The organism is Streptomyces rapamycinicus NRRL 5491, from assembly GCF_024298965.1.
Taxonomy (GTDB): Bacteria; Actinomycetota; Actinomycetes; order Streptomycetales; family Streptomycetaceae; genus Streptomyces; species Streptomyces rapamycinicus.
In genome coordinates, this window is record NZ_CP085193.1 from 10,685,240 (window position 1) to 10,741,586 (window position 56,347).

Consider the following 56,347-nt stretch of genomic DNA (forward strand, 5'->3'; position numbering starts at 1 on the left):
GTCCAGGTCACCTCGGCCGGAAAACCCATCAGCTTCATGTTCTCCAGATAGGTGGCCCCCACCTCCAACGTGGCCGGGCCGCCCTGCGGGAAGCTGGTGTGGGTGGCGTTCCAGTCGCCGTACGTGGAGAAGTCCGTCAGCCGGGCCCAGACCTTCTCGGCCGGTGCCTCGATATGTGTCTGCGCGCTGACCTCGGCCATGGGGGAGTCCCTTCGGCGCGTTGCTGCGGGGTGGTGGTGTGCGACGGTGCCGGGCAACGTAGCCCCGGGCCGCGGAACATTCAATACTGACGGGTCATCAGATCCGGTCCATCAGGGTCGCTCCCCGCCCCTCTCCTCCCCGAGGAGGAGAACCGGTCATCCACGCACAACCACGGTGGGATGCGCACATGCTTCCCGGCGAGGATGCTCCGGCCTGAAGGGACTGATGGGGTGAGAGTGTGCGAAGTCCTACCCTTTCCGCCGGCCCGGACGACACCGGATGCGAGGACCGGGTGAGCGACGTGGTGGCCACCGTGATCGCGGGGCCCGCCGGCGCGCCGTACGCGACGGTGACGCGCAGATCGACACCGCCCATCTGCTGCACGGCCTCCTGGAGTCCGACCCGGACGTACGGGACGCGTTTCCCGGTGGCTCGCCCCAGGTGATCCGGCTGCTGGGGTATCTGGTGCAGCGCGCCATCGGCTACGGGCTCCGGTGGAGCGGCGGCGTCGAGGACTCGGGGGCGGCGCCGTCGGCGGGGAGCGGGGTGGCCGGATGGTCGCCTGCCGCGGTGGCCGCCCTCGACGCGGCGGTCCGCCGCGCCGCTTCCCGTGGCGCGACCCGCGCCGACGGTCTCGACCTGCTCGCCGCGTTCGTCCGTGACCGGGAGTGTCGTGCCATGGAGGTGCTGCGGCGCGCGGGTGTCGCCGTGGCGCCACTGGTCACCGCGTTGGAGGGGGAAGTCTGACAGTAGTCATAGGGGTGACGGTGCTGACGCGAGCTGACATGATGGCCCGGTGCGCGTATCCGGAGATCACTCACAGCAAAGGAAGGCCGGCCTGGGGCTCGCCCTGCTGTCGGCGTTCACGTTCGGCGGATCGGGTGTCGCCGCCAAACCGCTGATCGAGGCGGGGGTCGCGCCGCTCGAGGTCACCTGGCTGCGGGTGACGGGCGCGGCCCTGGTCCTGCTGCCCCTTGCCTGGCGCCATCGTGGGCTGCTGACCCGCCGCCCCGGACTGCTGGTGGGCTTCGGTCTGCTGGCCGTCGCGGGGGTGCAGGCGTGTTATTTCGCGGCGCTCTCCCGGATCCCCGTCGGCGTGGCGCTGCTCATCGAGTACTTCGCGCCCGCGCTGGTGCTGGGGTGGGTGCGGTTCGTCCAGCGCCGGCCGGTGAGCCGGGCCGCGGCGGTCGGGGTCGTGCTGGCGGTCGGCGGCCTCACCTGTGTGGTGGAGGCCTGGTCCGGGCTGAGTTTCAACCCCATCGGAGTGCTGCTCGCCTTCGGCGCGGCGTTCTGTCAGGTGGGCTATTTCGTCCTCTCCGACCACGGCGGCGACGGCCAGGACCCGGCGGATCCGTTCGGTGTCATCGCCTACGGACTGCTGATCGGGGCCGTGGCGCTGACCGTGGTCGGCCGCCCCTGGGGCATGGACTGGACCGTTCTCGCCGGGCGCGCCGATCTGGCGGGCGCCCGTGTCCCCGCGTCGGTACTGCTCGCCTGGATCGTGCTGGTGGCGACGGTGCTGGCGTATCTCACCGGGGTGGTGTCGGTGCGCCGGCTCTCGCCGCAGGTAGCCGGGGTGGTCGCCTGTCTGGAGGCGGTCATCGCGACCGTTCTGGCATGGGTGCTGCTGGCTGAGCACCTGGGCCTCGCGCAGGTCATCGGCGGTGCGGTGGTGCTGACCGGCGCTCTGATCGCCCAGACCTCCACCCCGAAGGCCGCCGCGGCCGAGCCGGTGGCGGCCTCGGCGCCGGTGGAGGGGGAGCGGGAGTTCACGGCGGGCGGATGACCGGCCCCGCCGCCCCACGGCGGGGCGGCGGGGCGGCCCGGTCAGAGCCGGGTGAGGTAGCCGGGTACCGGCGTGTCGGGGGCGAGGTCGTCGGCGGGGACCGGCGCGCCGTAGCTGTGGGCCACCGGCACCACGCCGCTCCAGTGGGGGAGTTCCAGATCCTCGTCGTCATCGCTGGGCCCGCCGGTGCGGACCTTCGCGGAGACCGCTTCGAGGTCCAGGCGGAGCACGGCGGTGGCGGCCAGTTCCTTGGCGTTGGCGGGCCGGGAGTCGGCGGCCCGGCCCGGCACCACATGGTCCACCAGGGCGTCCAGGGCAGCGGTGCGCTCGGCCGGATCGGTCACCGGGCGGGCGGTGCCGTGCACCACCACCGAGCGGTAGTTGATGGAGTGGTGGAACGCCGAGCGGGCCAGGACCAGCCCGTCGACATGGGTCACGGTGAGACACACCGGCAGCCCCGGCTCCTCGGCGCCCGGCGCGCCCGCCATGCGCAGTGGCCGCGCCCCCGTCGAGCCATGGACGTACAGACGCTCGCCGACCCGGGCGTAGAGGGTCGGCAGGACGACGGGGGCGCCCTCGCGTATGAAGCCCAGATGGCAGACGTAGCCCTCGTCGAGGATCGCGTGCACCACCTCCCGGTCGTACGAGGCGCGCTCGCGGGCGCGGGTGGGCACGGTGCGGTCGGTCGGCGGGTAGGCGTTGTCGGGCGCGTTGGTCGCGGCGGTGGCGTCCGGGGCGGGCATTTGCGTCCTCCATTGCACTAGTGCAAAATAGCGTTTGTGCTAGGAGAATATCCGATCGGAGGTCGCCGCGCAGCCGAGATCGCGGCCAGTGTGGAGCGCGCGGTCGGCGCCGGTGAGCTGCCGCCGGGCCAACTGCTGCCTCCCCTAAGGGAGTTGGCCGAGCGGTTGGGCGTGAATCCCAATACGGTCGCGGCCGCCTATCGCGTGCTGCGCGAACGGGGCGTGATCGAGACGGCCGGGCGCCGGGGCAGCCGGGTGCGCTCCCGGCCGTCCAGCACGCCCCGCGAGTGGATCGGCGTCGACGCCGCCGGCGCCCGCGACCTGTCGAGCGGCAACCCCGACCCCGCGCTGCTGCCCCCGCTCGGCGCGCCGCTCACGGCGGCCGCGGCGCGCGCGGCGGAGCGCCCCACGCTGTACGGCGCGCCGGACGTCGTCCCCGAGGTGGCCGAGCTCGCCCGGGCCGCCCTCGACGCGGACGGGGTGCCGCCCGGGCCGGTCGCCGTCACCTCCGGCTCGCTCGACGCGATCGAGCGGGTGCTGGCCGCGCATCTGCGACCCGGTGACGCGGTGGCGGTCGAGGACCCCGGCTGGGGCAGTCTGCTGGACCTGATCCCGGCGCTCGGACTGCGCGCCGCCCCGGTCGGGGTCGACGACGAAGGACCGCTGCCCGAGCGGGTGGAGCACGCGCTGGCCCAGGGCGCGCGGGCGCTGGTGGTCACCGACCGGGCGCAGAACCCGACGGGCGCGGCGGTGAGCGCGACACGCGCATATGAGCTGCGGGGCGTGCTCGCCGCCCACCCCGATGTGCTGCTGATCGAGGACGACCACGGGCACGGCATCGTGGACACCCCCCTGCGCCCCCTGGCCGGGGGCACCGACCACTGGGTGCTGGTCCGCTCCACCGCCAAGGCGTACGGCCCCGATCTGCGGCTCGCCGTGCTCACCGGCGACGTCGTCACCCTGGACCGGGTGCGCGGCCGCCAGCGGCTGGGGCCCGGCTGGGTCAGTCATCTGCTGCAGGACGCGGTCGCCTGGCTGTGGCGGACGGGCGCGGTCGACCCGGCGGCGGTGGCGGCGTCGTACGACACGCGGCGCGCGGCGCTGGTGCGGGCGCTGCGCGAGCGGGGGATCGCCGCGCACGGGCGCGGCGGGATGAACGTGTGGGTGCCGGTCCCGGACGAGACCGGCGCGGTCGCCCGGCTGCTGGCCGCGGGCTGGGCCGTCGCCCCCGGGGCGCGCTTCCGTGTGGCCTCGCCACCGGGGGTGCGGCTGACCGTCTCGCCGCTGGCCGCCGACGAGATCGGCACGGTCGCCGACGCGGTGGCCGCGGTGGCGGGGGCGACCGTGCCGGGACGGCTGGGTTAGGGGGCTTCTGATGGATCTCCGCGGCGTCGCGGCGTTCGTCCATCAGAAGCCCCCTGGGAGCCTGTGCGATGGACCCGTACGGTTCGGCTACGTCCACCGGACGGGGTCCGGGAAGCGTCGGAGCGCCGCTGGGTCAGGGCCGCGCCGATGAGGACGATCACGGCGCCCACCGGCGTGTTCCAGGTGAGGTGCTCCCCGAGGATCGCCACGCCCGCGGTGGTGGCGATCACCGGGACGAAGTACGTGACCATCATCGCCGTCGTCGGGCCGACCTCGTCGACGAGCCCGTACTGGACCAGGAACGCCACTCCGGTGCCCAGCGCGCCCAGGGCGACCACGGAGAGCAGGGGCAGGATCGGGAAGGAGGTGGGTGTCGTCGCGAACACCGGTGCCACGAGGGCGAGTTGCACCGTGCCGAGCAGCAGCTGCCCGCCGGACATCGACAGATGGGAGTGGCCAGTGTCGCTCAGCGTGCGCCGGACGTACTGCCAGCCGACCGCGTAGCTGGCCGAGGCGATCAGCGCCAGCGCCGTGCCCAGCGGGTCCTGGCCGGAGAAGCCCTGCCAGGCGCCCAGCACGATCAACACGCCGATGAAGCCGAGCCCGAGACCCGCGACACGCTGACGGGTCGGCCGGTCGTCGGAGACCACGACCACCGCGAGCAGCATCCCCCACAGCGGCGAGGCGGCGTTGCAGATCCCGGCCAGGGTGGAGGGGATGGTCAGCTCGGCGTAGGCGAACAGCGAGAACGGCAGTGCGTTCAGGAAGAACGCGGCCACCGCCAGATGGCCCCAGACCCGCGCCCCGCGCGGCAGCCGCTCCCGCTTCACCACCAGCGTCACCAGCAGCACGGCGGTGCCGAACAGCATTCGCCCGAGCGTGACGTACAAGGGGGCGAACGCCTCATTGCCCACCTTGATGAAGAGAAAGCTGAAACCCCAGACCAGGGAGAGCGCGCCGAAGCGGACGCGCCAGTCGAGGAGCGGTCGGCGGACGGGTTCGGAGGAGGGCTCCGCGGTGGTGGCGGCGGCAGGGGGCGCCGAGGCGGCGGCTGAGGTCATGCCTTTACGATGTGGGTTGCAACCTCTTAGGACAAGCGAGAATTAGTTCGCGGTATCGCGTAGTATTCCTTACATGAACCTGGATCGCCTCCGCACGCTGTACGCCGTGGCCCGCCACGGATCCGTGAGCGGGGCGGCCGAGGGGCTGCATGTCACCACCTCCGCCGTCTCGCAGCAACTCGCCAAGCTGGAGCGGGAGACCGGTCAGCAATTGCTCGCCAAGAACGGGCGCGGGATCCGGCTCACCGACGCCGGTCGGCTGCTCTCCGACCACGCGGCGCGCATCCTCTCCCAGGTGGAGCTGGCCCAGGCGGATCTGGAGGCGCAGCGCGGCCACGCCGTCGGCGAGCTGCTGCTGGGCGCGTTCCCGACCGCCGTCCGCGGTCTCTTCCCGGACGCGCTGAGCCGGCTGCGCGGCGAACATCCGCAGCTGAACGTGCGGCTGCAGGAGATGGAGCCCGATGAGTCGGTGCCCTCGGTGGTGCGCGGCGACATCGATCTGGCCGTGGTCCTGGACTGGTACAACAAGCCGCTGCCGATGCCCGGCGGGCTGGTGAAGGCCGCCCTGCTGGACGATCCGGTGGATGTCGCGATGCCCGCCGACCATCCCCTCGCCGGCCGCCGCGCGGTCGAGCCGGAGGACTTCGTGGACGACGAGTGGATCTCCTGGCCCAAGGGCGGGTTCTGCTACGACTGGCTGATGGTGACCCTGCGCGGCAAGGGCATCGAGCCGAGGATCCGGCACACCGCGCATGAGCACCACACCCAGCTCTCGCTGATCGCCGCCGGACTGGGCATCGCCGTGGTGCCCCGGCTGGGCCGCGGCCCGGTGCCCGAGGCGGTGCGGATGGTGCCCGTCAGCCAGCCCACGATGCGGCGGCACATCTACGCGATCTGGCGCGCCGACGCCGATCGCAGGCCGTCGATCCGGGCGGCGGTCGAGGTGCTGCGGTCGGTCGGCGAGAAGATCGTCGACTGACCGTCCCTCGACCAGGACTCTCAGCCCTGCGGCATCTTCCGGAAGTCCCAGGAGCGGATCGCCTCGGGGGCCAGGCGCAGCCAGGCGTGGCGCCCGTCGTGCGGCATGGCGTCCAGGCCGAAGTACTTCGCCGCGAACATCCGCTCCGGCGTGTCGAGTTCGGGGTACGACACGCCGGTGCGCGGCTCCTCACCGACGGGGACCGCCTCGCCGGAGAGCTCCACCCCGCGCAGTTCGCCGTAGTCGTGCCCGTCGTCGACCACCGCCGCGATCCGCGGATCGCGGCGCAGCTCGGCCCAGCGGCGGCTGCGGGTCAGGGAGTACAGCCACAGGACGGTGCCGTCCCAGCAGAACCACAGCGGGCTGATGTGCGGCCGCCCGTCCGCGGACACGGTCGCCACCCGGCAGGTGCGCTGTTCGGCGAGGAAGGCGTCCAGCTCGTCCTGGCTCATCATGATGCGGCGTCCCCGCCGCTGGGTGACGGTCATCCGACCTGTACCTCCCGGTAACCCGTTGTGCGGCACAGGATGATGGCTCTTCCTTGATGACGCAAGGGGCGCTACTCTCCCGCGCCGTGACCCCGAGCCCCCACGAAGACGCCGTGACCCCGCGCGAAGACGCCACGCCCTCGCGCGAAGACGCCGCGCGCCCGCGCCCCCGCGAAGACCTCGTGGAACTGCTCCGACCGGAGGGCTGCGCCCTGCTCACCGTCGAATGCCAGCGCGGTGTGGTGGGGCCGGACAGCGCGCTGCCCGAACTGGCCGCCGTGGCCCAGGAGTCCGGTGCACTCGGGCGTGTCGCCCAGTTGGTGGCGGCCGCCCACGACACGGGCGTCCAGGTGCTGCACGCGGTGGCCGAGCGGCGCGCCGACGGACGCGGCGCGAGCCGTAACGCGCCGCTGTTCCGGGCCGTCGAACGGCTGCCGGTCCGGCAGCTCACCGGAAGCGCGGCGGTGGAGATCGCCGAACCGGTTCCGGTGGCGGCCGAGGACCTGGTCGTACGGCGGCTGCACGGTCTCTCGCCGATCGCCGGGACCGAGGTGGACGCGCTGCTGCGCAATCTGGGCCGCCGCACTCTGGTCATCACCGGCGTGTCGGCCAATGTGGCGATCCCGGCCGCCGTCTTCGACGCCGTCAACCTCGGCTACGCGGCCGTGGTGCCCGAGGACGCGATCGCCGGGGTGCCCGCCTCGTACACCCCGGCGATGGTCCGTCACACCCTCGCCCTCGTGGCCGCCGTCACCACGGCCGACGAGGTGGCCGCCTGCTGGCGGCGGACGGCCGTCACGCCATCCAGATAGAATTTCCCTGCACCTTGATCTGCGCGCCCGGCAGCGGCTTCTGCGCCGGGCCGCCCTTCACGCTGCCGTCGGTAATGTCGAACTTGCTCTGGTGGCAGGGGCAGTTGATGGTGCCGCCGCTCACGTCGCCGACCGAGCAGCCCTGGTGCGTACAGATCGACGAGAACGCCTTGAAATCACCCGTCTTGGGCTGGGTCACCACGACCTTGTGGTCCTTGAAGACCATGCCGCCGCCCTCGGGGATCTGGGAGGTCTTGGCGAGTTCCATGCCGTCCCCGCCGCCCGACTGGCCGGCCTCCGCGCTCTGCGACGCGCCCTGCGACGGCTGCGAGCCCCCGGCGTCCTGGGCGCTGTCCGCGCTGCCACCGCCCGAACCGCCGTCGTCGTCCTTGCCGCATGCGGCGAGCGTGGCGGCCAGCCCGGCCGCTCCGGCCGCGGTGACGACGACACGGCGGGTGGTGCCCTGCCCGGGGATTGCCGACTGCGTCATGGTGGTGCCTCCTGCTCGGGGGACGTTTCACCGTTCCATACGGACCGCGGGGCCGCCGCGTTCAGCCGTACCCGGGCATCCCTCGCGCCCCGGGCCGGAAAATCGCTTTGCCGACCGCCCGGCCGTGCCATGAGAATGCCGGTCCATGGGACATCTGGAGGCCGCGCACCTCGCCTACTTCCTGCCCGACGGCCGGCTGCTGCTCGGCGATGTGTCGTTCCGCGTCGCCGAGGGGACGGTGGCCGCCCTCGTCGGGCCCAATGGCGCGGGCAAGACCACACTGCTGCGGCTGGTCTCCGGCGAGGTGGAGCCGCACGGCGGCACGGTCACGGTCAGCGGCTCCCTGGGGGTGATGCCGCAGTTCATCGGCTCGGTGCGCGATGAGCGGACGGTGCGCGACCTGCTGGTGTCGGTGGCCCAGCCCCGGATCCGCGAGGCCGCCCGCGCGGTGGACGAGGCCGAGCTGGCGATCATGGAGCGGGACGACGAGGCCGCCCAGCTGGCCTACGCACAGAGCCTGAGCGACTGGGCCGAGGCGCGCGGCTACGAGGCCGAGACGGTGTGGGACATGTGCACCACCGCGGCGCTGGGAGTGCCGTACGAACGGGCCCAGTGGCGCGAGGTGCGCACGCTCAGCGGCGGCGAGCAGAAGCGGCTGGTGCTGGAGGCGCTGCTGCGCGGGCCCGACGACGTGCTGCTGCTGGACGAGCCGGACAACTACCTGGACGTGCCGGGCAAGCAGTGGCTCGAGGAGCGGCTGCGCGAGACCCGTAAGACCGTGCTCTTCATCAGCCACGACCGGGAGCTGCTGGCCCGCGCGGCCGCCCGGATCGTCAGCGTCGAGCCGAGCCCGGCGGGCAGCGACGTGTGGGTGCACGGCGGCGGCTTCGCCACCTACCACGAGGCCCGCGAGGAGCGGTTCGAGCGCTTCGAGGAGCTCCGGCGGCGCTGGGACGAGAAGCACGCCCAGCTCAAACGGCTGGTGCTGGACATGCAGCGGTACGCGGCCCGCAGCGACGAGATGGCCTCCCGCTATCAGGCCGCCAAGACCCGGCTGCGGAAGTTCGAGGAGGCCGGGCCGCCACCGGAGCCGCCGCGCAAACAGGACATCACCATGCGGCTCGCGGGCGGACGCACCGGGGTGCGGGCGCTGACCTGCCGGGCACTGGAGCTCGAGGGGCTGATGCGCCCCTTCGACCTGGAGGTCTTCTACGGCGAACGGGTGGCCGTACTGGGCTCCAACGGCTCGGGCAAGTCCCACTTCCTGCGGCTCCTGGCGGGCCAGGACGTCGCCCACCGGGGGGAGTGGAAACTGGGCGCGCGGGTCGTGCCCGGCCACTTCGCCCAGACCCACGCCCATCCGGAGCTCTTCGGGCGCACGCTGGTCGACATCCTGTGGACCGAACACGCCCGGGACCGGGGACGCGCGATGAGCGCGCTGCGCCGCTATGAGCTCGACCGCCAGGGCGACCAGAACTTCGACCGGCTCTCGGGCGGTCAGCAGGCCCGGTTCCAGATCCTGCTGCTCGAACTGGCCGGGACGACGGCGCTGCTGCTGGACGAGCCCACGGACAACCTGGACCTGGAGTCGGCCGAGGCGCTCCAGGAAGGACTCGGAGCCTACGAGGGCACGGTGCTCGCGGTCACCCACGACCGCTGGTTCGCGCGGTCCTTCGACCGCTTCCTGGTCTTCGGATCGGACGGCGTCGTCCGCGAGACGGCGGAGCCGGTCTGGGACGAGCGCCGCGTCGACCGGGTCCGCTGAGCGCTTCGCCGGGAGGATCAGCGGTGGGGGCCGTTGACCGGCACCATCTTCTTCAGCTGCTCCACCGGGTGGAGCGGGGGCGAGCGCTGGATGACCACCATGGCGGCGTCATCGCCCAGCCGCCCGCCGACATGGGCCAGCAGATCGCGGCGGATGTGGTGCAGCAGCCCTTCGGGACCGCAGCCGCACCACTGCGCGACCCGCTGGGCCAGCGGATAGAAGGACCCGTCGGGGGCGCGGGCCTCGACCGCCCCGTCCGTGTAGAGCAGCAGCGTGTCGCCGTCATCGAAGGGCATGGTCTCGGGCGTGCCGGGGTCGCCCGAGCTCCTGGGGAGTTCGCACATGCCCAGCGGCGGGCCGGGATTGGCCGGGTGCAGCGTGGTCACATGGCCACCGTCCCGCAGCAGCAGGGGCGGCGGATGCCCGCAGTTGGCCGTCGTCACGGCGCCCTCGTCCGGGATGTCCACCAGCAGGGCGGTGATGAAGTGCTCGCGCAGTTCGTCGTCCGCCTCCGGCCGCGGCTGCTCGGCTCCGGCGTGCTCGGCACCGCCGTACTCGGCATTCGCGGTGGCGATGTGCTCGGCCAGGTGCCGGCAGACGCTGCGTTCCAGGACATCGGTGAACTCCAGCAGGCCGGGGGTCAGGTGGGCGGCTTCCCGGAAGGCGCCCATCAGCACCGACGCGTCGCTGATGGAGGTCAGCCCCTTGCCCCGGACATCCCCGATGATCAGCCGGGTGCACTCCTCCACCCGGGTCGCGGCGTACAGGTCCCCGCCGATCTGCGCCTCGTCCTCGGCCGCCATGTACAGGGAGGCGACTCGCAGCGGGCCCAGCCGGTGCGGCAGCGGCCGGAGGACGACCCGCTGCGTGGCCTCGGACACCGACCGCACCCGGGCCAGCTCACGGTGGCGCCGCCGCTGCTCCCGGGCGTAGGCCGCGATGAGCAGCGAGAGCACGGCGAGGGCCGCGAGCTGCACCTGGTGGTTGACGTCGAAGCCGCCGCGCAGCGCCGCGATGAGTATCTGGGCGGCCACCGCCAGGGCGCCGATCAGCCCGGTGGTCCGGGGACCGGCGAACGACGGGGTGATGGCCGGGGCGACCACCAGCAGGGGGCCGAGGTGGACATGGGACGGGGCCATCAGATCCACCACGGTGATCAGGACGATCAACCCGACCGGGAGCGCCACCAAGGCGTGCCAGGTTGCCATGGCCTCATCAGGTCCGTCAGCCGTCGGCGAACTCCCACGTCTTCCACTGTGCACCCTCCCGGCTACAGAGGCTCCCTCCCCACCGGGCCCCACGCCCCCTGCCGGCCGGCCCGGACCCGGCCGATCGCCGCCGGAAGCACCGGGACGGCGGCTTCCTGGTCCTCCAGGCGCCGCAGCTCCTGGGCCGCCGCGTGTTCGATCTCCGACGCCTCCGCTTCCGCCCGCTCCCGGGCGTAGGCGGAGACCAGGCCGGGCAGCCAGAACCGGGGCTCGGCGCCGGGGACGCCCGTGTGGACGACCTTCAGCAGCCGGGAGTCCGCCAGCCGCTCCAGCGCTTCCGCCACGTCGGGCACGGCGAGGCTCGGCAGCTCGGTCCCCGGGGGCGCGGACAGCCCCCGGACCCCGGACAGCCCGAGCATGCGGAACAGCCGGCGATCGTCCTCGGCCAGGCGGTGGTAGGCCGGGGCGAAGCAGGAACGCACGCTCAGCGGGCCATGGGTGAGTTCGTCCAGTGGCCTGGACCGGTGCGTCAGCCGGTGGGCGAGGTCCCCGAAACTCCAATGGGGCCGGGCCGCGAGCCTGGCCGCGGCGATGCGCAGGGCGAGCGGCAGACAGCCGCACAGCCGGGCCACCTCGCGCGCCGCCGCGAGGTCCCGGTCCACCTTCGCGGTGCCCACGACCCGCCGGAAGAGCATCAGGGCCTGGTGCAGGCTCATGTCGTCGTGCTCGACCCGGGAGGTGAGGGGGAGGCTGGTGAGCCGCGCCCGGCTGGTGATGATGACCGCGCTCTCCACGTTGCCCGGCAGCAGATGCCGGACCTGCGCCTCGTCGGCCGCGTCGTCGAGCACCGTGAGGACGCGCCGGCCACGGAGGCTGTCACGGAAGCAGGCGGCCTGGGCCCCGATCCCCTCGGGCAGCGCCGACATCGGGTGGTCCAGCGCGAGAAGCATCTGGGCGAGCGCCGCCGCGGGGTCGGTGGGGTGCCCGGTGCTGCCCCCGAGGTCGACGTAGAGCTGGCCGTCCGGGAACCAGGGGCGCAGCCGGTGCGCCAGATGGACGGCGGTCGCCGTCTTCCCCGATCCGCCCTGGCCGGTGATGGCGGTGACGGCCGTGGCGGTGCGGTCGCTCGCCGTCAGGGCGGGCGCCAGCACGTCCGTGGTCTCACAGGGTACGAAGTCTGCTGTGTCGCCGGGGAGTTGGGAGGGCGCACGGCGGTCGGCCAGCGCCGCGAACGGCGGCCACACGGCGGTCGATCCGTGGTGCTTCGGCTGCGGTGACAGCAGCGCCCGGTACAGGCGCTGCACATCGGGGGTCGGCTCGGTGCCGAGCTCCTCGGCGAGCTTGGCCCGCAGATCGGCGTAGACGGCGAGGGCCTCGGCCGGACGGCCCGACTGGTGCAGGGCCGACATCAGATGGCGGTACAGGGTCTCGCGCAGCGGATACCGCTCGATGAGCGGCTTGAGCCTGCTCACCACCTGGGCGTGGGCGCCCATGGCCAGCATCACATCGGTCTGCTCCTCCAGGGCGACCAGCCGCAGTTCGGCCAGCCGGTCGGCCTCCGCCGCGACGCAGTCGCCCGCGTCGGCGTCGCTGAACGCGTCCCCTTCCCAGAGGGACAGCGCGCGTTCGAGCCTGACCGCCGCCCCGTCGAGATAGCCCTTGTCCCGTTCCCGCATGGCGGCGGCGAGCAGCTTCTCGAACTGCTCGGAGTCGACTTCGGCGGGCACCAGCCGATATCCACCCGGCTGGGTCGATATCACGGACGTAACGGTGTCCGGTCCGGCCAGGGACCGGAAAAGCGACCTGAGCCGGGACACCCTGACATGCACCGCGTTGAGCCGTTTGGTCGGAGGTGGATCCGGCGTTGTCGCCTCGACAATGTGATCGGTCGACACCGATTGTCCAGCATGAGCTAAGAGTTCGGCCAAGAACGCCCTGTCTCGCCTCCCGACCAGGGTTATCGGCGGGCCTTCCCCGTCGGAGACTCGCAAGGATCCCAGAACGTAGAACTTCACGGCGCGATCGTTGCACGGCACTCGCCCGAAAACCATCCTTGCTGATGGGGGAGTTGATCGGGAACTTGCTCGGAAGTCGACCTGGGAAGTCGACCTGGGAAGTCGACGGGGGGGGGAAGTCGGCCGGGGAAATGGTCCGCACCCCCGCGCGCGGTGATACCGGGCGCGCGCGGCGATTGACGCTACGTCACGCCCAATTGCGCAGCAAGCCCCATGGACACTACCGGTCACGTTGATCGCCGCGCTCGTGATCCCCGCACCGCCGGTGCTAATTTCGGCCGTATGACATCCGCGACTCCGGAGGAACACGTGCCCGCGGGGCAAGGGGCGATCTCCGGGTAAAGCCAACCGGCCTGTTCACTCTTGTCGCCGTTCGCGGTTCGGTGTTCGCCGGTCGTCGGCGCTGCTGCAATTCCCATGGCCGCACGCCGTTGTCTCCCAGGGTTCCCGGAAGCGGAGAGCGCGGGCTCATATCGCGAGGAACCGTCTTGCTGTCTTCTTTCGGAGTGCTACTGTGAGCCGTTCTGGAATGACCCCGGACGAACTGCGGGAACGTCTGGCTCCGCTGCCGCGGCACGAGCGGCTGGAGATTCTCCTGGGGCTCGTCTGCGGCAAGGTCGCCGAACAACGGGAAACCGGCGACGCGCGGTCCATCGACTCCCACACTCCCTTCCGCGCGCTCGGGCTCGTCCGTGACAAGGCGGCGGCTCTGCTGCGGAGTCTCACCGCGGCCACCGGTGTTCCGCTCTCCTCCGTCGCCGTCTTCGACCACCCCGACCCCGCCGCGCTCGCCGCTCATCTGCTCACCCGGCTCACCGGCCCGGAAGAGGAACTGGCGGAAGGGGACAGGGCGGAAGAGGGCAGGGCGGAAGAGGAGAGGACGCAGCGCCGGCCGGTGGCGCGCGGCCATACCGGCGGCCGGGCCGAAGACCCCATCGCCATCGTGGGAATGGCCTGCCGCTTCCCCGCCGGGATCAACTCCCCCGAAGAGCTGTGGGAGTTCCTGGAGCAGGGCGGCGACGCCGTCACCGGCTTCCCGGTGGACCGGGAATGGGACGTGGCGGGCATCTATCACCCCGACCCGGAGCACATGGGCACCTCCTACACCCGTTCCGGAGCCTTCATCGGCGATGTCGCCGACTTCGACGCGGACTTCTTCGGCATTTCACCCCGCGAGGCCGTGGCGATGGACCCACAGCAGCGGCTGCTGCTGGAAGTGGCCTGGGAAGCGGTCGAGCGGACCGGAATAGCGCCGCACACCCTGCGCGGCAGTTCCACCGGGGTCTTCATCGGCACCAATGAGCAGGATTATCTGTCGCGCTTCTTCCAGCCCCCCGAGGAGAGCGAGGGATTCCTCATCTCCGGCAACGCGGCGAGCGTCCTGTCCGGCCGCGTCTCCTATGTGCTGGGCCTCCAGGGCCCGTCGGTGAGCGTGGACACCGCGTGCTCCTCCTCCCTCGTGGCCCTGCACCAGGCGTGCCGGTCGCTGCGCGACGGGGAGTGCGACCTGGCGCTCGGCGGGGGAGTGGCGCTGATGTCCTCACCCGGCGCCTTCATCGACTTCGCCCGCAAACGGGTGCACGCCGCCGACGGCAGGTGCAAGGCGTACGCGGACACCGCCGACGGCACCGGCTGGGGCGAGGGAGCGGGGGTCCTCGTACTGGAGCGGCTGGCCGACGCCCGCCGCGCCGGTCACCGTGTCCTCGCCCTGATCCGCGGCACCGCGGTGAACCAGGACGGCGCCTCCAACGGGCTCTCCGCGCCCAACGGTCCCTCCCAGGAACGGGTCATCCGGCAGGCGCTCGCCGACGGCGGGCTGGAGCCGGGCCAGGTGGACGCGGTCGACGGCCACGGCACCGGCACACCCCTCGGCGACACCATCGAGGCACAGGCGCTGCTGGCCACCTACGGCCGGGGCCGGGACGGGGACCGGCCGCTGTGGCTGGGGTCGATCAAGTCCAACATCGGGCACACCCAGGCGGCCTCGGGCGTCGCCGGCCTCATCAAGATGGTCAAGGCCATGGAGCACCGGTGGCTGCCGAAGACCCTGCACGTCGACATCCCCTCCCGGCGGGTGCCGTGGGACTCGGGCGCGGTGCGGGTACTGGACAGCGGCCGCGCCTGGCCCGAAGGCGAGGAGCCGATGCGGGCCGGCGTGTCGTCCTTCGGCGTCTCCGGGACCAACGCCCACCTCGTCGTCGAGCAGCCACCCGCGGTGACCGCCACGCGGCCCACCACCGACCCCGCGTCCGCCACCGCCGTGCCATGGGTGCTGTCCGCCCGGACCGCCGACGCCCTGCGGGAACAGGCCGGGCGGCTGCGGACCACGGTGGCGCGGAACCCCGCGGCCTCCGTCACCGACATCGGAGCGGCCCTGGCCACCACCCGCTCGCCCTTCACCCACCGGGCGGTGCTGGTCGGATCGGACCGGGAGACCTTTGAGGATCTCCTCGCCGCCGTCGAGCGTGGCGAATCCGCCGAGAACGCGGTGACCGGCGCCGCCCGCCCCGGCCTCGGCCGCCCGGTGTTCGTCTTCCCCGGACAGGGCGCCCAGTGGCCCGGGATGGGCGCCGACCTCCTCGACTGGTCGCCCGCCTTCGCCCGCGCCCTCCGTGCGGTCGACGCCGCCTTCGCACCCCTGGTGACCTGGTCGGTGGAGGACATCCTGCGGCAGCGCCCCGGCGCGCCGTCGCTGGACGAGCCCGAAGTGCTCCAGCCGGTGTCGTTCGCGGTGTCGGTGGCCCTGGCCGAGCTGTGGCGGGCCCACGGTGTGGAACCGGCCGCCGTCGTAGGCCACTCCCAGGGCGAGGTGGCCGCCGCGGTGGTCGCCGGAGCCCTCGGCCTGGAGGACGCCGCCCTGATCATGGTCGTCCGCACCCGGGCCCTGATGCGGCTGCTCGGCAACGGAGCCATGGCGGCGGTGGACCTGCCCCTGGACGAGGTGGAGCGCCGGCTCGGCGGCTACGACGGCGAGATCTCGCTCGCGGCCGTCAACGGCCCCACCCAGATCACCGTCTCCGGCGCCCCCGAGGCCGTCGATGCCCTGCTGGCGGAGGTGCGCGCGGAAGGCGTCCGGGTGCGCAAGATCCGCGGCGCCGCCGCCGCGGGCCACTCCGCGCAGGTCGAGGCGTTGCGCGAGGAACTGGTCTCGGGACTGGCCGCCGTGACGCCGCGTTCGACGCATATCCCGTTCTACTCCTCGGTGACCGGGGAGCCGGTGGACACCGCGCGGCTGGACGCCGGGTACTGGTACGACAACGCCCGCCGGACCGTGCGCTTCGACCTGGCCGTACGGGCCGCGATGGCCGAGGGGCACACGGCGTTCCTGGAGGCCGGTCCGCATCCGCTCCTCACCGCGGCCGTCCAGGACCTGGCGTTCGACGCCCGGGTCGCGGCGGTGGCCGCCGGCTCGCTGCGCCGGAACGAGGACGGCCCCATGTGCTTCCGGCGCGCCGCCGCCGAGTTCTACGCGGCCGGGGTCGACGTCGACTGGACCACGGCCTTCCCCGACCCGCCCCGCACCCGCGTGGACCTGCCCACCTACCCCTTCCAGCGGCGGCGCTTCTGGCTCAAGGCCGCGGCCGCCGGCCCGGCACCGGCGGCAGGCCCGCCGTCCGCCGCCGCGGACCCGGCACGGGATTCCTTCTGGCGCGCCGTCGAGGACGAGGACCTCACAGCGCTCACCGGTGTCCTCGGCATGGCCGGCGACGGCCGGGCCGTCGCCCTCGCGGACGCCCTCCCGGCCATGGCCACCTGGCACCGGCGCCACCGTACCGACGACTGGCGCTACCGGATCGCCTGGGAACCCCTCGGGCCGGCGCGCCCGGACCCCGCGGGGGACCGCGGCCCCTGGCTCGTGGCCGTACCGGCGGAATACGCCGAACACGCCGTCACCCGGGCCGTGGTGGACGCGGTGCGCGGGCGCACCGAGACGGTGCTGACCCTGACGGTCGAGGCCAAGGACGACCGGGCGTCCCTCGCGGACCGGATCCATGACCTCCTTCCCGGCCAGCCGCTCTCCGGCGTGGTGTCCCTCCTCGCGCTGGACGACGACACGCCGTCCGAGGCCGCCCCCGGCGTACCGGCGGGCACCGCGCACACCGCCGCGCTGACGCAGGCGCTCGGGGACGCGGGGACGGACGTGCCCCTGTGGCTGATCACGCGGGGCGCCGTCGCCACCGGCGACGGCGATCCGGTGACCCACCCCGTCCAGGCGCAGACCTGGGCCCTGGGCCGGGTGCTCGCCCTGGAGCACCCCGACCGGTGGGGCGGTGTGATCGACCTGCCCGCCGAGCCGGGCCCGGCCGCGGTGCGCACCCTCACCGCCCTGCTCGCCGGTGGCGACGACGATCAGCTCGCCGTCCGGGACGCCGGTGTGTTCACCCGCCGCCTGACCCGCGCGGCGGACGCCGCGCCGGGCACCGCCGGATGGCGCCCGGACCCCGACGGCACGGTCCTCGTCACCGGTGGCACCGGTGCGCTGGCCGGTCATGTCGCCACCTGGCTGGCAGACCAGGGCGCCGGACACCTGATGCTCGCCAGCCGGCGCGGCCCCGAGGCCCCGGGCGTGGCGGAACGCGTGGCCGAGCTCAGGGCCCTCGGCGCCGAGGTCACCGTGGTCGCCTGCGACATGCGCGACCGGGAGGCGGTACGCGACCTGCTCGCCGCCGTCCCCGGGCGCCACCCGCTCACCGCCGTCGTGCACTGCGCGGGGATCGGCCGCCTTCAGGCCCTGGCCGACACCACCCCACAGGACTTCTCCGACGTCTTCGCCGCGAAGGCCGAGGGCGCGCGCCATCTGCACGAACTCACCGAGGAGATGGGCATCCGCCTGGACGCCTTCATCCTCTTCTCGGCCGTCTCCGCGGTGTGGGGCGTCGGCCGCCAGGGCCACTACGGAGCGGCCAACGCCTATCTGCTCGCGCTCGCGGAGCACCGCCGGAGCCGGGGCCTCGCCGCCACCGCGCTCGCCTGGACCGGCTGGACCGGGGGCGGTATGGCCGTGGAGGACGCCTCGCAGGAGACCCTGCGGCGGCACGGCCTGCCCGACGGCGCCTTCGACCGCCTCGGCATGACCAAGGAGGAGGCCGCCGCCGAGACCGGAGAGCTCTGGGGGCTGCGCGGCATCGACCCGCGGACCCAGCTGGAGGTCCTGCGCACGGCTCTGGACCGCGGCGACGCGGTCACCATGGTGGCCGACGTGGACTGGGAGCGGTTCACCACCGGATACGCGTCCGCGCGCCGCCGGCCGCTGCTGGCCGGGATCCCGGAGGCGCTGGCGCTGATGGAGCGCCTCGACGGACCGGGCACCGAGCCGACCGGCGAGGGCGACGGCTCCGGCGCGCCGCAGACGCCCGAGGACTGGCAGCGCGGCCTGGCCTCCGTCACCCCGGAGGAGCAGCGGGCCCGGGTCCTGGAGCTGGTCCGCGACCGGCTCGCCGAGGTCCTTGGACACGGCTCGCCCGAGGACGTCGACCCCGACCGCCCGTTCCTCGAGATGGGCCTCGACTCCGTCTCGGCGGTCCAGCTGCGCAACCGCCTCGGCACCGCGGTGGGTCTGCGGCTGCCCGCGACCATCGCCTTCAACCACCCGACCCCGCGCGAACTCGCCGGATACGTATGGTCCAACGTGGCGCCGCCCGCCGCCGGGGCCGACGGCGCCGCGACGGAGGGCACCCCCGCCGAAGCCCCGGCCGCCGCCCCCACCACGGCGTCCGACGACACCCTGGTCCAGCTCTACAACTACGCCTGCGCCCACGGCCACGTGGACGAGGCGGTGAAGATGCTGTACGTCGCGGGACAGCTGCGCCCCGCCTACTCCGCCCCGGACGAGCCGGCCTCCCGCCCCGTACCGGTGCGTCTGGCGGAGGGCCCGGACCGGCCCTCGCTCATCTGCCTCACCCCCTACGTGGCGCCCGCGGGCGCCCACCAGTACGCGCGCTTCGCCGCGCCCTTCCGGGGCGTCCGGGATCTGTGGGCGCTCTCCCACCCCGGTTTCGCCAAGGGCGAGCAGCTCCCCGCCGACCTCGACACGCTCTTCGCCACCCAGGCGCGGACGGTGCTCGACACCGCGGGGGACACGCCGTTCGTGCTGCTCGGCTACTCCTCCGGTGGCTGGGTCGCCCACGGCACCGCGGCCCGGCTCGAGGAACTCGGCCGCCCGCCCGCCGCGGTGGTGATGCTGGACAGCTTCAGCCTGCGCCACCGCGAGGACAACCGGGTCTTCTCCACGATGATGAACCAGCACCACGAGCGGGAGGGAGACCTGGAGGTCCCGCCCGAGGAGCTCACGGCCATGGGCCGCTACCTGCCGATGTTCCACCAGTGGAGCGACATCCCCGCCCTCTCCGTGCCCACCCTGCTGGTACGGGCCGAGGAGCAGGCCGTGCTCAACCCCGAGACCGGGGCCGTCACACCGCCGCCGGAGCACGTGGACATCACGGTTCCGACCCCCGGCAACCACTACTCGATGATGCAGGAACACGCCCCGCGCACCGCCGAGGCCGTCCGGACGTGGCTGGCGGACACCTTCGCCGCCCGATGAGCCCGCACGGGCCCGCGCTCTGTTTCCCGCGCCCCGTTTCCCGCGGTCCGCGCCCTGTCGTCCGCGGCACCTGAACACCGCACCTGAACGCAGCATGTGAATGAGGAGCCTCTTTCATGGTCAAATCCCTCTACGAGCTCGGTGAACTGCCCCCGCTGGGCGAGGTCCCCCAGCAGATGTACGCCTCCCTCATCCGGCAGGATCGCTTCGGGGAGCCGGTCAAGGCGTTCCGTACCGAGGTGGTCGACGTCCCGGCCGTGGGGCCCGGCCAGGTGCTGGTCTATGTGATGGCCGCGGGCATCAACTACAACAACGTCTGGGCCGCCAGCGGCCAGCCCGTCGACGTCATCGCCGCACGGCAGAAGTTCGGTCTCCCCGAGGACTTCCACATCGGCGGTTCGGAGGGCTCGGGGGTGGTGTGGGCGGTCGGTCCCGGTGTCCGCCACGTCCGGCCCGGAGACCAGGTGGTCCTCTCCGGAGGGCAGTGGGACGAGACGGCCGAGGACATCCGCCTCAGCGGCGAGCCCCCGTTCTCCAGCTCCGCCCTGGCCTGGGGGTATGAGACCAACTACGGCTCCTTCGCCCAGTTCTGCCTGGTCAACGAGGTCCAGTGCCACCCCAAGCCGGAGAACCTCTCCTGGGAGGCGGCGGCCTGCTTCATGCTCTCGGCGCCCACCGCCTACCGCCAGCTCTTCGGCTGGGCGGGCAATACGGTGCGCCCCGGCGACCCGGTGCTCATCTGGGGCGGCGCGGGCGGCCTCGGCTCCAGCGCCATCCAGCTGACCCGGATGGTCGGCGGCATCCCCATCGCCGTGGTGTCCGACGACCGGCGTGCCGAGTTCTGCCTCGAACTCGGCGCCCGGGGCGTCATCAACCGCAATGACTTCGACCACTGGGGCCGGCTCCCGGACGCGGACGACGAGGAGGGCATGGCCCGCTTCCTGCGCGGCGCGCGGGCCTTCGGCAAGAAGATCTGGGAGATCCTCGGCGAGCGCGCCGCACCGAGGATCGTCTTCGAGCACAGCGGCCAGGCGACCCTGCCCACCTCCGTCTATCTGTGCGCCACCGGCGGCATGGTGGTGATCTGCGGCGGCACCTCCGGCTACAACGGCGACATCGACCTGCGCCACCTCTGGATGCGGTCCAAGCGGCTCCAGGGCTCCCACGGCGCCAACACCCGGGAGTTCCGCGAGGTGACCAAGCTGGTGAGCGAGGGCGTCCTCGACCCGTGTCTCACCCGCTGCGACGACTTCGAGGGAGTCGGCCGGCTGCACCAGCTGATGCACGACAACACCCACCCGGGCGGCAACATGTCCGTCCTCGTCAACGCCCCCGAGCGCGGCATGAACACCCTGCCTGCCTGATCGGGCCACCCATACGCCCAGGAGAAGACCGTGCACCAACCCCCTCATGCCGCCGAGCGGCCGGTACCGGAGCCGGGGGCGGCACCCGCCCCCCGCACCGTCCATCCGCTCGAGATGGCGAACGGCACCAGACTGTGGCTCGTCACCGGATACGCGCCGGTGCGCCAGGCGCTGTCGGACCCCCGGTTCGCCAAGGACTCCTGGCAGATCATGCGGATCCTGCGGGAGCGCCGGATCCAGGCCCATCAGGAGATCTTCAGCCAGGCCCTCAGCCACCACATGCTCAACACCGATCCGCCCGAGCACCACCGGCTGCGGCACATGGTGAACAAGGGCTTCACCCAGCGCCGGGTGCAGCGGCTGCGGCCCCGTATCGAGCAGATCACCGATCAACTGCTGGACGCCGTCCAGGGGCAGGACTCGGCCGACCTCATCGACGCCCTGGCCTTCCCGCTGCCCATCACCGTGATGTGCGAACTGCTCGGCGTGCCGGAGGAGGACCGGCGCACCTTCAGATCCTGGACCAACGCCTTCGTGCTGGCGGTCGAGCCCGAGGTCTTCAGGGACGCGAGCGTCTCCATGGACGCGTACATCCGTGAGCTGGTGGCCGCCAAACGCGCGGCGCCCGGGGACGACATGATCTCCGCCCTCGCCACCGAGGACAGCGAGTCGGCCCTGGACGACGAGGAAATCGCGGCCATGGCCGTGCTGTTGCTCGCGGCCGGTCACGAGACCACCGTGAACCTCATCGGCAACGGCGCACTGGCCCTGGTGACCCACCCCGACCAGTTCGCCGCCCTGCGCGCCGACCGCTCCCTGCTGCCCGGGGCCATCGAGGAGTTCCTGCGCTATGAGAGCCCGGTCAACCAGGCGACCATGCGCTTCACCAAGGAACCGGTCGAGATCGGCGGCGTGCTCATCCCCAAGGACGAGTTCGTGATGGTGAACGTCGACTCCGCCAACCACGACCCCGAGCGGTTCCCCCAGCCCGGCCGGCTGGATCTGAAGCGGGAGGCCCGGGGCCATGTCTCCTTCGGGCACGGCATCCACTTCTGCCTCGGCGCGCCACTGGCCCGGCTGGAGGCCGAAGTCGTCTTCACCAAGCTGCTGGACCGCTTCGAGACGATCGAACTCGCAACTCCGGTGGCCCAGCTGGAATGGCGCAGCAGCACTCTGATGCGCGGGCTGGAAAGCCTGCCGCTACGCATGGCATAAGCCGGAACATGGACAACTCACCGCTATCGGCGGGGCGTTGTTGGCAGCTTGTGTCCGCAACTCTTGAATCCCTTGTTCGGCCGAACGTAATGTCCTGGAGCGTCGGCCCCAACAAATGCGAAGAAGGCAGAGGAAGAGCATATGAGCGCACTTGTGCAGGAGCGCCGCGATGACATCAAGGAAATCGTCTGCGACATCCTTGAAATCGATCCGGAGGAATTGACGGACAGCAGCCTTCTGAAGGAGGACCACGACGCCGACTCCCTGCGGGCCATCGAGATCCTGGCCGCCCTGGAGAAGACGTTCGAAATCTCCATCGACCAGGCGGAGATGTCGCGCATGGTGAATCTCGACGGGATTTATGCGGTGGTCGCCGAGGCGAGCGGCAAGTAAGCGGAACGGACTTCGATCGGCCGGCCGGGAGTTGAGGAGAGAGCGGGAACATGCGGAGCGAGGCCCCTCACCGAGTCGTCGTCACCGGTATGGGAGCGATATCCAGTATCGGCATCGGAACGGCTGACTTTCTCACCGGACTGCGCTCCGGACGCAGCGCGGTGCGGCCCATCTCGGCGTTCGACACCGAGGGATTCGCCCACGCCATGGGGTGCGAGGTGACGGGCTTCGCCCCCGAGGACCACATCCGCAACGTCCCCCTGCACACGCTGGGCCGGGCGGGCCAGTTCTCGGTGTCGGCCGCCCGGATGGCCGTCGAGGACGCCGGGCTGGACGAGGCGGATCTGCGGGCCCGCCGGGGCCTGACCGCGATCGGCACCACCGACGGCGAGGCCCGGGACATGGACCGGCTGGTCGAGACCGAGGTGTCGAAGGGGCCCGAGGCGATGGACCCGGTGGTGGCCGAGCGGGTCACCGCGGGCCGGCTGTCGTCGGCGGTCGCGCGCGAGCTGGGCCTGCGCTCGGTGGAGGCGGTCACCCTGCCCACCGCCTGCGCCGCCGGGAACTACGCCATCGGCTACGGGTACGACGCCATCAGCTCCGGGGACGTGGACTACGCGCTGTGCGGCGGCGCCGACGCGCTCTGCCGCAAGACGTTCACCGGCTTCTACCGGATCGGCACCATCGCGCCCGAGAAGTGCCGGCCCTTCGACAAGGACCGCCAGGGAATACTCACCGGCGAGGGCGCAGGCGTTCTGGTCCTGGAGAATCTGGAGTCCGCCCGGGCGCGGGGCGCGCGCATCCACGCCGAAGTGCTCGGGTTCGCCTTGAACTGCGATGCGCACCATCCGGTCGCACCCGATGAGGACAGCGTGGCCGACTGTATGCGGCTCGCGCTGGAGAATGCCGGAGTGGGGCCCGGAGATGTCGATTTCATCTCCGCCCACGGCACCGGGACCCGGGCCAACGACGTGACCGAGGCCGCCGCAGTGCGCCGGGTGTTCGGGGCGGACACGGCCCCGCGCACGACTTCCATGAAATCGATGCTCGGTCACAGCATGGGAGCCGCCAGCGCGCTGGCCTCGATCGGCTGTGTGCTCGCCATCGTCGAAGGGTTCATCCCGCCCACGATCAACCATGTCGAGACCGACCCCGAATGCGGCCTCGACTGCGTGCCCAATGAGGCCGTCGCCGCCAAACCGAGAGTCGTGCAGAACAACGGCCTCGCCTTCGGAGGAAACAACGCTGTGCTGATCTTGGGCAAATACGAGGAGGAACAGACGTGGCACGGGTGAACGACCGCACGCGACGGTCCCGATGAGCTGGGCGATAACCGGCACCGGTGCGGTGGCCAGCATCGGGAGGGACGCCGACGAGGTCTTCGGCGCCCTCTGCGCGGGGCGCAGCGGACGAGCCCCGCTGCGCGGCTTCGACAGCCGCGCCTACCGGGCCGCACACGCCTACGAGATCGACGACCGCCCCGCCGACGGCACCGATGTGCCGTCCCGCGCGACCGCCTGGCTGTTGCGGGCGGTGGCCGAGGCACTGCGCGACGCCGGTCTTGGCGAGGATCTCTCCTCCACCCCGGTGATCGTCGGCACCGGACTGCGGGAGCTGCGGTCCGTCGAGCTCAAGTGGTGCGAGGACGCCGACTTCGACCTCGGCGGACTCCACTTCGGGACCGCCCTGCGCGAGCGCTTCGGGGCCACCTGGACCTACACCATCTCCAACGCGTGTTCGGCGTCCCTGCACGCCCTGGCCATGGGGAGCGACCTGCTCACCGCGGGCACCGCCGAGGCGGTGGTGGTGGCCGGTGTGGACACCATCACGGCGAGCATGTTCGGGCTGCTGGACCGGGTGCAGCTGGACCCCCCGGACCGGGTGCGGCCCTTCGATCAGAACCGCCGGGGCACCCTCATGGGCGACGGCGCCGCGGCCGTGGTGCTCACGCGGGAGGACCACCCCGCGGCCCGCCTGGCCAGGGGCCGGCTCCGGGCCGCGAGCATGAACTGCGACGCCTCCCACCCGACCGCACCCGACCCGGCCGGTATCGCCCAGGCCATTCGCCTGGCGCATGAGCAGGCCGGTATCAAGGCCGACGACGTCGACCTGATCCTGCTGCACGGCACCGGAACCGCCCTCAACGACGAGGCGGAGGCGACGGCCCTGTGCGACGTCTTCGGCAGCGGGATCGGCCGGCCGCTGATGACGGCGGTGAAGTCCATGACCGGGCACACCTCGGGCGGATCGGGACTGCTCGGCCTGATCGTCGCCGCCCGAGCGCTGGCCGCGGGCCGGGTCCCGCCGACCATCGCCCTGGACACCCCGGCCGGGGTCGCCGGGCGGTTCCGCTTCGCGACCGGGCCCACCCCGCCGGAGGAGGCGGAGCGGCTGCGGATCGCGCAGGTCGACGCGTTCGGCTTCGGCGGGGTCAACGCGGTCGCCATCGTGGAAGGAGTGGCCGCGTGACATCCGCATCTGACGCCGTCGTGACCGCGCCTGACGCTGTTGTGATCGCATCTGACGCCGTCGTGACCGGCGTCGGCCTGGCGCTGCCGGGCGCCCGCCACGCCGCCGACCTGCTGCGCACCACCCGGGGGCCCGCCGAACCGGTGGACCCCGGCACCCTGATCGGCCGCCGGGGCCTGCGCTACAAGGACCGGGCCACCCAGCTCGCCCTGTGCGCCGCACAGGACGTCCTGCGCTCAGCCGGGCTGCTGCCGGCCGACGGCGAGGGCCGACTGACCGTTCCCGGGGACTCGGTCGGCGTCGCCGTCAGCTCCAACCTCGGCAACCTGGACACCGTCTGCGAGGTGGCCTCGGCCATCGCGGTGGAGACGACCTCACGCATCAGCCCCATGGCGCTGCCCAACGCATCGAGCAATGTGATCGCCTCCTCGGTGGCGATGCAGCACGGGCTGCGCGGCCCCAACCTGATGTTCTGCAACGGTCCGACCTCCGGGCTCGACGCGGTGTACTGGGCCGCGGCCCTGGTCGCCGCCGGCCGGTGCGACCGGATGGTCGTCATCGGCGTGGAGACCGTCAACCCCGTGGTGGAAGGGCTGCTCGGCGAGCCGGCGGAGCGACTGCTGGACGGCGCCGTCGCCCTGGTCGTCGAGAGCGGTCCGGCGGCCCGCGCCCGCGGCGCGCGTCCGATGGCTGCCCTGGGGCCGTACACCCGGCAGGGAAGTGTCCGGGCCGTGGTCGAGCGGGTGCTCCCCGAGGGAGACCCCGCCCCCGGTATCTGGTTCACCTCCCAGGAGAAGCCCCCGGCCCTCGGCTCGCCAGGCTTCCCCGACGCGCCACGCCATGACCCGGCCGGAGTGTTCGGACGGGCCGACGGCGCCCTGGGCGTGCTCCAGTGTGCCGCCGCCGTCGGCCGGTTCGGCACCCACCCCACCGGAACGGCGCTGATCACCACGGGCGACGACACCGATGACGCGGTCGCGGGCCTGCTGCTGCGCCCCGCCCGGGAGGAGCGCCCGTGAGCGTGGACCCCGGCCGGTACGCCACCCCGGTACGCCGGTCCGGTGGCGACGCGGAGCAGCAGCCGGTGATCGTGCGGTGCGCCCGGCGGGCACTGGCCCCCGACCCGCTGCCGCTGCGGGTGCTGCTGCTGCACGGGCTGTGCAGCAACGCCGGTGTCTGGGACCCCTTCCTGCCGCTGGCAGACCCGCGGTGCGAGCTGTGGACCGCCGACCTGCCGTGGCGGGGCACCGGGGTGCACGGCTGGACCGGACTCCCCGTCGAGACCTGGGCCGATCAGGCGGTGGCCGCCGTACCGGGCGGGCCCGACGTCGTCATCGCGCACTCCTTCGGCACCAGCGCCGCGCTGACCTGGCTGGACCGGTGGAGCACCGGCGGCGCGGACACCCGGGGGCCGAGCGCCGTGGTGCTCGTCTCCCCGCTGTACCGGGCCACGGCCGAGGAGTTCGACTGGAACTCGCTCGCCTACTACGTCAACAACTTCGACCGGATCCTCATCGAGGGCATGCATATGGGGCCCAGCAGGCGTCTCCCCGAGGAGCGCCGGCACACCATCGCCATGAAGATCCGCGATCTGGTCAGCCCCTACGGGTGGTTCCAGTTCTTCGGCACGTATCTGCGGATGCCGCAGATGCGCACCGAACGGATGACGATGCCGTTCCTCCTCGTCAGCGGCGGCGAGGACATGGTGGCCGCCCCCTCCGACGCGGAAGGGCTCGCCAAGTCGCTTCCCGACGCGTCCGTGCACGTCCTGCCGTGCCACGGACACTTCCCGATGGTCACGGCGGCCGAAGAGTTCGCGGACCTCACCAACACGTTCCTGCGGACCCGGCTGCCGGGTCCGCCGTCAGGATCCCCTCACCTCACCATGGAGCACAACCGATGACCACCGACACCGAGCCCGTGCTGGAACCGCTGCTCGGCAAGAGCACGCAGGTGGCCCTGCGGCCCCGGTACGAAGGCTCGAACATCTGCACCTGGATCGGGTTCAAGCACGTCAACTACCTGATCGAGGAAGCCGTTCTCGAGCACTTCCGCAGCGCGGGGATGCCCGCCCGGGCCCTGTTCGAGGACTACGGCCTGGGTCTGGACCTCGTCGGCCTGGACACCCGCATCCTGCACGCCCTGCACATGGACGACCTCGTGGATACCCGGGTCGAACCGGCGACCAAGGACACCGACGACGTCCTGCGCTTCCGGGCCACCCTGACCCTGGAGCGGGGCGGGCAGCGGCTCAAGGCGGCCACCTCCAAGGTCGCGGTCTCCCTGCGGCGCGGCGACTTCCTGCCCCCCGAGGGGGAGCCGCCGGCCGAACTGGCCCGGTTCGTGGTGTCCAGGCTGGGCACCGGGCAGGCGCAGTCACCCCCCGCCGCCGTGCCCGCCGACGACCGCGCGCTCTCCCTCGGCCGGGGCACGACCGGCGACGACCCGGTGCTGGACCAGCTGACCTCCGGGGAGAACGCCTTCGGCTGGAAGTGGCGCATCCCGTACCCGTACTGCCACTTCAGCGAGCGCATCCAGATGTCCGGCTACCTGCGCCAGATGGAGGAGGTGGTCGACCTCTTCCTGGCCGACCGGGGCATCTCCATCAAGCAGCTGCTCGTGGACCGCAAGTGGATACCCGTCGTCCCGCACTCCTCCGTCCACGTCCTCGACGAGGCGCTGATGGAGGAGGACCTCTACACCGTCTACACGGTCGAGGACGTGTTCAAGGGCTTCACCTACACCTCCCGCATGGACTGCTACGTGGTGCGTGAGGGCCGGCTCGTGCGGACCGCCACCGGCACCATCACCCACGGCTACGCGGAGATCGAGAGCCGCCACGACTGGTCCCTGGTCACCTTCGACGACCGCGTCCTGCGCGCCCTCGGCGGCGAACCGGCCACCGGCTGACGGCCGGGGCACGGACGGACGCTGACGGACCGGACGCCGACGGACCCGGAGACATCTGAAGCCATGAACGAGTACCTGCTGATCGAAAGCGGCGGCCCGCCGGCCGGCCCGGGCAGTCACCGGTTCGCCGGCGACGCCGCCCAACTGGTGCGGCAGGGCGAGGACGTCGTGCTGCTCCTGGTCGAGAACGGCGTGGCCGGGGCGGTGCGGGGAGCCATGCCCGAACTCGACGCCCTGCTGGGAAGCGGCGGCGAGCTGTGGGTGGACGCGTTCTCCCTGCGCCAGCGGGCCGTTGACGCCGAGGATCTGGTGCCCGGCGCCCGGCTGGTGGAGATGCGGGACGTGGCGCGCAAGCTGCTGAGCCCCACGGTGCGAATGGTGTGGCACTGACATGGTCTTCGCCGTCCGGCACACCGATGTGATGCTGAAACTGCTGGGCACGCCCCACCAGTCCGACCTGGTGACCAGCGCGCTCCGGCTGGCGCAGGCCCTGCTGGACGAGGGCGCCGCCGTACAGGTCTGGGCCTGCGGCGACGCCACCGCGCTCACCTGCGCCGCCTTCGGCGACAGCAAACCCGTCAACGTCGCCGAGCGCACGGTGGACCACCCCTCCACCGGCACGGTGATACGGGAACTGCTCACCGCCTACCCCGACCGCCTGGACTGGTACGTCTGCCGCTTCTGCTGTGCGGAGCGTGGCAGGTCCGAGCAGATCTCCGAGGTGGTCAAGCGCCCGCCGAGCCAGTTCTGGCAGCACGTACGGGCCACCGACAAGGTCGTGGCGATGGGGGTCTGCTGAACCGTGGCCACGAACGACAACACCCTGCTGATCATCGAGCGCGCCCATCGGGGCGCGGTCGAGACCCAGTTCGCCGACACCCTGTTCTTCGTCCGTGAGCTGCACCGGCAGAGCGGCGGCCTCCATGTGGTGCTGCGCGGGCTCGCCGCCTCGTACGCGGTGGACACCACGTACGAGGCGGCCCTGCGCATCGCCGGGCGGACGCTCGACACGCTCCCCGACCCGCGCCGGCTGCTCCGGCAACTCCTCGAAGACGGCGCCACCGTGTTCGTGGAGGAGGCCGATCTGTCCGCGCTGGGCGCCCGCGCGCGGGAGCGGTTGCTCCCCGGAGTGCGCCTCGTGGCCGGGGCCGAGCTGGTGAGCCGCTGGTCCGACTACGAACGGGTGTGGTTCTTCTGACCTCCGCCCGCTCCCACCCCCATCCGCCCCCGCCCGCGCCCGAAGGAAACAACCGTCCATGGTCTCCACCGACACGGCCGGCAGCCCGGTCATCTCCGCCTGGTCCGCGATCTCCCCGCTCGGGCTGGACAGCGCCGAGTTCTCCCGGGGGCTGGGCTCCGGCCGAAGGGCCGCGGTCCGGCTGGACCGCGAGGAGTGGCAGGTGCCGTATCAGGAGGCGTGCCTGGTCCCCGGCTTCGACATCCGGGGGCTGCTGGGCCGCAAGGGCACCCGCTCGATGGACCGGATCACCGGCCTGGCCGTGGTCGCCCTTGGCCGGCTGCTCGCCACCGGCGACGACGCCGGGCGGCTGCCGGGGATCGACGAGGGCACCGGCCTGGTGCTGGGCACCAGCACCGGAAGCGCCCAGAGCATGATGAACTTCACCCGGGACTCCCTGGTGGGGAGCCGCCCCTATCTGGTCGACCCGGCGCGCTTCCCCAACACCGTGATGAACTGCGCCGCCGGGCAGTCGGCCATCTGGCACCGCCTCAAGGGCCCCAACACCACGATCGCCGGGGGCAGGGCCACCGGACTGCTGGCGCTGCGGTACGCGCTGCGGCTGCACCGGGCGGGCCGTGCGCGGACCCTGTTGTGCGGCGCGGTCGAGGAGTTCTCCACCGCCCGCGCCTGGCTCGCCTGGCACGCCCGGGGAGTCACCGGCGACGCCGGGCGGCATGACGCCGTCCTCGGCGAGGGCGCCGCGGTGTGGCTGCTCGAGGATGCCGAGGACGCCCGGGCCCACGGCCGGCGCGGTATCGCGGAGGTCATGGGGCTGGAGTTCGGCTTCGCCGAGGACCACTCGGCGATCCGGCCGGTGCTGGCGAACTGTCTGCGCCGGCTGCTGGACCGGTCGGGCCTCGCCGCGGACGGCATCGACGCCCTCGCCGACACCCAGTTGGCCGGGCCGGACGGCGACGCGGAGCGCGCCGCCGTCGCCGAGGTGCTCGGCACCCGCCTTCCGCCCCGGGTGGCCTGCGCCGATTCCATCGGCGACACGTTCGCGGCCTCCGCCGCCTTCCAGATCGCCGCGGTGCTCGCCCGCGCCGGATCCGGGGAGGCCGACGCCGGGGCCCGGACCGTCCTGATCACTTCCGCCGAGGCGAACGGGATGGTCGGAGCCGCCCTGCTGAGGCTCGCAGGTTCATGACCCCGTGCGCCATGTCCGATGGCGAACCGCACTCGATGGCGAACCGCAACTCGACGCGAACCTCAACCGATGGAGAGGCGAGGCACGATGCCCGACACTCAACCGACCCCCCTCGACCTGGAAGACCTGCGGCGCACCATCGCCGAGGTGTTCTGCGTGGACCCGGGCGAGGTGACCGACGAAACCCGCTTCGTGGAGGATCTGGGCGGCGATTCGCTGCTGGCGCTCGAGGTGATCGTCGCCCTGGAGAAGAAGTACACCGTGCGGTTCGCGGAGTCGGATGTGCGCGCGCTGACCACGCTGCCACGGACCTACGACGTGCTCGCGGACAAGCTCGGAGCCCACGGATGAGCCCGGTGTGCACTCCGGTTGCGGGCCGGATCGAGTACGGCACGGCCCCGGACGGGACCACACGCGTATCGATGACCGTCGGGCCCGAGGAGCCGGTGTTCCCCGGCCACTACCCCGGGTTCCCGATCTTCCCCGGCGTCTGCGTCATCGAGTTCCTGCACCGCGGAGCGCTGGCCACCGCCCCCGGACCGGACCGCGCCTGGGCCCTGTCCGGCATCGAGAGCGCGCGGTTCATGAACCCCGTCCTCCCCGGCGACACGCTCACCGCCGATCTGACCTGGCGCCGCGACGACGCGGGCGGGCGCTGCTCCGCCTCGGTCACCGGCCCGCGCGGCACCATCGCCCGGATCGCCCTCCGCTTCGAGGCCGAGGGGGCGCGGTGAGCGAGACGTCCGCCGGTGCCGCCGAACTCAAGCGACGGCTTCCGCACCGACACCCGATGCTGCTGCTCGACCGGGTCGTCCAGGTGGAGCCCGGCGCGCGGCTCACCGCCCGGAAGGCCGTCACCTGCAACGAGCCCTGGTACGAGCGCCTCGCCGACGACGCCGCCGAACGGGACCACGACTACCCGGCGGTGCTGCTCGTCGAGTCCTGCTGCCAGGCCGCGGGCCTGCTCGCCACCTGGGACGCCCCGGTGCCCGACGCGCGGGGCGGTCGCGTGATGCTGTTCGGCGGCATCTCGGGTGTCCGGTTCACCGGGCGGGTGCGCCCGGGCGATGTGGTGGAACACCAGGTGCGGCTGACCCGGAGCTTCGCGGACACCGTGATCTTCGAGGGGCGGAGCACGGTCGGGGACGAGACCGTCATGGAGATCGAACAGCTGGTCATCGCGTTCCGGCCGGGATCCGGGCTGGCCACGGCCACCCCGGCCACGGCGGACCGGGCTTGAGGGGAGACGGACGACATGACCGGCACCGACAACCGGGTGGCCGTGGTCACCGGTGGTACGCGTGGCATCGGACGGGCCACGGTGCTGCGCCTGGCGCGCGAGGGGTACGACGTGGCGTTCTGCCACGCCTCACCCGATCCGGAGCCCGGCGCACTGCTGGCGAAGGAGGTCGAGGCGCTGGACCGGCGGGCGATGGCCCTGCGGACCGATGTCTCGGACGCGGAGGAGGTGCGCCGGTTCATGGTCGCCGTCCAGGAGGAGTTCGGCCCCGTCGACGTCACGGTCACCTCCGCGGGCATCGTCCGCGACAATCCGCTGCTCCTCATGAAGGACGAGGAGTGGCACCAGGTCCTGGACACCAACCTCGACGGCACCTACCACGTGTGCCGTGCGGCCGTCTTCGAGATGATGAAGCGCCGGCGGGGCTGCATCGTGAACATCTCCTCGGTCGCCGGAGTCCACGGACACCCCACCCAGACCAACTACTCGGCCTCCAAGGCCGGGATCATCGGGTTCACCAAGGCGCTGGCCAAGGAGGTCGGCAGGTACGGCATCCGCGCCAACGTGGTGGCACCCGGATTCATCGAGACCGACATGACCGCCGCGCTGGCCGACAGCGCCCGCGCGGACGCCGCGAAGAAGATCCCGCTGCAGCGCTTCGGACGCCCCGAAGAGGTCGCGGACATGGTCGCGTACCTGGCCTCGGCCGAGTACGTGACCGGAAGCGTGCTGCAGATCGACGGCGGCATCGTCATCTGAGGAAAGGCCGGCCATGCCCCGGAGGGACCGTACGCCCCGCTTCTACTTCTCCCTGCGCAGCCCGTACTCCTGGCTCGCCTACCGCCAACTGCGCGACGAACACCCGGAGGTGGCCGACGCCATCACCTGGCGGCCCTTCTGGGAGCCGGACGCCCGCAGCCTGCTGATGCTGGAAAAGGCGGGCGGCGGCTTCCCGTACGTCGGCATGTCCCGCGCCAAGCACCTCTACATCCTCCAGGACGTGCGCCGGCTGTGCTCCGAGCGCGGGCTCGAGCCCGCGTGGCCGGTCGACCGGGACCCGGTGTGGGAGGTCCCGCATCTGGCCCATCTCGCCGCGGTGGACGAGGGGAAGGGCCCGGAGTTCATCGAACGCGTCTACCGGGCCCGCTGGGAGGAGGGCAGGGACATCTGCGCACCCGCCACCATCGCGGAGGTGGCCGCCGAACTGGGGCTGCCCGAGGACCGCCTGGCCGGTGCCGCGGACGACGACGAACTGCGGGTACGCGGGGTCGAGGCGCTGTCGCGGGTCGACGCGGACGGCGTGTTCGGCGTGCCGTTCTTCATCCATGGCTTCCACAAGTTCTGGGGTGTGGACCGGCTCGCCCCGTTCATCGCGTCGGTGACGGGCGCCGCGCCGGGGCGGCCGGTCACCGAACCGCCCGACGCCGGGCCGTCGGACACCGCACCGCCCGCCGCGGCGCCGGGCCGGGGCGGAGACCAGGGGCACGCGGGCGGCTGCGGCTGACCGCGACCCGACGATCGGCGAAGAGGAACCGATGAAGGAACAGAACCTTGGCTCGGCGGCGGCGGTCCACTACTGGGCCCGAACCACCGGGGACACCACCGCCATCGTGTACGAGTCCACCCGGATCAGCTACGGGACGCTGTCCGCCCGGGTGCGCTCGCTGGCGGCGGCCCTGTCCGACGGCGGGGTGCGCACCGGCGACCGGATCGCCTTCCTGGGGCGCAACGGCCCGGCGCTGCTGGCGGCGGCGCTGGCCGCGGCCCACCTCGGAGCGGTCTTCGTACCGCTCAACGTCCGGCTGGCCGGAAGCGAGGTGGCCCACCTCCTCGGCGACTGCCGCCCCCACACCCTCATCGCCGAGGACGCCGGCCGGCCCCTGGTCGACGGCATCGCGGACACCGTGCCCGTCCAGCGGTTCCTGCTCGCCGACGGCGGCCCCGCCGCTTCCGGGACGCACCCTCGTTGGAAACCACTGCCGATGCCGGAGCCTACGGAAACGGCGGACGCCGCGCCGCCGGTCGCGGTCCGGCCCACCGACCCCGCGGTCATCATGTACACCTCGGGCACCACAGGGCGGCCCAAGGGGGCGGTGCTCACCCACGGCAATCTGTGGTGGAACCACCTCAACACCGCCGCCGTGATCCGCACCCGGCTGGGCGACCCCACCCTGGTGCTCGCGCCCATGTTCCACATCGCCGGGCTCAGCGGCTTCACCCTGGGCTCCCTCATGCAGGGCGGGACCCTGGTGATCCGGCGCTCCTTCTCTCCCGAGCAGTGCCTGGAGGACCTGGTCGAGCACCGGGTGGCCAATCTCATCGCGGTGCCGACGATGTTCGCGGCCATCGCCGCGACGGCCGGTTTCCCGCGCGCCGACCTCTCCGCGCTGCGCGCCGCGATCGTCGGCGGGGCCCCGGTGCCGCCCACCCTGGTCCGCGACTACCTCGCCCACGGCATCCCCCTGCACCAGGCATGGGGGATGACCGAGACCGCGCCACTGGCCAGCCATCTGCCGACCGAACTGGTGGCCGCCCACCCCGACGCGGCCGGATTCCCGCTGCCCCACACCGAGATACGGCTGGTCGATCCGGCCACCGGCGGTGTGGTCACCGAGCCGGAGGCGGCCGCGGAGATCTGCGTCCGGGGGCCCAATGTCTTCGCGGGCTACTGGAACAACCCGGAGGCGACCGGGCGGGTGCTGGACGACGCCGGATGGTTCCGGTCCGGGGACATCGGCCGCGTCGACAAGAACGGTCTGCTGTTCATCGTGGACCGGCTCAAGGACGTCATCATCAGCGGCGGGGAGAACATCTACCCCGCCGAACTGGAACGGCATCTGGCCGAGTACCCCGGCGTGCGCGAGGTGGCCGTGGTCGGGGTGGAGCATCCGCGGTGGGGCGAGAGCCCGGTGGCGGTGCTGTGCCAGGACGGGGACGGCCGGGCCACCCTGGAGGAGATCCGGGCGTTCATCGGGCAACGGCTGGCCCGGTACAAGCTCCCCACGGCCGTTCACCATGTCGACGCACTGCCCCGGAATGGCAGCGGAAAGGTGGACAAAGCCGCCTTGCGCAGCCAGGTGCCCGGCGGACAGCGGCCATGACACCCCCCTGAAGTGCCGCCGGAACCCCACCGTGCCCGAACACGCGTAAAACGCCCCCGGCCACGAACGTGAATCGGCCCGTGTGGCGTGCATGTAAGCAAAGTGAAAGCGCGTGAAAAGTACCGAGACGTAGACTCCTCGGCACGTGCCCGGAGTTGCCTGAGTCCGGGTGTAAGAAGTGTTGGCACGGGGGTTCCACATTGATAAGAAATACGGGCGGAGTTCCGCTCTTGGCGGACACGGTGACGACCGATCCGCTGGAAACGGGGACGCGGCGGGCCGCCGCGATCCAGCGGCTGGACGCCGAACTTCTGGTGGCAGCCGCCATGGCCTTGGCCGACCAGGCCACAAGTAGTGTGAACGTCACGATTCCCAGCGATCGACGAGGTTTGTCGGAATTCGGCCCGGCACTCCATGTCATGGCGAGGACGGTGCGCCCGGACGTCGAATTCCGGGTTCTCTTCCCCTCTCGCGCTTTTGACGTCGAGATCCTGCACCGGCTGACCACGGAGCGGGAGAACGTCGCTGTCCGAATTGCCGAGAGTCCACTGCAGGGTGTGGCGATGGCCGACTACAGCGGCGCGTTGCTGTGGTCGCCGATCGCCCTCAAGGACGGAAGTGTGGCGCTTTTCGACAAATCCGCGGAGATCGGTGCACTGGGATCTCTCTTCCTCGGTGCGTGGGGAAGCGCGATACCGCTCGCCGAATTCCTGAAGCGGCGGGAGCTGGTCCGGCACGAGGACCAGCGGCAGGTGCTGGGGCATCTGCGGGACGGGCACACGGACCGGGTGGCGGCGCAGAAGATGGGCATCTCCTACCGCACCTATCGGCGCCGGGTCGCGGAGATCCTGGAGGGGCTGGGCGCGGAGTCCCGCTTCCAGGCCGGGGTACGGGCCAGTGAGCTCGGGCTGCTGTCGCCCCTGGAGGACGCCCAGTGACGGCTCTTCCTCTTCCCGCGGCCCCGATTCCCATCGGCGCTCCACTGCGGCCGCCCGCCTCACCGCTGAGCCGGGGCCCCGGTCCGGCCGAGGACGCCCGGGCGATCGTGCGCGAGGCCGGACAGCATGTGTCCATCATCCTCGCGTTGCCCCAAGGGACGCAGCGCGAGGTGCTGCGGTCGCTCCTCCCGGGGCTCCTGGCCCAGGCGAAACCGGATGTCCGGGTGCGGATCCTGTGCACTCGCCACACCTATGACCGGCGTCTGCTGCACACCATCGGCGGCGACGGCGGGCCGGAGGTGAGACTGGCCCGTCTCGATCCGATCGAGGCGGTCATGGCGGACGGCCGTACGGCCCTGGCCAATCTGCGGGCGGAAACCGGCTCGCAGATCTTCACCACCCAGGAGGTGCTGCCCGTCCAGGCGTTGCACACGCTGTTCAACTCCATCTGGAAGAAGTCGGCCCCGCTCTCGGCGCGGCCCGACTTCAGCGACCGCCGCCGCACCCGGCTGGTCGCCGAGATCCTCGGGATGCTGCGCGTCGGAGCCACCGACGAGGTCGCCGCCCGGGCGCTGTCCATCTCCGTGCGGACCTACCGCAGACATGTCGCGGACATCATGGAACGGCTCGACGCGCGGTCGCGCTTCGAGGCCGGGCTGCTCGCCGCCGAGTTGGACATGCTTCCGCCTCCGGTGGAGAGACACTGACGGACCGCACCCGGCCGGTGCCACCGGCCGGGTGCGCCGCGGCGGCCTCGGGCGTTCGTCCACGTACGGCTCCTCGGGGCGGCGGTGCGGCTCAGCGACGACCGAGGAGGAGACCGGGCGGACAATCGCCCCGGTCCAGCTCCACCGTCGTGGTGACCCGGGTGACGCCCGGCTTCCGGGGAACCGAACCGAACCCGAAGCGCACAGCGGGCTCGACGGGCGCCATCACCCCGAGATCCTCGCCCTCGAAGACCGCCGACACCGCGTCGACCGGCCGCAGATCCCGCGCGCCGTACCACTCCCGGCGACCGGCACCCGCGCCGCCTCGGGTCCGCACACCGGGCAGCAGCAGACGGGCGGGGACGTCCGTCAGCGCGCTCCACGCCGGGCGCCGGGCGAGCGCGCCGGGCACGGCCCGCAGCAGAAGCCCCAGCGGCCCGCGGCGGGCCACGGTGAAGCGCAGGTCCAGTGCCCCGGCCGTGATGGTCCAGGTGTCCGCCTCGACACTTACCCGGACCGGCACGGCGCGCACCGCGTCGAAGGCGTAGGTGCGGGCGATGAAGTCCGCCGTCTCCGGCGTGGGAGCCAGCAGCAGCCGTTCACCGTTCACCCGGTCGAGCATCACATCGCTGAACGGCCCGAACGGCGACCGCTCCCAGTGGCCCAGCACGATGCGCGTCCCGGAGGACGTGCCCATGCCCGCGATCCACCCGTCGAAGCGCAGCCGTACGGGGCGGGTGGCCCTGCCGCGCCGCCGGCTCATCGTCTCGCTCCCGCTCCCTGTGCCACCACGGACGGCGGGTCCCCGCCCGTCGCCCGCGGAAACGGGCCGTGCCGCCCCGACGGCGCTCCGTCCACCGGGCGTGTCGTGACGCCGGTACGGGGCGCGCAGAGACGATGGGCGTTCCCCGGGCAGCCACGCGCCCGTGACCGTCCGCCCGCTGCCCGGTTTCGTTCTCCCGCACCCGGGCATCCCTACCGGCGGTGTGTCCGCTCGTGGACCGTTCGGCCTGCCCGTAATGTCCACTTGGTCTCGGTCTGGACAGTGCGACGGGAGTGATCGAATGGCCATCGGGAACGGTGATCCCCATGGCCGCTGACGGCCGTCCGGGCGTCCTCGTCTTCGACGTCAACGAGACACTCACCGACATGACCCCGCTCGCCGCGCGCCTGGCGGACATCGGTCTGCCCGGCCAACTGCTGCCGGTGTGGTTCGCCGGTGTCCTGCGCGACGGCATCGCGCTGTCCCTCGCGGGTGGCCGGGCGACGTTCGCCGAGGTCGCCGGGGACGTCCTGCGCACACTTCTGGCCCGGCACGGGCCCGGAGGAGCGGACCCGGCGGTGGCCGTGGACCACGTGCTCACCGGCCTGCCGGAGCTGCCCGTCCACCCGGATGTCCCCGAGGGCGTACGGGCGCTGCGCGCGGCCGGACACCGCCTGGTCACCCTGACGAACGGCTCGGCGGACACCACGCGCGCGGTGCTGGACCGGGCCGGGTGCGCGGTGCCGGTGGCCAGTGGAAGCCCGCTCCCGCCGCGTACGCCCACGCGCTGCGTGCGGTGGACGTGCCGGCCGGCGCGGCGACGATGGTGGCGGTGCACCCGTGGGACATCGACGGCGCCGCCCGGGCCGGTCTCTCCACCGTCTGGTTGCGGCGCACGCCGGTTCCCTACCCGTCGGCGGCGCGGCCCGCCGACCGGCAGGCGACCGGGGTCGCGGATCTGGCCCGGCGCCTGGGAACCGCCCTGCCCGGCTGACCCGCGCGAAGTGGACTTCGCGCATCACGGGGTGTCAGGTGGGAAGTCCTCCAGGCGGGGCATCCCGGCTCGCGCCGGGCGGCTGGCCGGTGACGCGCTTGAAGGCGCGGCTGAAGGCGGCCTGCGAAGCGTAGCCGAGGCGTTGCGCCACTGCCTGGATCGGCAACGTGTCCTGGGCCAGCCACTGGCCGGCGAGGAGCATCCGCAGTTCGGTGGCGTAGCGGAGGGGTGACATGCCGATCGTGGTCTGAAAGCGCTGCGCGAATACGGAGCGGGAGATATTGCACTCCGCTGCCAGCTCCGCCACGGTCCACTGGTGGCCCGGCCGCCGGTGCAGGGCCAGGATGGCGCGGGCCAGCCGGGGGTCGCGCAACGCCGCCACGAGGCCGGAGGTGTTGTCGCAGCCGCATTCGACCCAGCCGCGCACGAGCATTGCTGCCGCCACTTCTGCCAGACGGGCGAGAATTCCGGTGAAGCCCACGCGTGCGGCGCAGACTTCATTCTTCATTGACGTGAGAATGGGCAGGAGCCCGGGGTAACGCTTTCCCGTGGCATCGACCAGAATGACGTCGGGCATGAGCTGGCTGAGTCCCTGCATTCCGCCGAGGTCGAGTTCCATGGAGCCGTTGAAGAAGATGGCGCTGGGTGTGGGGTCGGCGCTCGGGCAGGCATCGACGTCGCAAACCGTGTCGCTGAGGGGGACGGCGTCGAAGCTGTCTATGCCCCGGGCCGGCAGGTCCGGATTGGAGAGCAGCTGATGCGGCCCGCCGTGGGGCATGAATACGGCGTTACCGGCGGAGAGCTTGTGCAGGGTGCCGTCCTCGGTACGCAAAAAGCCGGAGCCCACTGCGAGAAAGTGGAAATAGGAACGTCCAGGCTTGGCGTCGAAACTGAGGTTGAATCGTGGCCCGACATGGATGCGACGGTACCGGACGCCATTCAGTCGCATATTGGTCAGCAGTTCGCTGAGGAGGTCTGAAGACAGGGTGAGAGGCCCTGAGGCCGTTCTGTCAGGAGTCTCGGTCAAATATTGCGGACGTGCTGTCATAGATGATCCTGAAGTTCGCACTTACTCTTGACTTGACTCTTTCACGCGCCTCAGGGGAAGTAAACAGTTGAGCAGTGATATATGCGGCACCCGGTCCGATGTCGGCTTGAGCGACGCGGCCGACGTGAAACCGCTACCGCCCGAACCGGCCGCATCTTCTTGGGCAGCGGTCTTCTCGCTGGCGCTGGGCGTTTTCGGATTGCTGACGGCAGAGTATCTACCGACCAGTTTGCTGACTCCCATGGCCGCCGATCTGGGGGTGTCGGAAGCCCTGGCGGGGCAGGCGGTGACTGTCACGGCGGTGGCCGCGATGCTTTCCGGGCTGCTGACGGCAAGCCTGACCCGGAAGGTCGATCGGCGAATTGTGTTGCTCGGCTTCACCGTATTGATGATCGTGTCCAATCTGCTGGTAGCCGTAGCCTCCAGCCTTGCCGTGCTTTTGGTCATGCGGATATTGCTCGGAATCGCGCTGGGCGGCTTCTGGAGCTTGGCGGCCGCAGTGGCGATGCGCCTCGTGCCCTCGACTCTGGTTCCACGTGCCGTATCGATCATTTTCAGCGGCATCGCGGTGGCCACCATTGTGGCGGTGCCACTTGGCAGCTACCTCGGCGAGTGGTCCGGCTGGCGCAGCGCCTTCCTGGCGGCCGCCGCGCTCGGCGTGGTGACGCTGGTCTTCCAGTCGCTCGCACTGCCCCGGATGGCGCCCCGCGTCACCGCACGGCTGGCCACGCTGTGGACCGTGCTGCGGCGCCCGGGCTTCGCGTTGGGCATCGTGGGCATGGTGCTGGTCCACATCGGGCACTACGCACTGTTCACCTATATCCGGCCCGCTCTGGAAAACCTGGCGAAAGCCGACGTCGATGAACTGGCGCTGCTGTTGTTCGTCTTCGGCGTGGCGAACTTCGTCGGCACACTGGTGGCCGGGTGGCTTCTGGGACACAGCCTGCGCCTGACATTGGCGCTGATGCCGGCGCTGATGGGCGTCGCGGCACTGAGCCTGGCACTACTTCCCGTCGGCCGGGCCGGGTACGTGATTTTGGTGGTCCTGTGGGGCTTGGCCTTTGGCGGCGTGTCGGTGGCATGGTCGAACTGGGCGACTCGCATGGTGCCCGACCAAGCGGAAAGCGCGGGCGGTCTCGTGGTGGTGGGCGTGCAGTCCGCCATCGCCGGCGGGGCCGCCGCGGGCGGGGTGATGTTCGGTATTGGTGGCGTCGTCACCGTGTTCACCATCTCCAGCGCCGTGTTGCTCGCCTCCGCGCTGTTGATCGCGCTGCGGGTCAAGGCGCCTGACACCGCGCGCATTTGATTGATGCGTGGACCGGGTCGATCTGACCGCCTCAGGCGCCTGGTGAGGCGCACGGTCGTGGGCCCAGGTACGCGCTTGAACCAGCGCAGACTGTTCCGATAGCCGGGGGCCCGGGCCGACCGTGGGATAGGGGCCACCGTGGCGTGAAGACCCCTCCCGAACACCTGTCCCCGGCCCCGGACCCCGCCTCGATGCCCGCACACGCTCGGCTACGGCATTCCGCGGCAGGCCGCATCGCCGGTCAGCTCCGCTGCCGGATTGCCGCGCCACTGGGCGTGTGCCGGTACGTGTTCGCCCTTCATGAGGAAGGAGTCGGCGTCGACGCGGGCGTGGTCGTCGATGACGACGCCGTAGTGCACGAAGGCGCTGGTGCCGATCGTGCAGCCGTTGCCGATGGTGATGCGATCGGATTTGAAGACGCCCTCCTCGAGGGAGTGTGCCTGCAAGACGCTGCCGGCGTTGAGGGCGCAGCCGTCGCCGACCTGGGTGAGGGTCCGTTCCAGGATCCGGCAGCCGTCGTCGAAGACCCGGTGTCCCATGCGGACGCCGAGCAGCCGCCAGATGGCGGGTTTGAAGGGGGTGCCGTTGAAGACGGCGAGGTAGAGGATGGACGGTACCTTCCAGGCCGGCTCGTAGATGGAGCAGAGCCGCGGCCGCAGGGTACGGAAGCCCAGCACGGCCCGTTCGGCCAGGACGAAGAAGCCGACCGTGAAGGCGAGTTCGAGGAGGGCGGTGCCGGCCGTCTCCAGCCAGTACAGCCCGCCGTCGCCGGTCAGGGGGAACATCGCGATCAGGAGGAGGCCGTAGACGTACAGGCAGGGCACGGTCAGGAACAGGGCCATGGTCACGGCGTTGTGGTGGTTCTTGGCCGCGAGGCGGCGCCGGAGTCCGGATCCGGTGGTGAGGTGGTCGAAGCGGTGGTCGCGTTCGACCGACCGTGGGATCTCGATGGGGGGTGAGCCGAGCAGTCCGGTGTTCTCCCTGACCGGACCGCTGACGGGAATCATGACCTTGGTGGCCAGCAGGAAGTTGTCGCCGGTCCTGCCGCCGGCCGGGTAGACGATGTGGTTGCCCAGGTAGTTGTGGCTTCCGATGGCGGCCGGCGCGGTGCGGAACGAGGTGCTGGAGTACTCCGCGTTCGCCATGGACAGTCCGTCGGAGACCATGGTCCCGGTGCCGACGCGGCTGAGGGTGGGCACCTCCTGTCCGAGCATCGTGCCGAAGTTGGATCCGGTCTGATCGATCGGCGCCAGACGGTATCCGAGGGCCTTCAGGTAGTGCACGATCGCCGAGCTGTCGCCGAACAGGGCGATGGTGAAGCGGGTGCTGGTCAGGCGGGCGACGGCGCGCTGGAGTGTGAACCGCACTCCGTGCAGCGGATACACGGCGTTCGGCCTGAGGGGACGGGACAGCACTCGCGACAGGGCCGGTACGAGGATCGCCCCCCGGAGGGCGAGGCCGAACACCGTGGCCGCCGCGATCTCCAGGCCGTCGGCGTAGTACGTCCAACTGCCGGGGCCGCCTGCTCCGGTGACGGTGTGGACCAGCGCGGGCCGGGACTCCAGCAGCGCGGCGACGGCCACCTCGGCCACTCCCGCGGTGGCTGTCAGCGCCAGCAGCACGACGAGGGCGTAACACGCTCGCCTCAGGCGGCCGCAGCGGGTCGGCGGAACGGCGAGGTACTCACACCCTGCCGGTGCGGGCCGACCTGGTGCGAATTCCGACCGTGAACCCGAAGTTCGAACAGGACGAGGGCCTCAACCGCGAGGACGAATGCCGGCAGCTCGTCGGCAGCCTGCTGGCCGACGCCAACATGGCCGTCGCCACCGCGGATGCCTTCCCCAATCGGCCCAATGTCGTCGGACGGCTGGACGGCGAGGACGGGAACAGCCTGGCGATCAATGGGCACATCGACGTTGTCCCGAGCGGCGACGTCGATGCCCGGACCACCGGGCCGTTCGAGGCAGCGGTACGCGACGGACGCATCTACGGCCGCGGCAGCTACGACATGAAGGGAGGGCTCGGCGCGGCCATCGGCGCGGTCCGCGCACTGGCCGCCTGCGGCATCGAACTCGCCGGCCGCCTGGAAATCCACAGTGTCGTCGACGAGGAAGCCGGCGGATTCGGCACTCGTGCACTGCTCGACGGCGCGCCCCGGACGTCCGCGGTCATCGTGGCCGAACCGACGCAGACTGACGTGATGGTCTGCCAGCCCGGCCCGGAGTGGGTACGGGTCACGCTGCGCGGACTCAGCGCGCACGCCGGATGGCGCTACAACGACATCTACCCGCGGCCCCATGACCGGGCCCGCACCCGGCCCGGCGTGAACGCCGCCGAACTCGCCACTCGCTTCATCGACGCGGTCGCCCACCTGGAACGGTCCTGGGGGCAGCGCAAGTTCCATCCCCTGCTCCCGCCGGGCATCACCACGATCAGCCCCAGCGTGGTACACGCCGGGGTCGGCATGGGGCCGAACGGCCTGCCCACATCGGTGACCAACCCGGCCACCACTCCGGATGTCGCCACGATCGACTTCGACCTGAAGTACCTGCCCACCGAGAGCTCCAAGCGGGTACGGCGGGAATTCGAGGACTTCGTACACCACTGGGCCATGACGGACCCTTGGCTGTGTGAACATCCACCTGAGGTCCAGTGGGACCTGTACGGGCTCCATTTCCCCGAGTTCAACACCGCTCCGGACAGCCCGCTGGTCCGCAGCATCCTCCGGCAGTGTGCCCGCCACGGATTCCCGGGCCGGGGCACCGGTTTCCCAGCGGTCTGCGACGGTGCGTTCTACGAGGGCGCGGACCCGGTGATCTTCGGCCCCTGCGGCGCCGACGCACACGGGGTCGACGAGTGGACGGACATCGACTCCCTCATCGGGGTCGCGAAGGCAATGGCCGCGGCAGCGATCGAGCACTGTGGAGTCGCGCGATGAACCGATTCGAGGGAATGGTCGCCATCGTCACTGGCGCCGCGAGCGGCATCGGTCAGGCCACCGCCGACCGGCTGACCCGGGAGGGGGCAGTCGTGATCGGCACTGACCTCACAGCCTCCGCGACCATCCGAGAGCTCGACGTGACCGACGAAGCGGCCTGGATCAGGACGATCGAGCAGGTGCGAGCCGAACACGATCGGGTGGATGTCCTGGTCAACAACGCCGGCACGGGCGGTTCGCAGTGGTACCACGAACTCGACGTCGAGGAGTGGGACCGCGTCATCAATGTCAACCAACGCGGGACCTATCTTTAGAGGTACATCGACGCCACCCCGATGCGCCGCGGCGGGACCCCGGGCGAGGTCGCGTCGGCGGTCGCGTTCCTCGCCGCGCCCGAGGCCTCTTTCGTAACCGGCACCGTGCTGCACGCCGACGGGGGTACCGGGCGACATGATGGAAGAGAGTGCGTGGCCCGGCCTCGACGGGGCCGTCGCGATCGTCACCGGAGTCGCGTCGGGCAGGGCTTGCTGACCGCCCACGAGCTCAACCAGCCAAGGCACGCGCGTCGTACTGGTCGACCGCGATGAGCACGCGCACGAAGCCGCGAAACAGTGCGACGTGAATGCGACGGCCATCGTCGGCGATGTGTCCGATCCACGGCTGTACCAGCTCGCGCCGATACTTGCACGGCGACGAAGTGGGCGGTACGCGGGCTCAGCAGGGCGCTCGCCGCCGAGCTGGCCCCCGGCATCCGGGTCAACACCGTGCTGCCGGGACTGATCGACACCCAAATGGCCGCGGGGAACGGCCCCGAGGTCAACGCGGGCATCGTCGCGAACACCCCGCTGGGCCGTATCGGCGCCCCGGCCGAGGTCGTGCCGGCCACCCTGTTCTTGCCGTCCGACCACGCCTCGTTCCTCACGGGCACCGAGATCGTCGTCGACGGCGGGCTGAGTGCCTGACCGAGCGGCACCAACGGCCGCCACCTCCGCCGGGACGTGGCGGCCGCCCGCCTGCTCACGGATGCAAGACCTCGCTCGATTCGGTGTGGGCGCGGACCGCCTCGGGGGAGCTGAGCAGCGGGAAGACCTCGCCGGCCAGCCAGAGATCGTAGAGGTCGTCGTAGTGTGAGCTGCGCGGATCACCGGACTGGCCCGGGGTATTGATCGCGACACTCGCGTCCCAGTTCCCGACATCGACGACGAACCGAACGCTGGCGCCGGTCGTCTGCACGCCGGTCTTCGGATCCCGCACGGCGACGCCAACCGTCTCAGGACCGCCGCCCTTTGGCCGCGGCCCGACTCGCAGCCAAGGAAGGTCCCCCTCGACATGCGGAGAAAGCGGGTGCTGCAAAAGCGACGTGTTCAGCCGGCCCCAGGACCAAGTGGCGGGGTCGTTGCCCAACCGTTTCCGACACTGGCGTACGGCAAGTCCCAGCGTCTCCAGGAGAACCCGCGTCCGGTCCTCACAAGTGTTGAGCAACTCGGTCTGCACAGTCATGTCGCCGGACAGCGAATCGCCCGGCAGCACCCACGCGAGAGCTGCCTCGAGCCGGTGGTGCGGAACCAGTGGACGCAGCGCGTCCCGGTAGAGACGTTCACGCAACGGCCCCCGCAGCCATGTCTCGAACAGCGCCGCGGCGGCCGAGTCGATGACCATCCGGTGGTCCCAGCCGCGCAGCAACGCGAGCCCGGCGCCGATATCCGGGTCGCCGTCCCCACCGCCCGCGGGGAGAACGGAGCAGACGCTGCGTGCGACGACGCTGAGATCATCGTTCTGCAGCGCCACGGACCCCGCCACATCGCACCGCGTGTCCGCGCCGAGCACCTCATGCAGCCGCTGCGCCCGGAACGGCGGGTACCACTCGTAAGAGACCGGAACAGGGGCCCAGGACCCGTCGTCGGGAAGGTTCATCTCGTTGGCGGTCGCCACCCACCCCTTGGCCGGATTGACAACGGTGGGCAACTCGCGGGCCTCCCTGAATCCGGCCCACTCGTAACGGCCATCCCCGGGCACGGGCAACAGACCGTCCCAGTTCGGGCGGACCGGAACCAGCGCTCGTGGGCACCAGCCGATCCGTCCGTCGACGTCGGCGAACACATGGTTCACGCCGGGCGCCCGCCATGGATCCAGGGAGGAGGCGAAAGCGGCACCGTCGACCGCGTCGAGGTAGTTCAGGCTTGCCAGGTACGGCGCCGTGCCGGGCTCGAGCCACGCGGCGCGTACCGCGTGTGCGATGCCGCAGGTCGGGTCGGAGTGTATGACCGGGCCGTGCCGGGTGAAACGGAGCTCGACCTCTCGGTCGCCGTCGGCCAGCGGGATCCGCTCATGCGTCACCTCCATTGATTCCCAGCCATCGCCATACCGGTATCGCGAGTCATCGTCCGGATGGAGCTCGTAGACGTAGAGATCCTCCTGATCGACCGCCCAGATCGTGAGCCCGAAAGCCACCGCCCCGTTGTGTCCAATGGAGATCCCGGGCAGCGCGGGCTCCCCAGCACCGATCACGTCGAACTCGGGACATTTGAGGTGAACCAAGTAGCGCAGCGACGGCAACGACATCGCCCGATGCGGATCGTTGGCCAGCAGCGGACGCCCGGACGTGGTGCGCCCTCCGGCAACGACCCAGTTGTTGCTCCCCTCGAGGGTGCGCGTCGGCATCGGGTGCGTCGCGACGGGACCCATGGCAAGCCGGTAGGTGTCGAGAACGTGTGGGTCGACGGTGGCCAGGTCAAGCCCCTCGGGAACCGACAGTGGGACCGCCGGCTCCCGCCGTCTGCGCAAGTCCTCCACCTCCGCGCCGAACTCGCGCAGGGTCACCGCGCGCGCGACTTCCTGTTCGAGGTTGCCGTAGAGGCCGTGCGACCTGAGCCGGACAACATCCTCAGACTCCCAGAGAGCCGGCCGATAACCGAATTCGGTGAATTCCGGGGGCAGCAACCCGGGGTCTCGCACGGTGGCCGCTATCCAAGCGTTCACTCCCGCGACAAAACGGGTGACCGCGGAGCGGGCCCGCGGGCCATAGGCAGCCCACTCTTCATCGATATCACCTCGATACAGGAACAGCCTCGCGGCGCGGTCCCTTTCGACGTAGTCTGCTCCCAGCACCTCCGCGGTGCGGCCGAGACCGCGCCGCCGCCACCAGTCCAGCTGGAACAACCGGTCTCGCGCGGCTACCCAGCCCTGAGCGAGAAAGGCGTCGTCCGCGGACGACGCCTCAATATGCGGAACTCCCCAGCGGTCGGTGCGTATGGTCACGGGCTGCGCCAGGCCAGGTATGTGCGATGGGGTGCCGTCTGCCACCGATGCCCTCCTGATGATCAAATCCACCTGTAGCCTGAAACTATCTACAGGAACTAATGAAGAAAGCTGCTATGCCGCTCAACCTGCCCGAAGGCAAGCGCCTTGCCGTGAATATTGGGGCTGATTTCGATGCCCACGCGGCCTGGATGGGATCATTCAACCTGACAAGCCCGTCGTATCTCTCACGCGGCGAGTTCGGAGCCGAGGTGGGCGTACCCCGTATCCTCGATCTGTTGCGGCGGCACGGTATCCGGGCGACCTTCTGTACGCCGGCCCACACGATGGCGACATTCCCCGAACAATTTCGAACGATCGTCGACGCGGGCCACGAGATTGCCGCGCACGGATGCTACCACGAGGCTGTTCCCACTCTGGATCCGGCAGAGGAACGGCGACTGATGGAGGTGACACTACAGCAGCATAAGAAGTACGTCGGCGTGCGGCCTCGCGGTTACCGGTCCCTGGCGTGGGACTTCACCGCGCTGACCCCGGCCCTGCTCGATGAGTTCGGATTCGATTGGGACCCGTCCCTGGGGGGGCGCGACTTTCAGCCGTACCACCCACGGCCCGTGGTCACCTCGACCGAGAGAACGGCAACACCTTTGGGGAGCCGGCCGAGTTCCTCGAGGTTCCGGTGTCTTGGTATCTCGACGATTTCCCGCCGACCGAGTACGTGCCCGGGATGAACACGGCTTCACCCCGATCAACGCGCTGCTTGAACAGTGGATCGCTCAGTTCGACTACGCCTACGCGAACGAGCCGAACGGAGTCCTGTGCCTCACGGTCCATCCACAGTGCATCGGCCGAGCGCACTACATCCGTGCTGGAATTGCGGCAGTTCGAGGTACTGAGCCTTTTCCATCTTCACCCTGAGCAGGTCAAATGAAGGGTGAGTACGGCCTGGACGAGGCTGGTGATTCGGGTGGTCGAGCACCGCAGTTTGCGGAGGAGCCGCCAGGACTTGAGGGCGGCGACGGCCTGCTCGACGAGGGCTCGGATCTTCGCGTGGGACCGGTTCACCGCCTGCTGGCCCGAGGAGAGGGTCTCCCACCGCCCCCAGCACGGGGCGCGGACCGTGCCCCCGGCACCTCGGTGTCCCTTGTCGGCCCAGCACGGGACGCCGGCCTCGGCCAGGGCGTCGATGATGCCGTGTTCGCGGGCCGCGCGGATGTCATGGACGGCGCCGGGCAGAGCCGGTGATGCCCACAGCAGCCGGCCGATGGGATCGGCGATGACCTGCACGTTCATCCCGTGCTTCTTGTGTTTGCCGGAGTAGAACGGCCGGTCCGCGGCGATGCGGTCGATCGGTAGGAGCGTGCCGTCGAGGAGGAGATAGGCCTTCGCCGACGCGATCCGCACCGCGTCGGCCAGACTGGGGGCGAGAGCCGCCAGGAGCTCGACTGCCTCGGTGACATATCGGTAGGCCGTCGTGGTGCCGACGCCGAATCCGGCGGCGAGCTGGGCATAGGTGTGTCCCACCCGGAGGTGGGCGAGGGTGAGCAGGGCCTGTCGGCCGGCGGTCAGGCGCCGCCACGGGGAGCCGATCGCGCGGCGGTGGCGCCGCAACTGCTGCGCGAGGAAGCGGAGGGCGGAGCTGGACACGCCGACGCCCGACGGGTAGACAAGCACGTGAAGCCTCTGGTGGAGACGGTTCTCTTGGTCGAAAACCCATCTACCAGGGGCTTCACCTCGTTGTCAGCCCAACTGGCCAGCCTGAGCACCAGGCTGGAAAAAGCTCACTTACGAAGACGTTCAGCGAGGTCATGCCGAACAGGACGGTGAGGTTCCACACCGTCGGTGATCTCCAGGCGTGCTTCGGGAGCACGCCGACCGGCTGCGCCTCGACCTCGAGCCGGTTGACGTGGTGGGGGTGCGGACGGTGCTCGCGGGTCCGGTCGGTGCCGATCCAAAGTGCGGCCGAGAGGGCGGCGATCACGGCCCAGCCGGCGAGGGCAGGACGCCAGCCGACCGAATGCGCGAGAGGCACCGCCAGGAGCGGCGGGTGGAGCGCCCCGAGGTGGAGCGCGATCAGGTAGACGGTGCTCATCAGAGCAAGGCGGTCGGAGAGGTACTCCCGCACCAGCGGGGGATGACGACGCCGGCGATGCCCATCCCGGCGAGCGCCACGATGGACAGCAGGAGCAGGGAACCGGTATTCCCGGCCAGACCGCGCAGGGCGACGCCGGTCGCGGTGACGAGCATCGCGACGACCGCGGTGTGTTCCAGGCCGACGCGGCGGATCATCGCAGGAGTGTGTGCGCCGAACAGGGCGAAGCACGCCGGCGGGAGCATCCCGAAGACTCCGACAGTGCCCGCACCGAAGCCGAAATCGTCGCCTATCCCGTCCAGGAGCGGTGACAGCGACGTGACGGCGGAGCGCAGATTCAGCGCGGAGACGGCGATCGCGAAAAGCGCTGTCGTGCGTCCGGCCCAGAGCGGATACCGCACGGGGCGGACCCTGCTGGTGGTGGCGGTCACCGGAGCAGCCCCAGCCTGCCGGTGAGGCGGTCGACTTGACGCCTGGGCCCAGTGAGAGCAAGGCCCAGCGGACGCCACCCTCGCTCCGGGTCTTGCAGTCGCTGGGTGTACGCGTCGTAGTCGCGCGAGGAAACGGCCGCGTCGGTGACGTCAAGCACCGTGATGCCGGGATGATCCGAGGCCTCCTGGTACAGCCGGTTGAGAGCTTCGTCGTCCGCGGCAAGCACCGGGAGCCCGATGGTGCTCATGCCGCGATGAGAGATGCCCGAGGCGTCCACGACGTCGGGTCCGACAATCCCCTCGACATGGCGCCCGACACTGATACCGAGCAGCCCGATGACGTTGGCCGCCACCCCGCGCTCCAGCCCTTCGTCGACGACGATCACCAGTTTGCCTGCCATGGAACCTCACTCATTGTCGCTTTCTCGACGGCAAGGCTACGCATGTTTCGGCTATACTGGCCCGAAACCGAAACTAGTTCGGTTGCAGGGTCTTGGGGGGGTGTTGTGGACGAAACAGATCGCACGATCGTGCGCCGGTTGCAGCAAGATGCTCGGCTCAGCAACCGGCAACTCGCCCGCGAACTCGGCGTTGCCGACTCCACCTGCCTGGCTCGGGTGGCGGCACTTCAGGACCGGGGCGTCATCACCGGTTTCCACGCCGCGGTCGATCTCGGTGGGATCGGGAGAAGTGTGCAGGCGCATGTATCGATCAAGATCCGGCCTCAAGCGCTTCCGACCGCGTCCGCCTTCTGCGACGCGGTCGCGGATCTCCCCGATGTGATCGCCGTGTACATGGTCACCGGCGAGGCCGACCTCCTCGCGCACGTCGCCGTTCCCACTACCGACGAACTGCGCGAGTTCGTTCTTCAACTCGCCCGGCGGCCCGAAATCGCCGACATCCGGTCCTCGATCATCTATCTCAGCCGACGCGCCAAGGTCATCGAGCCCGTCGATGGTCCATGAGAACGCGACGCTGCCACCCCGACCGTGAACAGGGACTCGCATGACCACGCCGGCCTTCACGTCCTCGTTGAGGCTGGAGCCGTTGCTCCCCCGGCATCGGGGGCTCCTGCTCACCATGTTCGAAGATCAACGCGTGTGGACCTACCTCGACGGCTCCCCCGCCGACGCGGAAAAGACCACCACTCGATTCATAGACGCCGCAGAGCTGAGCCGAAGCGCGACCGGGCTGGGTATCTGGACCGCGTTCCTCCGAGCCGACAGTGCGGATGGGCGGCTCCCCTCGGGCACCTTCGTCGGCATCGGCGGCGTCCGTACCCTCTCCGCTGACCTCTGGAATCTGGGGCTGAGCATCGCGCCGACCGCCTGGGGCCGCGGCTACGCGACCGAGTTGGCGACCGCGGCGGTCAATGCCGCCCAGGTCTCGTTCCCGAACCGAACCGTCACCGCTCGAACCTTGACCAAGAATGCCGGATCGGAGCGAGCGTTGATCAGCGCGGGGCTTCGGGTTGTCTGGAGAGGCCCGAGCGCCGCACACCCGGGCGAAGAAGCACGGATACTCGCGGACAGGCAACCGCGCGGGTCCGAACTCGAGTGGCTCATCCACGCTTCGTGAGAACAGCCGGGGTGAAGAGGGTGTGAGTGCGTCCGCTCAGGCGGGTCCGGATACGGCCCGACCACATCGTGGACCTTGTCGACGACATACCGATCCGTCGACGGTTCGAACGTCTCGCCGCGGTGCGGCCGCGGGCCGGAAGCCCGCCGCTTCCGCCACCGGCCCACCGCATGCGGTGTCGAACCCGCCCGCGCGGCCGCGTCCTTGTGCGACGCGGTTCGCCGCGCCGCCGGCCCAGGATGATCGGCACCGCAAAGCCCACGCCTGCGACGTGGAACGCGCCGGCGCCTGACCGCCGGCCGACAGGCCCTGCTCACCCTCGCCCACCTCCGGGTGGGACACACCTATGCCCAGCTCGCCGCCGGATTCGGCGTCGGCACCACGACGGCCTACCGATATGTCACCGAGGCAGTCGAGCTCCTGGCGGCTCTCGCCCCCAGTCTGGCCGACGCGGTGCGGATCGCGTCGGCGAAGGCCTATCTCCTCCTCGACGGCACGCTCCTACCGATCGACCGCATCGCCGCGGACCGGCCGTTCTACTCCGGCAAACACAAGAAGCACGGGATGAACGTGCAGGTCATCGCCGATCCCATCGGCCGGCTGCTGTGGGCATCACCGGCTCTGCCCGGCGCCGTCCATGACATCCGCGCGGCCCGCGAACACGGCATCATCGACGCCCTGGCCGAGGCCGGCGTCCCGTGCTGGGCCGACAAGGGACACCGAGGTGCCGGGGGCACGGTCCGCGCCCCGTGCTGGGGGCGGTGGGAGACCCTCTCCTCGGGCCAGCAGGCGGTGAACCGGTCCCACGCGAAGATCCGAGCCCTCGTCGAGCAGGCCGTCGCCGCCCTCAAGTCCTGGCGGCTCCTCCGCAAACTGCGGTGCTCGACCACCCGAATCACCAGCCTCGTCCAGGCCGTACTCACCCTTCATTTGACCTGCTCAGGGTGAAGATGGAAAAGGCTCACTCAGAGCCATCGCGCGTGAGGGCTCCCTTGCGGCGGCCGCGCGGTCCCTGCACCACGGTCAGCCGACCGTCGACCACCATCTTGCCTCGCTGGAATCCCACTTCAGGGCCCCACTGGTGCACCGTGGCCCGCGCGGAGCGCGTCTGACCGAGGTCGGCCGGTCGGTGCTGCCGCATATGGAAGCCGTGCTGAGTCGGGTGGGGCTGATGGAACAAGAGGCCAGCGCCCTGGTTGAGCACGGCGCCATGTCCCTGCGCGTCGCGACCTTCCCGACGGCCGGCGCACTGCTGCTGCCGTCGGCGGTCCGGCAGCTGGCCGGCCAGGGTGTGAAGGTCTCAATCGTGGAAGGAGAGCTGCCCAGCGTCGTGGACGCGCTGCGCGCCGGCAGCGTGCACATCGCTTTGGTGTACTCCCAGCCCGGCGACCCACTGGATCTGGGGGAGGGGTTCGTACTGCGTCCCCTGCTCGAAGCCCCCCTTCTGCTGGCGTTGCCGGCCGGTCACCACCTGGCTGCCTTGGACAGCGTCCCGCTGGACCGGCTCCGCGACGAGGGCTGGATCATGGGCGCGAGCGACTGGGACCCGTGTGACCGAATGCTGAGCCGGGCCTGCGCGCAGAGAGGATTCGAGCCGGTGCGAGTCATGCGCACCGACGACTACGCGATCCTCAAGGGCTTCGTCGCGACGGGTCTCGCGGCCGCCCTGATCCCGCGGCTTGCTCTGACGGGATATGAGTCGGAACTCGACCTCGCCATCCGGCCCGTCGACGGGTCGGTCCTGGCCCGGCAGGTGAGTGTGGCCATGCTCCGCTCCACCGTCTCCGGGCCCGCCGGGAAGCTGTGCGAAGAGCTGGAAGTCAGGGCACAGCGGATTGTCGCAACGTGGCACAACGGGACCGGTTGACGCCTGCCGTGCCGGACCGGCACGGCCGCGGGGCATGACCAGAACCGCCATAGAGAGTATGGCGACCTCCAGGTATTTCCAGGCTTCTCTTCGCTACTGCCTTCCGGCCACACTGTCGGCATGAGCTGGGAACCCGCCGGGAACCAGCGAACTCCCGAATGCCACTTGAGAGGTGATCGCCCGATGACCGGCTTCGTCGGTGTGAGGAACATGATTCGCTGGCTTACCGCACAGGGAGTCGCCCCGACCCTGACCGGGATGGCGGAAGCAATAGAGAAGGACTTTCGGCGGTGGCCGGTGTTCAACAAGACGGAGCGCGTGGCCAGCCATACGCCGTTCGGCGTCATGGAATTGATGCCGATCGCGGACCCGGACCTCTATAGCTTCAAGTACGTCAATGGCCACCCGCTCAATCCCGTGCGCGGGTACCAGACAGTGACCGCCTTCGGGGTGCTCGCCAATGTTCACAATGGATATCCCGTCTTCATCGCCGAGATGACCATACTGGCGGCGCTACGGACCGCCGCCACATCGGCCATGGCGGCTCGTGCGCTGGCACGTACGGATTCGATATCCAGGTATGCCCCTCCGGGCAGGAGGCCGTTCGCGGCGCGGACATCATCACGACGTGCACCGCGGACAAGACGCATGCGATACTGCTGTACAGTGCGGATGTCTCCCCAGGGGTCCGCATCAACGCACCCGGCGGTGACTGCCCAGGAAAAACCGAACTCGATCCAGAGATCCTGCGCCGCGGTACGGTGTTCGTCGAATCCGAGCCCCAGACGCGTATCGAGGGGGAGATCCAGGCACTCCCCGGGACGTTTCCGGTCACCCCTTTGTGGAAGGTTCTCGCGGGTGAGGCGGAGGGCCGGACCGCCGAAAATGAGATCACCGTCTTCGACTCGGTCGGATTCGCGATCGAGGACTACTCGGCCCTGCTGTACCTGTATGAAAGCGTCAGCGGCGGCCCTCTGTGCGAGGAGATCGATCTCGTCGCCGACCCGGACGACCCGAAGGATCTCTTCGGTTTCGCTCTCGCGGCGAGCCCGGTGTCCCAAGCGGCCACCGGTGACCCGGCGGTGACCGTGCGTCAGGCATCGGGGCTGGCTTGTGCTGGAAGCCCGATGTGGCCACACTTGGGCGAGTGCTGAACTACGGACAGGCGGTTGGCGACGCGGGCGTCGCACGTCGAATGCGTAAGGTCTTCCGTCGGCTTCCTCCGAGTGTCCGTAAAGACCCGGTAAGGATGGCCGAGGTTTACGGGAATAGGCTTTTCGATGTGCAGCTGCGGAGGGTCCGGGATGAAGCGAGCTTCGTCCGGTCCAACTTCAGCGTTGGGCTGACCATCGACAGCGGAAAATTCGAGGATCTCACCAAGCGTACTACTCTCATCTCGGACACCCTGCTTCTGTCTCATGGATGGACCGCTCCTTACCGCGAGGTGGGGGAGCACAACCCCACCGAATGGGGAGTGATGATGGGAGCGGCGAACGAGGTACGAACGCGTCAATACACGTTGCCGCGGGAGGGCGATGGGCATTGGCGCCATAGGCAGGTGAACTACACCGCCCTTTCCTATGGCATGCACTGCCCCGACCTGGCGGCCCTCGGCACCTGGCTGCTTCACGCCGAGCCGCTGCTCAAAGCCGGACTTGCCTGGTATCTCCCAAGCTATTCCACCCGTGGGCAACAAATGGTCCAAGGAGTCAGGCAGCCCCCGCAGGCGGTCCAGCAGGTAGCAGCGGTTGACTACATCATCAGGAACGGGAGGCTGATCGACCCTTCGGAGTCGAACCCGGTCAAGGACCGGCTCATCCGCCCCGTCCTGGAAATCGACCTGCCGTTCATCGAGGGTGTCACCCTCAAGGACTTCAGCAAGATCACTACAGCGGAGTTCGACTCATACAGAGGGTTTCGTAATTTTCTGCGCAGCAGTTTTCTATCCATGGATCAGGCGCTCAACGGGGAGCAGACTCAGATTGAGCTGACCAAACTGCGTCTGGAGATCGAAGACCAGGTGCAGGCGATGCGGGTCGAATTCCTTGCAGCCAGAAGAAAGAGGGTATGGGCGGTGACTGGAGCTGTGGCTGCATCGACGGCGGCCTTGCTCATTGCCGTGAACGGCTCGGTTCTCGAACGTGTACTCACGACTCTCGGATTCACCACCGCGGGGACCTTTTGGGGAGCCATTACGGCCAGAGTTGAAAATAGCCCTCACGTGATGAAGAGCGGGAAGTGGTACTACGTATGGATCCTTTCCAAGAAGAGTAGCGCGCTGTGACGGTAGGGCCCGCCGCAGACAGACCTCAGACACGAGGTCCCGGCGCGGACGTCAGGTGGCATGCGTTTCAGGACGGAACAGACGGTGCCGGGCGATGAGTTCGACGGTCACCGCGACGGCAATGGACTGGACCGCCATCAGGGCGATCAGGACGAACAGCTGAACGGCCCCGGCCATGAGCGGGCTCGCTCCACCCAGGAGCATGCCCACGAACGCCCCGGGAAGCGTCACCAGCCCGACCGTGCGCGTCTGGTCCAGGCCCGGCAGCAACGCGTCGGACGCGGCCGGCCGTGCGATCTCCAATCGCGCATCCCGGTCGAGCAGACCCAGAGCCATCGCCGCTTCGACCTCGCCACGCCGGAGCTCCAGCTCATCGAGGGCGCGTCGGCCCGCGAGCACCGTCACCGTCAGGGCGCCGCCGATGAGGATGCCACTGATGGGGATGAGGACGAGACCCTTCGTGGGAACGAGGCCCGTCAGAAGCAGAGCGGCTACCGTGGGGACGACTCCGGCGGCGATCGGTGCGGCCGTCAGCCACCAGGTGCGGTTGCTCGTCAGCCGTCGGCCCGCGGTGCGCACGGCGACGCCGAACATCACGACCAGGAACGCGGCCAGCCCCGCCGAGCTGGTGACGGCCCAGGTGATGACCAGGGACACAGCGGCGAGCTGCGCCGCCGCGCGTACGCCCGCAACCGCGATCTCCCGGGATCGGTTGACCGAGTGATTGGGAGACAGCCGGAACCAGTAGGCGACGCCTGCGGCCACGGCAAGCAGCATTATCAGCAGCACGCCGAGGGTGAGGTTGACCGGCAGTAGGGATCTCGCGCTCAGCGTCACGTGCCTCACCGTAATTGCCGCGAGTGGCGCGCGACAGGCCGTCACGCGCTCCGCACCTCGCCCCCACGCAGGGGCGGGCCGTCGTCGCTCCGCGCGCCCAGCCCGACGCGAGCTCGTTCGCCCGTAAAGCGTCTCCACGACATGAGCGGAGCCCGGGATCGCCCGGAAAGGTCCGGCGACTCGGGAGGGGTCCCGCGGCAGGACCGTACCGTCTGTGACGGAGGTGGGGCATGGCCGGATGGGGCGCGACGGAGTGGGGCATGGCGCGAGAGCCAAGAGGTGGACGGCTGCGGCAGGTGGTGAGCGTCGGGATACTGGTGGCCTTGGCAGGGTGTTCCGGTGCCTCGGACGACTCGGACAAGGAGTCTCCCCAGGAGGCAGCCACGGCGCGGAAATCCCCCGTGACCGCTTCGCGTTCGCCTTCACCTTCTCCGTCCCCGACGCCGAGCGCCGACTCGATCGCTCAGGCATGCGGTGATACGCGGTTCGACGCTGACGATGTCCTTCCCTGGAATCCGGCGGCGCCTGCCTACACCGGTGGCGGAACGCACACCGTCACCCTGTTCAAGGGCGGTCCCGACTTCGACGAATCGGACACGGAGTCGGATGCCGAAGCCGATGACGAGCCGAAGCTGCCTGACAAATGGGCTTCTTCCAGTGATCCGGAGCTGATCGTCTGCGAATTTCTGGCGAAGGAATCCGTGGGTGGCCAGCTGATCACATGCGAGTACGAGGAGCTGGGTGGTGACGGATCTGTCAGCACCCGTGTG

Annotated in this window: 56 protein-coding genes and 3 pseudogenes (2 of these 59 cut by a window edge); 43 read left to right on the forward strand and 16 right to left on the reverse strand. The window is 70.7% G+C overall.

Going from position 1 to position 56,347, the window contains the following annotated elements; genetic code table 11:
- On the reverse strand, nt 1–200 hold the beginning of the coding sequence (locus LIV37_RS44395) for a type II toxin-antitoxin system Rv0910 family toxin (protein ID WP_020873612.1). It extends 229 nt beyond the left edge of the window; only the first 200 of its 429 coding nucleotides appear in the window; it begins with the start codon at nt 198–200; its stop codon lies beyond the left edge, outside the window.
- A gap of 280 nt (nt 201–480) precedes the next feature.
- Between LIV37_RS44395 and LIV37_RS44400 the strand changes: the two genes are divergently transcribed.
- Nucleotides 481–948, forward strand: coding sequence for a Clp protease N-terminal domain-containing protein (locus LIV37_RS44400; RefSeq protein ID WP_020873613.1), 468 nt, complete (start codon nt 481–483; stop codon nt 946–948).
- A 49-nt stretch (nt 949–997) separates the two neighbouring features.
- Nucleotides 998–1,987 carry an EamA family transporter gene (locus LIV37_RS44405; protein WP_020873614.1) on the forward strand — a complete coding sequence of 330 codons (990 nt, stop codon included), beginning with the start codon at nt 998–1,000 and terminating at the stop codon, nt 1,985–1,987.
- A gap of 41 nt (nt 1,988–2,028) precedes the next feature.
- On the opposite strand, the gene LIV37_RS44410 is transcribed toward LIV37_RS44405, so the two are convergent.
- Entirely contained in the window at nt 2,029–2,730 is a 702-nt protein-coding gene (locus LIV37_RS44410) for a pyridoxamine 5'-phosphate oxidase family protein (protein ID WP_020873615.1), read from the reverse strand.
- A 36-nt stretch (nt 2,731–2,766) separates the two neighbouring features.
- Here LIV37_RS44410 and LIV37_RS44415 point away from each other — a divergent pair, with 36 nt between their 5' ends.
- Nucleotides 2,767–4,095 (forward strand): aminotransferase class I/II-fold pyridoxal phosphate-dependent enzyme, encoded by a 1,329-nt coding sequence (locus tag LIV37_RS44415; protein WP_121826639.1) that lies wholly within the window; start codon nt 2,767–2,769, stop codon nt 4,093–4,095.
- On the opposite strand, the gene LIV37_RS44420 is transcribed toward LIV37_RS44415, so the two are convergent.
- Entirely contained in the window at nt 4,092–5,156 is a 1,065-nt protein-coding gene (locus LIV37_RS44420; protein ID WP_020873616.1) for a DMT family transporter, read from the reverse strand. The genes LIV37_RS44415 and LIV37_RS44420 overlap by 4 nt on opposite strands.
- A gap of 73 nt (nt 5,157–5,229) precedes the next feature.
- Here LIV37_RS44420 and LIV37_RS44425 point away from each other — a divergent pair, with 73 nt between their 5' ends.
- Entirely contained in the window at nt 5,230–6,135 is a 906-nt protein-coding gene (locus LIV37_RS44425; RefSeq protein WP_020873617.1) for a LysR family transcriptional regulator, read from the forward strand.
- A 20-nt stretch (nt 6,136–6,155) separates the two neighbouring features.
- Here LIV37_RS44425 and LIV37_RS44430 read toward each other — a convergent pair whose 3' ends face one another.
- A complete protein-coding gene (locus LIV37_RS44430; RefSeq protein WP_020873618.1) occupies nt 6,156–6,623 on the reverse strand; it encodes a pyridoxamine 5'-phosphate oxidase family protein in 468 nt (155 codons plus the stop codon).
- A gap of 56 nt (nt 6,624–6,679) precedes the next feature.
- Between LIV37_RS44430 and LIV37_RS44435 the strand changes: the two genes are divergently transcribed.
- On the forward strand, nt 6,680–7,435 hold the full coding sequence (locus LIV37_RS44435; RefSeq protein WP_243146581.1) for a cysteine hydrolase family protein: 756 nt from the start codon (nt 6,680–6,682) through the stop codon (nt 7,433–7,435).
- Here the strand turns inward: LIV37_RS44435 and LIV37_RS44440 are convergent.
- Complete coding sequence (locus LIV37_RS44440) at nt 7,419–7,925, reverse strand: Rieske (2Fe-2S) protein (protein WP_020873620.1); 507 nt, start codon at nt 7,923–7,925, stop codon at nt 7,419–7,421. The genes LIV37_RS44435 and LIV37_RS44440 overlap by 17 nt on opposite strands.
- A gap of 145 nt (nt 7,926–8,070) precedes the next feature.
- Between LIV37_RS44440 and LIV37_RS44445 the strand changes: the two genes are divergently transcribed.
- The gene (locus LIV37_RS44445) at nt 8,071–9,690 is read left to right on the forward strand and encodes an ATP-binding cassette domain-containing protein (protein ID WP_020873621.1); all 1,620 of its coding nucleotides are present in this window, start codon (nt 8,071–8,073) and stop codon (nt 9,688–9,690) included.
- Between the two features lie 17 nt (nt 9,691–9,707).
- Here the strand turns inward: LIV37_RS44445 and LIV37_RS44450 are convergent, their stop codons facing one another.
- Together LIV37_RS44450 and LIV37_RS44455 are read right to left on the reverse strand one after the other, a co-directional pair.
- Complete coding sequence (locus tag LIV37_RS44450) at nt 9,708–10,898, reverse strand: PP2C family protein-serine/threonine phosphatase (RefSeq protein WP_020873622.1); 1,191 nt, start codon at nt 10,896–10,898, stop codon at nt 9,708–9,710.
- A gap of 62 nt (nt 10,899–10,960) precedes the next feature.
- Entirely contained in the window at nt 10,961–12,625 is a 1,665-nt protein-coding gene (locus tag LIV37_RS44455; RefSeq protein WP_020873623.1) for an AfsR/SARP family transcriptional regulator, read from the reverse strand.
- 802 nt (nt 12,626–13,427) lie between these two features.
- Here LIV37_RS44455 and LIV37_RS44460 point away from each other — a divergent pair.
- The 21 genes from LIV37_RS44460 to LIV37_RS44560 all read left to right on the forward strand — a co-directional run bounded on the left by LIV37_RS44460 (nt 13,428) and on the right by LIV37_RS44560 (nt 36,181).
- The gene (locus LIV37_RS44460) at nt 13,428–19,457 is read left to right on the forward strand and encodes a type I polyketide synthase (protein WP_148717931.1); all 6,030 of its coding nucleotides are present in this window, start codon (nt 13,428–13,430) and stop codon (nt 19,455–19,457) included.
- Between the two features lie 116 nt (nt 19,458–19,573).
- Nucleotides 19,574–20,821, forward strand: coding sequence for a crotonyl-CoA carboxylase/reductase (gene ccrA / locus LIV37_RS44465; protein WP_020873625.1), 1,248 nt, complete (start codon nt 19,574–19,576; stop codon nt 20,819–20,821).
- Nucleotides 20,822–20,851: 30 nt separating this feature from the next.
- Nucleotides 20,852–22,036 (forward strand): cytochrome P450 family protein, encoded by a 1,185-nt coding sequence (locus tag LIV37_RS44470; RefSeq protein WP_020873626.1) that lies wholly within the window; start codon nt 20,852–20,854, stop codon nt 22,034–22,036.
- Nucleotides 22,037–22,177: 141 nt separating this feature from the next.
- Entirely contained in the window at nt 22,178–22,429 is a 252-nt protein-coding gene (locus tag LIV37_RS44475) for an acyl carrier protein (protein WP_020873627.1), read from the forward strand.
- A gap of 50 nt (nt 22,430–22,479) precedes the next feature.
- On the forward strand, nt 22,480–23,724 hold the full coding sequence (locus tag LIV37_RS44480) for a beta-ketoacyl-[acyl-carrier-protein] synthase family protein (protein ID WP_020873628.1): 1,245 nt from the start codon (nt 22,480–22,482) through the stop codon (nt 23,722–23,724).
- A 22-nt stretch (nt 23,725–23,746) separates the two neighbouring features.
- On the forward strand, nt 23,747–24,898 hold the full coding sequence (locus tag LIV37_RS44485) for a beta-ketoacyl synthase N-terminal-like domain-containing protein (protein WP_020873629.1): 1,152 nt from the start codon (nt 23,747–23,749) through the stop codon (nt 24,896–24,898).
- Nucleotides 24,895–25,917, forward strand: coding sequence for a beta-ketoacyl synthase N-terminal-like domain-containing protein (locus LIV37_RS44490; RefSeq protein ID WP_243146549.1), 1,023 nt, complete (start codon nt 24,895–24,897; stop codon nt 25,915–25,917). The genes LIV37_RS44485 and LIV37_RS44490 overlap by 4 nt, the downstream gene beginning before the upstream one ends.
- Complete coding sequence (locus LIV37_RS44495; protein WP_020873631.1) at nt 25,914–26,801, forward strand: alpha/beta fold hydrolase; 888 nt, start codon at nt 25,914–25,916, stop codon at nt 26,799–26,801. Before LIV37_RS44490 ends, LIV37_RS44495 begins: the two co-directional genes overlap by 4 nt.
- Complete coding sequence (locus tag LIV37_RS44500) at nt 26,798–27,808, forward strand: acyl-CoA thioesterase family protein (protein WP_020873632.1); 1,011 nt, start codon at nt 26,798–26,800, stop codon at nt 27,806–27,808. Before LIV37_RS44495 ends, LIV37_RS44500 begins: the two co-directional genes overlap by 4 nt.
- Nucleotides 27,809–27,871: 63 nt before the next feature.
- Entirely contained in the window at nt 27,872–28,198 is a 327-nt protein-coding gene (locus LIV37_RS44505; protein WP_020873633.1) for a hypothetical protein, read from the forward strand.
- Between the two features lies 1 nt (nt 28,199).
- Nucleotides 28,200–28,607, forward strand: a complete 408-nt coding sequence (locus LIV37_RS44510; RefSeq protein WP_020873634.1) for a hypothetical protein — start codon at nt 28,200–28,202, stop codon at nt 28,605–28,607.
- Between the two features lie 3 nt (nt 28,608–28,610).
- Nucleotides 28,611–29,006 carry a hypothetical protein gene (locus LIV37_RS44515; protein ID WP_020873635.1) on the forward strand — a complete coding sequence of 132 codons (396 nt, stop codon included), beginning with the start codon at nt 28,611–28,613 and terminating at the stop codon, nt 29,004–29,006.
- 58 nt (nt 29,007–29,064) lie between these two features.
- On the forward strand, nt 29,065–30,195 hold the full coding sequence (locus LIV37_RS44520) for a beta-ketoacyl synthase N-terminal-like domain-containing protein (protein WP_020873636.1): 1,131 nt from the start codon (nt 29,065–29,067) through the stop codon (nt 30,193–30,195).
- 87 nt (nt 30,196–30,282) lie between these two features.
- Nucleotides 30,283–30,546 carry an acyl carrier protein gene (locus LIV37_RS44525; protein WP_020873637.1) on the forward strand — a complete coding sequence of 88 codons (264 nt, stop codon included), beginning with the start codon at nt 30,283–30,285 and terminating at the stop codon, nt 30,544–30,546.
- A 5-nt stretch (nt 30,547–30,551) separates the two neighbouring features.
- Nucleotides 30,552–30,929 carry a 3-hydroxyacyl-ACP dehydratase FabZ family protein gene (locus LIV37_RS44530; RefSeq protein WP_243146548.1) on the forward strand — a complete coding sequence of 126 codons (378 nt, stop codon included), beginning with the start codon at nt 30,552–30,554 and terminating at the stop codon, nt 30,927–30,929.
- Entirely contained in the window at nt 30,926–31,435 is a 510-nt protein-coding gene (locus tag LIV37_RS44535) for a 3-hydroxyacyl-ACP dehydratase FabZ family protein (protein ID WP_020873639.1), read from the forward strand. The genes LIV37_RS44530 and LIV37_RS44535 overlap by 4 nt, the downstream gene beginning before the upstream one ends.
- A 15-nt stretch (nt 31,436–31,450) precedes the next feature.
- Entirely contained in the window at nt 31,451–32,194 is a 744-nt protein-coding gene (gene fabG, locus LIV37_RS44540; protein WP_020873640.1) for a 3-oxoacyl-[acyl-carrier-protein] reductase, read from the forward strand.
- Between the two features lie 13 nt (nt 32,195–32,207).
- Nucleotides 32,208–32,939 carry a 2-hydroxychromene-2-carboxylate isomerase gene (locus LIV37_RS44545; protein ID WP_020873641.1) on the forward strand — a complete coding sequence of 244 codons (732 nt, stop codon included), beginning with the start codon at nt 32,208–32,210 and terminating at the stop codon, nt 32,937–32,939.
- 31 nt (nt 32,940–32,970) lie between these two features.
- The gene (locus LIV37_RS44550; RefSeq protein ID WP_020873642.1) at nt 32,971–34,536 is read left to right on the forward strand and encodes a class I adenylate-forming enzyme family protein; all 1,566 of its coding nucleotides are present in this window, start codon (nt 32,971–32,973) and stop codon (nt 34,534–34,536) included.
- A gap of 230 nt (nt 34,537–34,766) precedes the next feature.
- Nucleotides 34,767–35,474, forward strand: coding sequence for a helix-turn-helix transcriptional regulator (locus LIV37_RS44555; protein WP_020873643.1), 708 nt, complete (start codon nt 34,767–34,769; stop codon nt 35,472–35,474).
- Entirely contained in the window at nt 35,471–36,181 is a 711-nt protein-coding gene (locus LIV37_RS44560) for a helix-turn-helix transcriptional regulator (protein ID WP_020873644.1), read from the forward strand. The genes LIV37_RS44555 and LIV37_RS44560 overlap by 4 nt, the downstream gene beginning before the upstream one ends.
- Before the next feature lie 91 nt (nt 36,182–36,272).
- On the opposite strand, the gene LIV37_RS44565 is transcribed toward LIV37_RS44560, so the two are convergent.
- Nucleotides 36,273–36,944 carry a hypothetical protein gene (locus LIV37_RS44565; RefSeq protein ID WP_020873645.1) on the reverse strand — a complete coding sequence of 224 codons (672 nt, stop codon included), beginning with the start codon at nt 36,942–36,944 and terminating at the stop codon, nt 36,273–36,275.
- 386 nt (nt 36,945–37,330) lie between these two features.
- On the opposite strand from LIV37_RS44565, the pseudogene LIV37_RS52275 reads away from it, so the two are divergent.
- Nucleotides 37,331–37,627: pseudogene (locus tag LIV37_RS52275) on the forward strand (HAD family hydrolase); the annotation flags it as partial.
- Between the two features lie 50 nt (nt 37,628–37,677).
- Nucleotides 37,678–37,938 (forward strand): HAD family hydrolase, encoded by a 261-nt coding sequence (locus tag LIV37_RS44575; RefSeq protein ID WP_020873647.1) that lies wholly within the window; start codon nt 37,678–37,680, stop codon nt 37,936–37,938.
- A 34-nt stretch (nt 37,939–37,972) separates the two neighbouring features.
- Here LIV37_RS44575 and LIV37_RS44580 read toward each other — a convergent pair whose 3' ends face one another.
- A complete protein-coding gene (locus LIV37_RS44580) occupies nt 37,973–38,986 on the reverse strand; it encodes an AraC family transcriptional regulator (RefSeq protein WP_121826637.1) in 1,014 nt (337 codons plus the stop codon).
- 106 nt (nt 38,987–39,092) lie between these two features.
- Here LIV37_RS44580 and LIV37_RS44585 point away from each other — a divergent pair, with 106 nt between their 5' ends.
- Entirely contained in the window at nt 39,093–40,292 is a 1,200-nt protein-coding gene (locus tag LIV37_RS44585) for an MFS transporter (RefSeq protein ID WP_243146547.1), read from the forward strand.
- A 209-nt stretch (nt 40,293–40,501) separates the two neighbouring features.
- Here LIV37_RS44585 and LIV37_RS44590 read toward each other — a convergent pair whose 3' ends face one another.
- Nucleotides 40,502–41,914 carry a hypothetical protein gene (locus LIV37_RS44590; protein ID WP_020873650.1) on the reverse strand — a complete coding sequence of 471 codons (1,413 nt, stop codon included), beginning with the start codon at nt 41,912–41,914 and terminating at the stop codon, nt 40,502–40,504.
- A gap of 104 nt (nt 41,915–42,018) precedes the next feature.
- Here LIV37_RS44590 and LIV37_RS44595 point away from each other — a divergent pair, with 104 nt between their 5' ends.
- Genes LIV37_RS44595 through LIV37_RS44610 form a run of 4 tightly spaced genes read left to right on the forward strand, consistent with a single transcriptional unit; the run spans nt 42,019 to nt 44,192 of the window.
- Entirely contained in the window at nt 42,019–43,230 is a 1,212-nt protein-coding gene (locus LIV37_RS44595) for a M20/M25/M40 family metallo-hydrolase (protein ID WP_148717930.1), read from the forward strand.
- Complete coding sequence (locus LIV37_RS44600; protein ID WP_020873652.1) at nt 43,227–43,544, forward strand: SDR family NAD(P)-dependent oxidoreductase; 318 nt, start codon at nt 43,227–43,229, stop codon at nt 43,542–43,544. Before LIV37_RS44595 ends, LIV37_RS44600 begins: the two co-directional genes overlap by 4 nt.
- Nucleotides 43,545–43,565: 21 nt before the next feature.
- Nucleotides 43,566–43,817 (forward strand): SDR family oxidoreductase, encoded by a 252-nt coding sequence (locus LIV37_RS44605; RefSeq protein WP_208929075.1) that lies wholly within the window; start codon nt 43,566–43,568, stop codon nt 43,815–43,817.
- Between the two features lie 24 nt (nt 43,818–43,841).
- Nucleotides 43,842–44,192, forward strand: a complete 351-nt coding sequence (locus LIV37_RS44610; RefSeq protein WP_121826635.1) for an SDR family NAD(P)-dependent oxidoreductase — start codon at nt 43,842–43,844, stop codon at nt 44,190–44,192.
- A gap of 55 nt (nt 44,193–44,247) precedes the next feature.
- On the opposite strand, the gene LIV37_RS44615 is transcribed toward LIV37_RS44610, so the two are convergent.
- The gene (locus LIV37_RS44615; RefSeq protein ID WP_121826634.1) at nt 44,248–46,533 is read right to left on the reverse strand and encodes a penicillin acylase family protein; all 2,286 of its coding nucleotides are present in this window, start codon (nt 46,531–46,533) and stop codon (nt 44,248–44,250) included.
- Between the two features lie 71 nt (nt 46,534–46,604).
- Here LIV37_RS44615 and LIV37_RS44620 point away from each other — a divergent pair, with 71 nt between their 5' ends.
- Complete coding sequence (locus LIV37_RS44620; RefSeq protein WP_158635005.1) at nt 46,605–47,219, forward strand: polysaccharide deacetylase family protein; 615 nt, start codon at nt 46,605–46,607, stop codon at nt 47,217–47,219.
- Nucleotides 47,220–47,397: 178 nt separating this feature from the next.
- On the opposite strand, the gene LIV37_RS44625 is transcribed toward LIV37_RS44620, so the two are convergent.
- The 4 genes from LIV37_RS44625 to LIV37_RS44640 are packed head-to-tail and all read right to left on the reverse strand — an operon-like array spanning nt 47,398 to nt 49,412.
- Nucleotides 47,398–48,162 carry a transposase family protein gene (locus LIV37_RS44625; protein WP_121826632.1) on the reverse strand — a complete coding sequence of 255 codons (765 nt, stop codon included), beginning with the start codon at nt 48,160–48,162 and terminating at the stop codon, nt 47,398–47,400.
- Between the two features lie 55 nt (nt 48,163–48,217).
- On the reverse strand, nt 48,218–48,580 hold the full coding sequence (locus tag LIV37_RS44630) for a hypothetical protein (RefSeq protein ID WP_020873656.1): 363 nt from the start codon (nt 48,578–48,580) through the stop codon (nt 48,218–48,220).
- The gene (locus LIV37_RS44635; RefSeq protein WP_121826631.1) at nt 48,580–49,011 is read right to left on the reverse strand and encodes an MFS transporter; all 432 of its coding nucleotides are present in this window, start codon (nt 49,009–49,011) and stop codon (nt 48,580–48,582) included. Before LIV37_RS44635 ends, LIV37_RS44630 begins: the two co-directional genes overlap by 1 nt.
- The gene (locus tag LIV37_RS44640) at nt 49,008–49,412 is read right to left on the reverse strand and encodes a DUF2000 domain-containing protein (RefSeq protein WP_020873657.1); all 405 of its coding nucleotides are present in this window, start codon (nt 49,410–49,412) and stop codon (nt 49,008–49,010) included. The genes LIV37_RS44635 and LIV37_RS44640 overlap by 4 nt, the downstream gene beginning before the upstream one ends.
- A 42-nt stretch (nt 49,413–49,454) precedes the next feature.
- Between LIV37_RS44640 and LIV37_RS44645 the strand changes: the two genes are divergently transcribed.
- The 7 genes and pseudogenes from LIV37_RS44645 (at nt 49,455) to LIV37_RS44670 (ending at nt 54,740) form a co-directional block, all read left to right on the forward strand.
- Nucleotides 49,455–49,976: an Lrp/AsnC family transcriptional regulator gene (locus tag LIV37_RS44645; RefSeq protein ID WP_214664196.1), complete on the forward strand. Its 522-nt coding sequence runs from the start codon at nt 49,455–49,457 to the stop codon at nt 49,974–49,976.
- 40 nt (nt 49,977–50,016) lie between these two features.
- Complete coding sequence (locus LIV37_RS44650; protein WP_020873659.1) at nt 50,017–50,589, forward strand: GNAT family N-acetyltransferase; 573 nt, start codon at nt 50,017–50,019, stop codon at nt 50,587–50,589.
- A 261-nt stretch (nt 50,590–50,850) separates the two neighbouring features.
- Nucleotides 50,851–51,537 (forward strand): annotated as a pseudogene (locus LIV37_RS44655) (transposase family protein); the annotation flags it as partial.
- A 25-nt stretch (nt 51,538–51,562) separates the two neighbouring features.
- Nucleotides 51,563–52,456 (forward strand): LysR family transcriptional regulator, encoded by an 894-nt coding sequence (locus LIV37_RS44660; protein WP_121826628.1) that lies wholly within the window; start codon nt 51,563–51,565, stop codon nt 52,454–52,456.
- A 258-nt stretch (nt 52,457–52,714) separates the two neighbouring features.
- Nucleotides 52,715–52,998: pseudogene (locus LIV37_RS52785) on the forward strand (ornithine cyclodeaminase); the annotation flags it as partial.
- Nucleotides 52,987–53,610: a Rossmann-fold NAD(P)-binding domain-containing protein gene (locus tag LIV37_RS51920; protein ID WP_276064851.1), complete on the forward strand. Its 624-nt coding sequence runs from the start codon at nt 52,987–52,989 to the stop codon at nt 53,608–53,610. The pseudogene LIV37_RS52785 and the gene LIV37_RS51920, both read left to right, overlap by 12 nt.
- The gene (locus LIV37_RS44670; RefSeq protein ID WP_148717929.1) at nt 53,604–54,740 is read left to right on the forward strand and encodes a hypothetical protein; all 1,137 of its coding nucleotides are present in this window, start codon (nt 53,604–53,606) and stop codon (nt 54,738–54,740) included. The genes LIV37_RS51920 and LIV37_RS44670 overlap by 7 nt, the downstream gene beginning before the upstream one ends.
- Before the next feature lie 51 nt (nt 54,741–54,791).
- Here the strand turns inward: LIV37_RS44670 and LIV37_RS44675 are convergent, their stop codons facing one another.
- Nucleotides 54,792–55,577, reverse strand: a complete 786-nt coding sequence (locus tag LIV37_RS44675; RefSeq protein ID WP_020873663.1) for an ABC transporter permease — start codon at nt 55,575–55,577, stop codon at nt 54,792–54,794.
- 401 nt (nt 55,578–55,978) lie between these two features.
- On the opposite strand from LIV37_RS44675, the gene LIV37_RS44680 reads away from it, so the two are divergent.
- Nucleotides 55,979–56,347, forward strand: the 5' portion of a protein-coding gene (locus LIV37_RS44680; RefSeq protein ID WP_121826627.1) for a hypothetical protein. It continues 216 nt past the right edge of the window; only the first 369 of its 585 coding nucleotides appear in the window; its start codon is at nt 55,979–55,981; its stop codon lies off the right edge, out of view.

What these genes read in the sequence shown, in the direction of transcription:
- fabG (WP_020873640.1), top strand. Translation starts at nt 31,451, where the DNA reads ATGACCGGCACCGACAACCGGGTGGCCGTGGTCACCGGTGGTACGCGT.
- LIV37_RS44505 (WP_020873633.1), top strand. Translation starts at nt 27,872, where the DNA reads ATGAACGAGTACCTGCTGATCGAAAGCGGCGGCCCGCCGGCCGGCCCG.
- LIV37_RS44500 (WP_020873632.1), top strand. Translation starts at nt 26,798, where the DNA reads ATGACCACCGACACCGAGCCCGTGCTGGAACCGCTGCTCGGCAAGAGC.
- LIV37_RS44545 (WP_020873641.1), top strand. Translation starts at nt 32,208, where the DNA reads ATGCCCCGGAGGGACCGTACGCCCCGCTTCTACTTCTCCCTGCGCAGC.
- LIV37_RS44630 (WP_020873656.1), bottom strand. Translation starts at nt 48,580, where the DNA reads ATGAGCACCGTCTACCTGATCGCGCTCCACCTCGGGGCGCTCCACCCG.
- LIV37_RS44645 (WP_214664196.1), top strand. Translation starts at nt 49,455, where the DNA reads ATGTTTCGGCTATACTGGCCCGAAACCGAAACTAGTTCGGTTGCAGGG.
- LIV37_RS44450 (WP_020873622.1), bottom strand. Translation starts at nt 10,898, where the DNA reads ATGGCAACCTGGCACGCCTTGGTGGCGCTCCCGGTCGGGTTGATCGTC.
- LIV37_RS44485 (WP_020873629.1), top strand. Translation starts at nt 23,747, where the DNA reads ATGAGCTGGGCGATAACCGGCACCGGTGCGGTGGCCAGCATCGGGAGG.
- LIV37_RS44605 (WP_208929075.1), top strand. Translation starts at nt 43,566, where the DNA reads ATGCGCCGCGGCGGGACCCCGGGCGAGGTCGCGTCGGCGGTCGCGTTC.
- LIV37_RS44520 (WP_020873636.1), top strand. Translation starts at nt 29,065, where the DNA reads ATGGTCTCCACCGACACGGCCGGCAGCCCGGTCATCTCCGCCTGGTCC.
- LIV37_RS44440 (WP_020873620.1), bottom strand. Translation starts at nt 7,925, where the DNA reads ATGACGCAGTCGGCAATCCCCGGGCAGGGCACCACCCGCCGTGTCGTC.
- LIV37_RS44430 (WP_020873618.1), bottom strand. Translation starts at nt 6,623, where the DNA reads ATGACCGTCACCCAGCGGCGGGGACGCCGCATCATGATGAGCCAGGAC.
- LIV37_RS44550 (WP_020873642.1), top strand. Translation starts at nt 32,971, where the DNA reads ATGAAGGAACAGAACCTTGGCTCGGCGGCGGCGGTCCACTACTGGGCC.
- LIV37_RS44480 (WP_020873628.1), top strand. Translation starts at nt 22,480, where the DNA reads ATGCGGAGCGAGGCCCCTCACCGAGTCGTCGTCACCGGTATGGGAGCG.
- LIV37_RS44420 (WP_020873616.1), bottom strand. Translation starts at nt 5,156, where the DNA reads ATGACCTCAGCCGCCGCCTCGGCGCCCCCTGCCGCCGCCACCACCGCG.
- ccrA (WP_020873625.1), top strand. Translation starts at nt 19,574, where the DNA reads ATGGTCAAATCCCTCTACGAGCTCGGTGAACTGCCCCCGCTGGGCGAG.
- LIV37_RS44525 (WP_020873637.1), top strand. Translation starts at nt 30,283, where the DNA reads ATGCCCGACACTCAACCGACCCCCCTCGACCTGGAAGACCTGCGGCGC.
- LIV37_RS44400 (WP_020873613.1), top strand. Translation starts at nt 481, where the DNA reads ATGCGAGGACCGGGTGAGCGACGTGGTGGCCACCGTGATCGCGGGGCC.
- LIV37_RS44425 (WP_020873617.1), top strand. Translation starts at nt 5,230, where the DNA reads ATGAACCTGGATCGCCTCCGCACGCTGTACGCCGTGGCCCGCCACGGA.
- LIV37_RS44445 (WP_020873621.1), top strand. Translation starts at nt 8,071, where the DNA reads ATGGGACATCTGGAGGCCGCGCACCTCGCCTACTTCCTGCCCGACGGC.
- LIV37_RS44475 (WP_020873627.1), top strand. Translation starts at nt 22,178, where the DNA reads ATGAGCGCACTTGTGCAGGAGCGCCGCGATGACATCAAGGAAATCGTC.
- LIV37_RS44600 (WP_020873652.1), top strand. Translation starts at nt 43,227, where the DNA reads ATGAACCGATTCGAGGGAATGGTCGCCATCGTCACTGGCGCCGCGAGC.
- LIV37_RS44410 (WP_020873615.1), bottom strand. Translation starts at nt 2,730, where the DNA reads ATGCCCGCCCCGGACGCCACCGCCGCGACCAACGCGCCCGACAACGCC.
- LIV37_RS44510 (WP_020873634.1), top strand. Translation starts at nt 28,200, where the DNA reads ATGGTCTTCGCCGTCCGGCACACCGATGTGATGCTGAAACTGCTGGGC.
- LIV37_RS44640 (WP_020873657.1), bottom strand. Translation starts at nt 49,412, where the DNA reads ATGGCAGGCAAACTGGTGATCGTCGTCGACGAAGGGCTGGAGCGCGGG.
- LIV37_RS44435 (WP_243146581.1), top strand. Translation starts at nt 6,680, where the DNA reads ATGACGCAAGGGGCGCTACTCTCCCGCGCCGTGACCCCGAGCCCCCAC.
- LIV37_RS44650 (WP_020873659.1), top strand. Translation starts at nt 50,017, where the DNA reads ATGACCACGCCGGCCTTCACGTCCTCGTTGAGGCTGGAGCCGTTGCTC.
- LIV37_RS44565 (WP_020873645.1), bottom strand. Translation starts at nt 36,944, where the DNA reads ATGAGCCGGCGGCGCGGCAGGGCCACCCGCCCCGTACGGCTGCGCTTC.
- LIV37_RS44580 (WP_121826637.1), bottom strand. Translation starts at nt 38,986, where the DNA reads ATGACAGCACGTCCGCAATATTTGACCGAGACTCCTGACAGAACGGCC.
- LIV37_RS44620 (WP_158635005.1), top strand. Translation starts at nt 46,605, where the DNA reads ATGCCGCTCAACCTGCCCGAAGGCAAGCGCCTTGCCGTGAATATTGGG.